We start from the raw sequence: 41,653 nt of genomic DNA on the forward strand, positions 1-41,653 counted from the left end.
GACGCGGGTCCAGCGGCCCAACATGCTCCAGATTCCGGGTACGCCTTTCGCGATTCCGAATCCCAATGGCGCTGAGGGCGTGCCGGAAGGCGAGGATGACGAGGGCGCGACCGCGCTGGGCGCCGGATCCGGCTTCTTCATCTCCGCCGACGGCTTCATCGCCACCAACAATCACGTGGTCGCCGACGCCACCGAGATTCGGGTCAAGCTGGCGGATGGCCGCGAGATGGAAGCCCGGCTCGTGGGACGGGATCAGGCCACCGACCTCGCTGTGATCAAGGTCGAGGGCGCCGACTTTCCGTTCGTCTCGTTCGAGGAACAGGCCCAGCCCCGGGTCGGTGACTGGGTCATCGCCGTCGGCAACCCCTTTGGTCTGGGCGGCACCGCCACGGCGGGGATCGTCTCGGCCCTCGCCCGGCAGAACGTCGATGACCAGACGGCCCAGTATGTCGATTTCCTGCAGATCGACGCCGCCATCAACCGGGGCAACTCGGGCGGACCGACGTTCGACATCTACGGCCGCGTCATCGGCGTGAACTCGGCCATCTATTCCCAAACGGGCGGATCGGTCGGGATCGGCTTCGCCATTCCGGCGTCGATCGCGAAGGGCGTGACGGAGCAACTGATGCGGAACGGCCGCGTCGAGCGCGGCTATGTCGGCCTCGGCCTCAGGACCTTGAGCCCCGACGGCTGGGAGGCCCTGGGCCAGCCCCGCGACTTCAAGGGAGCCCTGATCGAGAGCGTTACGGAAGGCGCGCCCGCCGACCGCGCCGGCGCGCGGGTCGACGACTATATCGTCTCCGTTGACGGCAAACCGGTCGAGGACAGCACCGAGGCTTCCCGGCTCGTCGGCCAGGCGAGACCCGGCGAAACGATCCGCCTCGAGGTGATCCGTGACGGTCGCCGGCAGACGCTGAGCATCCGGTCGGGAACGCGGCCTCCGGAAGACGAGCTTCTGGCCGATGACGGTTCGGGCTCCGGCGGCGCCGTTCAGCCCCCGCCGCCCGCCGCCCAGGTGGAGCCGGTGGAAGGCCTGAGCGTGGTGCCGCTGACGCCCGCCCTGCGATCGCGCTATGATCTGCCTGACAATGTGAACGGCGTCCTGATCACCAACGTCGCCCGCTCGACCCCGGCCGCGCGCCTTGGTCTGCAAGCCGGTCTTGTCATCACCCGCGTGAACACCCGGAACATGACGTCCGCCGCCGACCTTCGGGCGGTGGTCGCGGCCGCGAAGCAGGCCGGCCGACCCAGCGTGCTGCTGTTCATCCGCACCCCGCAAGGCGGCAACGTCGTCGCGCCGTTGAAATTTGACGACGGCGAATGATCACGACTCTGAACAAGCCTTAACTGCCCCCATCGCCGCCGATGCGCTAACATCGGCGGCGATTCCGCATCTGAGGGGCTGATTCCATGCGAATTCTGGTGGTCGAGGACGACGCCGAGGCTGCGACCGCGATGGTCCGGGGCCTGACCGAGGCGGGCCATGAGCCCACCCACGCCGTGGACGGCGCCTTCGGTCTGCTGGAGGCCCAGAAGGGCGGCTACGACGTCTATGTCGTCGATCGCATGATGCCCCGCCTCGACGGCATCGGCATGGTCGAGACCCTGCGCAAGGACGGCGACCAGACCCCGGTGCTGTTCCTCTCCGCCCTCGGCGAGGTCGACGACCGCGTCGCGGGCCTGAAGGCGGGCGCCGACGACTATCTGGTCAAGCCCTACGCCTTCTCCGAACTGATCGCCCGCGTCGAGGCCCTGTCGCGCCGCCGCGAGACCGGCTCGGTCGCCACCATGCTGAAGGTCGGCGATCTGGAGATGAACCTGATCTCGCGCTCGGTGCACCGCGCCGGCCAGGAGATCGACCTGCAGCCGCGCGAGTTCCAGTTGCTGGAATTCCTGATGCGCCACGCCGGCCAGTCGGTGACCCGCACCATGCTGCTGGAGAAGGTCTGGGAATATCATTTCGACCCGCAGACCAACGTCATCGACGTCCACATCAGCCGCCTGCGCGCCAAGATCGACAAGGGTTTCGATCACGCCATGCTGCAGACCGTGCGCGGGGCGGGCTACCGGCTGGAGCCCTGACGGCAGCCAGTGAAACTTCCCTCCCTCCTTCGCCGCACCCCCTTCCGGCTGACGCTGCTGTTCCTCGCCCTGTTCGCGGCGGCGGCCAGCGCGATCCTGGCCTATGTCTATTTCGCCTCCGCCGACGCCGCCCGGACCAAGGCCGAGCGGGACGTGCGCGGCGAGATGCAGGTGCTGACCGGCATCTATGACGCGCGGGGGCTGGACGCCCTGAACAGGGCGGTGATCGACCGCACCCTGACGGGCCGCTACGAATATCTGCTGATGGACAAGGCCGGCGACCGGATCACCGGAAGTCTCAGCCTGTCTCCCTTCGAGAATTTCGAGGGGAACCAGCAGTGGATCACCTTCCCCCTCACCTACACCCTGGCTGACGGGACGGTGGTCCGGCCCCAGGCCCGCGGCGTCCAGGTGCGTCTGGCGGGCGGCGAGATGCTGTTCGTGGGGGCGTCCCTGATCGACACCGAAGCCTATCTGGCCCGCCTGACCCAGGCCCTGTGGGCGGCCATGGGCATCGTCCTGCTGCTGGGCCTGGCCGGGGGCGTTCTGGTCAGCCGCAATCTCGAACGGTCCATGGGACGGCTCGGCAAGGTCGTCACCGCCGTGCAGGAAGGCGACCTCAAGGCGCGGGTTCCGGTCAGGAATTCCGGCGACGAACTGGACGAACTGGGCGCCGGGCTGAACGTCATGCTGGAGCGCATGGAAGCCTCGATGGCCTCGATCCGGCACGCCGGCGACGCCATCGCCCATGACCTGCGCTCGCCCCTGACGCGGATGCGGGCCAAGCTGGAGGTGGCCCTGATGGACGCCGAGGCGGGCAAGATCGACGGCGTCGACGCCGTGCAGCTGGCGCTGGACGAGGCCGACAGCCTGCTCAAGACCTTCAACACGGTTCTGGCCATCGCCCGGCTCCAGGCCGGCGGCGCGCCGGATTCAAAGGTGTTCGACGCCGCCGATCTGGCCGCCGACATGGCCGAACTGTACGAGCCGGCCAGCGAGGACAAGGGGCTGGAATTCTCGGCCGAGATCGAGCGCGGCCTGATGGTCGACGGCAACCAGCCCTTCCTGGCCCAGGCCCTGGCCAACATCATCGACAACGCCATCAAATACACGCCGACCGGCGGCGCGGTCATGCTGCGCGCGCGGCGGCGCTCGTCGGGCGAGATCGAATATTCGGTCACCGACACCGGCCCCGGCGTGCCGGAAGACGACCGCGAGCGGGTCATCGAACGCTTCGTGCGTCTGGACAACAGCCGCACCGAGGCCGGCTCGGGCCTCGGCCTGTCGCTGGTCGGCGCGGTCATGGAGGCGCACGGCGGCCGCATCATCCTGGACGAGGGCCCCGGCGCCTATGGCGGCTTCGGACCGGGCCTGCGGGTCGCGCTGGTCCTGCCGGCGGCGGAATGACCGCCTCCGCGGGCCCGCGCCCGGAACCCTGCGGGCCCGTCATCGACGCCGCCGCCGCCGAACGCGCCCGGGAGCGGCTGGATGAGGCGGCGAGGGAGGGCGGCTGGACGTCCAGCCTCGAGACCGCCTGGCCCGCCCTGGCGCCGGTTTTCGCCGCTTCGCCCTATCTGTTCGGCCTGGCGCGCCGCTGGCCGGACCGGCTGCGGGCCCTGCTGGAGGAAGCGCCCGACGCGCGTCTGTCGAAGCTGCTCGCCGACACCGGGGCCCTGGCGGGCGGCGCCGACGAGGTGCGCGCGTCCCTCCGTCGGCTGAAGGGCGAGCTTCACCTTCTGACCGCCCTGTGCGACCTCGGCGGGACCTGGGACCTCGACGCCGTGACCGCCGCGCTGAGCCGGTTCGCCGACGCCTCGACCCAGGCCGCCCTGCGCGCCATCGCCCACGACCAGCGTGAACGGGGCAAGCTGGTCTCCGCGCCGGACGATCCGCGCGGCCCGATCCCCGGCCTGTTCGGCCTCGCCATGGGCAAGCACGGCGCCTTCGAGCTCAACTATTCCTCCGACATCGACATCAGCCTGTTCTGGGAGCCCGAGGTCCTTGAAACCGCCCTGGCCGAGGGCGTCGAGCCGCAGAAATTCCTCGACCGCATCGCCCATTCCCTGTCGACGCTGATGCAGGAGCGCACCGGCGACGGCTATGTCTTCCGCGTCGATCTGCGGCTCCGCCCCGATCCGTCCTCGACCCCGCCCGTCGTCGCCGTGCCCTTCGCCCTGTCCTACTACGAGGGCGTCGGCCAGAACTGGGAGCGGGCGGCCTTCATCAAGGCGCGGGCCATGCTGGGCGACATCGGGGCCGGACAGGCGTTCCTCAGGGCGTTGACGCCCTTCATCTGGCGCCGCAGCCTCGACTTCCCCGCCATCCTCGACATCCAGTCGATCAAGCGCCAGATCCACGTCCACAAGACGGGGGAAGGGCTGGACGCCGCCGGCGCCAATCTGAAGCTGGGCCGCGGCGGCATCCGCGAGATCGAATTCTTCGTCCAGACCCAGCAGCTGATCCTCGGCGGCCGCGATCCCGCCCTGCGCAGCCCCCGCACGGTCGAGGCCCTGGCCCTGCTGCGCGACGCCGGCCACGTCAGCGCCGCGGCCTGCGCCGAACTGACCGCCGCCTACGGGACGCTGCGCGACCTGGAGCATCGGATACAGATGCTCGATGACGAGCAGACCCATACCCTGCCGGTCGATCCCTCGCGCCGCGCGGCGGTCGCGGCGCTGGCCGGAGAGGGCGATCTGGCCGCCTTCGACGCCGGGGTCGAGGCCCTGCTGGTCGGGGTCAATCGCCGCTACGGCGAGCTGTTCGAGGGTGAGGAGGCGTTGTCGTCGCCCTATGGCTCGCTGGTCTTCACCGGGGTGGAAAACGATCCCGAGACCCTGCTGACGCTCGAACGGATGGGTTTCGCCGAGCCGGCCGGCGTGGCCGATACCATTCGCAGCTGGCACCACGGCCGCATCCCCGCGACGCGTTCGGCGCGGGGGCGCGAACTGTTCACCCGCCTGGCGCCGCGCCTGCTCACGGCCCTGGCCGACACAGGCGCGGCCGACGCCGCCTTCCGCCGGTTCGCCGTCTTCTTCGCCGGGCTCAGCGCCGGGGTCCAGGTCCAGGCCCTGTTCCTGGCCCAGCCGATCCTGTTCGAGCAGGTGCTGGGCGTGATGGCGTTCGCCCCCCGTCTGGCGCGGACTCTCGGCCGCTATCCGGCCGCGCTGGACAGCATGCTGGACGCCCGCTTCGCCCGCGTGATCGACGAGGATTCCGGCGTCGTCGAACAGCTGGCGGTCGAGACCGCCGCGGCGCCCGATTTCGAATCGGCCCTGAACGTCGCGCGGCGCATGCACCGCGAACAGATGTTCCGAATCGGCGTCCAGACGCTGACGGGCCGCGCCGATCCGGAGGCCGGAGGGCGCGCCTATACGGCTGTGGCGGACGCGATCATCACCGCCCTCGCCCCCGCCGCCATGGCCGAGGCGGTGCGGCAGGGCGGCGCCCTGGCCGGCGGCGCCGTGGCCGTGATCGCGCTCGGCAAGGCGGGCTCGCGCGAGATGACGGCCAGTTCCGACCTCGACCTGATGACGGTGTACGACGCCCCCGCCGACGCCGTGTCGGACGGCAAGAGCTGGGCGGCTGGCGTCTTCTATTCCCGCTTCACCCAGCGGCTGATCGCGGCCCTTTCCGCCCATACCGCCGAGGGCGGCCTGTACGAGGTCGACATGCGGCTGCGGCCCGGGGCGGCCAAGGGGCCCGTGTCGCTCAGGCTGGATTCAATCCGGGACTACTACGCTGACGAGGGCGACACCTGGGAGTTCATGGCCCTGACCCGGGCCCGGGTGGTCTGGACGGACGATCCGGCCTTCGGCCAGCGGGTCGAGGCGACGATCGAGGCGATCCTGCGCCGCCCGCGCCCGGGGGTGGACGTGGCGGCCGACGCCCGGCGCATGCGCGACCTGATGGCCCGCGAGCGCCCCGGTCATGGGCCCTGGGACCTGAAGCTCGCGCCCGGCGGGCAGGTGGATGCGGAGTTCGTGGCCCAGGCGCGGCAACTGGTCGGGGCGCCATCGGGCGGTCCCCTGACGGTATCGACCCTCGAGGCCCTGTCGGACGAGCCGGCCCTGGCCTCGGCGTGGCGGCTGCAGCAGGCGCTGAACCAGATTCTCAGCGCCGCCTTCGACGACAGGCCCGACCCGGATCACGAACCCGAGGGCTTCCGCCGCCGTCTGGCCGAGGCGGCCGGGGCGGCGGACTTCGAGACGCTGAAGACGCATCTGGCCGAGGCCCGGACCGCGGCAAGGGCCGCCTTCGAGTCGGCGCTCCCGGCCATCCGCGACGGAGACTGACCCGGCGGCCGTTTCACTTTTCGACAGGGACGAAGCGGCCGCGTCGGGCGGCCATGGAGATCATCTGATGAGAAAGACCCTTCTGGCCGGCGCAATCGCCGCACTGACCATCGCCGCGGGCGGCGGAGCCCTCGCCCAGCAGGCGCCGGCCAAGCCGTCGCACGGCATGCGGGCCGACGCCGACGGTGACGGACGTATCAGCCAGGCCGAGTTCGTGGCCCGGCGTGTCGATCGCCTCGCGGCCGCCGACGCAGACCGCGACGGCTCCGTCGCGCCCGAGGAAATGCGCGCGGTCTTCGAGGCGCGCAGGGCCCAACGCGCCGACGCCCGCTTCCAGCGTCTGGACGCCGACCATGACGGCGCCATCAGCCGCGCCGAGTTCGACGCGCCGCGCGCGGCCGGGACCGGAAACCGCGCCGACGCCCGCCCGCACCGCATGGCCCGTCCCGCCCGCATGCATCGCGGCGGCTCCCGGATGGAACATCGCGGTCACCGGATGGAGGCGCGCGGTCCGATCTCGATCGCCGAGGTCCGCGGCAAGGCCGAGCAGGCGTTCACCCGTCTTGACGCCGACCGTGACGGCTTCCTGACCTCCGCCGAACGTCAGGCCGGCATGCAGGCGTTCCGCGAACAGCGCCGCGCCGCCCGTCAGGCGCAACGGCAGGCGTCGCCTCCGGCGCCCGCTTCGGAGTAAGGATGATGGGCGGGGCGACGGTCATGGGCCGAACGACCCTTTCGCGAACGACGGGAGAGGGCCGGATTGGCGTTGATCGCCGACCCCGACGAGGATCTGGTGCGCCGCGTGGGTCAGGGCGACCCCGCGGCCATTCAGGCCATGGTGGCGCGCAAGCTGCCGCGGATGCTGGCGCTCGCCCAACGTATGCTGGGGGATCCGGTCGAGGCCGAGGATGTGGCCCAGGAGGCCATGCTCAGGGCCTGGAAGCAGGCGCCCCGCTGGACGCCGGGGCAGGCCAAGTTCGACACCTGGCTGCACCGGGTGGGTCTGAACCTCTGCTACGACCGGCTGCGCCGGCGGCGCGAGGTTCCGACCGAGGCGCCGCCGGACCGGCCCGACGACGGGCCGTCTCCGGACCGGGGCCTGATGGCGGCGGATGTGGGAGCGCGCGTAAACGCGGCGTTGGCGCATTTGCCCGATCGTCAGCGCGAGGCGGTGGTTCTGTGCCACTATCAGGAACTGACCAATATCGAGGCCGCGGCCCTGATGGCGGTCAGCGTCGATGCGCTGGAAAGCCTGCTGTCGCGTGGACGGCGGGCGTTGAGACTGGCCCTGGCCGATATCCGGCCCGGTGCTGAAGGAGTGTGAGCGTGATGACGTCGGAACGGTTTCTCGCCCTGATCGCGGCCTACGGGGCCGATGCGCGGCGCTGGCCGGAGCGTGAACGGGCGGCGGCCCGGGCCTTGGCCGACGCCGATCCCGCCGCTGTTCATTCTGCGCTGGCGGAGGCCGACGCGGTCGACGCCCTGCTGCACCTGTCGCGCCCCGTCCAGCCCTCCCTGGCCCTGCGCGATCGCGTCATCGCCTCCGCCGCCGAGGCCGGGCTGAAGGCGCGGCGCGAGGGCCGTCGCTGGCTGGACCGCCTGGCCTTCGCGTTCGGCGCCGGCTGGGCCGTCGCGGCCTGCGCGGGCGTTGTCGCCGGCGTCATGCTGACCACCCACCTGACCGCCGACGCCCAGGCCGACGCTGTCCTGTACCAGGCCTCGCTGATGGCCGTGGATGACACCGAGGTGCTGGGATGACGTCGCAGACCCTGAAGATCGCCCTGGCCGCCTCCGTGGCCCTGAATCTTTTCGCTATCGCGGCGGGCGCGACCCTGTTCGTGACCCGCGCCGAGGTCGAGAAGCGGGTCGAGGCCCAGCACCGGCCGCCGCGCAGCGGCTCGCCCATGCTGCTGATCGGCCAGCTGGATCCCGCCGTGCGCGACCGGGTGCGCGACACCCTGCGCGCCTCGGCCCTGCAGGTCCGCCCCGACTTCGAGGAAGCCCGCCAGAAACGGCGCGAGGCCGTCCGCATCGCCTCGTCGGACACCTTCGACAGCGCCCGCATCACCACCCTGCTGGCCCAGTCGCGCGAGGCCGAACTGCGCGGCCGGGCGCGGCTCGAGGTCGATGCGGTCGCGGTCCTGGCCACGCTGGAGCCGGACGATCGCAAGGCGCTGTCCGAAATCCTGACCCGCCGCGGCCGCGTCGTGGTGCGCGGCGACAATGAGAAGAAGGGTCCGCCGCCGCCTCGCTGATCCGGCTCAGGCCGCGCGGGCCTGTTCGGTCTGCGCCCCGTCGGGCCGCTGGATCGGCAGGACGAAGCCCACCGTGGTGCCGCGTCCCGGCTCGCTGGCGATGGTCAGTTCGCCGCCGTGCAGCTCGATCAGCGACTTGGTCAGGGCCAGACCCAGACCGGTGCCCTGGGTCGTCTTGGAGTGCTGGCCCTCGACCTGCTCGAACGGCCGCGCCAGCCGGTCCAGATCCTTCTCGGCGATGCCGATGCCGGTGTCGGTGACAGCCACCCGCACCCGGTCGTCATCCTCGCGCGACAGGGCCACGACGATGTCGCCGCCCTCGGGCGTGAATTTCACCGCGTTGGAGATCAGGTTCAGCACCACCTGTTTCAGACCGCGGTAGTCGGCGTCGATCTCGGGCATCTCCGGCGCGTCGACCAGCAGGTTCAGCCCCGCCTCCTGGATCTTGCCGCGCATCAGGCGCGTCGCGTCCTCGACGACCTCCTTCAGCGACACCTTCTCATAGTGCAGCGTCAGCTTGCCGGCCTCGATCTTGGCCATGTCGAGAATGTCGTTGATCAGGCTCAGCAGGTGCTGGCCCGACTTCAGGATGTCGGCGGCGTATCCCTTGTACCGGGCGTCGCCCAGCGGGCCGAACATCTCGCCGGCCATGATTTCCGAGAAGCCGTTGATGGCGTTCAGCGGCGTCCGCAGCTCGTGGCTCATATTGGCCAGGAACTCCGACTTGGCCTGGTTGGCCGCTTCGGCCCGCGTCATGGCCACTTCGTACTTGCGCGCCAGCAGCGACAGCCGCTCCTCGCGGTCCTCCAGCTCGGTGATGGTGACGTGCAGCCGTTCGGTGGCCCGCTGGCGCTCGGCCTCCTTGCGCTTGATGGCGGTGATGTCCGCCGCCGTCACGACCGAGCCGCCGTCCGAGGTGAAGCGCTCGACCAGCTGCAGCCAGCGGCCGTCGTTCAGCTCGATCTCGCGCGCGCCGGCCCGTCCGCCCGCGGCGGGCTGGTCCGAGGTGATGGCCAGGGCCGCGATCCGGTTGAGGTCCTGCTTGTAGGCGCCCCGGCGCACGACGCCCTCCTCGAAGCCGAAGGCGTCCTGGAAGGCCTGGTTCGACAGGATCAGCCGGCCGTGTTTGTCGAACAGGACGAAGGCGTCGGACACGCTCTCGATGCCGTCGCGCAGCCGGCTTTCCGCGGCCTGGGCCTGGGCCTTGGCGCGGCGCGCCTCTGTGGTGTCCAGCGCCACGCCCAGCACGCTGGTGAAGCCCTCGTCGCCGCGGTCGCCGCGGGCCTGGCCGCGCGCGTCGATCCAGCGCGCCTTGCCCTGGGCGTCGGCGACCGGGAAGCTGACGTCGAAGGTGCCGAAGGTCTGGGCCTGACGCAGGGCGTGCAGCACCGCCTCGTGATAGCGCGGATGGATGCGGGCCATCATCTCGTCGGTCGTGACGGCGCCCTTCTCCAGCCCCATCAGCTGGCCCATGTATTCCGAGATGGTGACGGTTTCGCTGTCGGTGTCCCATTCCCAGACGCCGCACCGCGCCGCCTCGACGGCGCCGCGGAACCGCTGTTCCGAGGCCGCCCACACCTGGCTGATGCCTTGCTGGCGGCGTTGCAGAAGCAGGGCCAGCAGGACCACGAACGCCCCGATCCCGACCGGCGCGGTCAGCACCCAGACATCGTCCAGCAGGGCGCCGGCGCCGACGGTTATCGGCGTCGAGGCCACGGCGATCAGGCCCGTGTCGCCCACCGGCGCGCCGGTGCGGCGGATGGCGTGGCCGTTGTCGCGCAGGGTGACGCCCTGACCGTTGGCCGCCACGGGGACGGCCGCCAGGCCCAGGGCGGCGGCGGTCGTCCCGCCGCCGGCCAGGACCGTGTCCGGCGCGGACAGGACCGTGCGCCGGACTCCGTCCTGCGGCGCCAGCGACGGCAGGGGCGCGCGCCCGATCAGCCGGCCTCCGCCGGTCAGGGGGCGGGCGATCAATATGGCCTTTCCGTCCGCGGTCAGACCGGGGCGGCCGGGGGCGGCGGCGAACAGGCGGGGGTCTCCACCCGCGGTCGCGACCGGACGGCCGGTCCCGTCGATGACCGCGAAGGCCGCGTCGGGCGCCGCCGCGCGGGCGCGTTGCAGCATGGCGGCGGGGGTTTCGGTTCCCACGGCGGCGGCGCGCACGGCGGCCTGCACAGGGGCGATCCGGGTTTCGAGATCGAGGGCCAGCAGCCGGGCCTCGCGGTCCACGGCGCTCAGGCGAAGGGCGTCCGCCTCCTGTCCGGGGCGAGCCATCTCGCGCGCGAACAGCAGCACATAGGCGGCGACGGCCAGGGTGACGGTCAACAGGGCGATGCGCACCCACGCAGGCGGACCCTTGCGCCGGTCCGCCGAACGCCGTCCCTCGCTGGTTATGCGGCGCTCGTTGCCCCGCAAGGCGCTCTCCCCAAGAAATCGACGTCGATCAGGGAATCTAGGCTGCGTCGCGGATTCCTGTCGAGCCTTGCTTGGGAACGATCAACGGTTTCAGGCGGCCTGGGTTTCCCGCTGGCTCGCGCCGCCGCCGTTCTCGGTCGGCGAGACCAGAACGTCAGTGATGGACTTCAGCAGGGCGCGCGCTGCACGGGCCAGTTCCACCATCTCGGGCGGGGCGTCGTCCGGCGCCTCGTCCACCGAGGCCGCGAGGCGCTGGGTCAGAGCCAGAAGTTGCGGAGAGGCCGCGATCAGCCGGGCCTGGAATTCGATCTGGTCCGGGTCGCGGTCGTATTCCGCCCCGGGCACGCGCCAGCCGCCCCAGTCGGCCTTGTCGGTCACGACGACGGGATAGGTGCCGGGGAAGGGGTGGTGGGGGCAGTCGTCCGCCGTCTGCCACTTGTTGCGGGCCCGCATCAGCCGCCAGGACTCGCCCGTACTGGCGGCGGGATCCTCGGTCGGCAGCAGCAGTTCATGGCCGAGGAACTCCCGGCCGAGACCGACGTCATAGGTGACCCGGACGGGTTCCTCGAACCCCTTGGCCCAGACGGGCTGGACCTTCTCGATCTGGGCCCATGCGCCGACGCATTCGACCCAGACCTTCTGTCCCTTCTGGAATTGCGCGCGCGCCATTCACCACTCCGATCCTGAAGGTCCAGAGTGCGCCGTGGCGGGTGAACAGCCGGTTCCGCGATAGGGTGAAGCAGACGTAAACGCCCGCCTCACCCCGCCCGGATTCAGGTGCGCGAGATGTCTTCCAGCGCCTCGCCGGCGTACTTTTCCTTCACGCGGGTCGACAGGTCGCCCAGCGAGACGACGCCGACCAGACGGCTGTCCTTGTCCAGCACCGGCAGGCGGCGGATCTGCTTCGATCCCATGGCGTCCAGCACGGTCTTCAGGTCGTCGTCGGCGCGCGCCGTGTGCGGATCGCGGGTGATGTACTCCACCACCGGCGCGCTGGCCGGGGCGCCCTGGGCCAGGGCCCGGACCGTCAGGTCCCGGTCCGTGATCGTGCCGATCAGGGTGTCGCCGTCGGCCACCGGCATGAAGCCGAAATCGCCGCTCGCCATCCGCGAGGCCACGTCCTGGACGGAGTCGCCGGGGCGGGCGACCTGGACGTCCTTGCTCATTACGTCGCGAACTTTCATCGGGGTCTCTCCTTGAGATGAGGCTGCCGTCAGAACCCCCGCGCCCGCCGCCGGTTCCGGTTCAGCCAGATGACTGCCAGACAACGAACCCCTCAGGGTAGGGTCAGCCCCGGCGTGGTTTTCTGCCTCCACGGTCCGCGGAGGATCGGAACGATGAGGAATACGACTATGAAAACCGCCATGATCCGGAAGGCCCTGCTTTCCACGCTGGCGGCGTCGGCGGTCATGACGGCCACGCCGGTGCTGGCCCAGAACGTCACCTTCTCCATCGGCGTGGGTTCGCCGGGCTACAGCCAGGGCTACGGCTACGGTCAGGGATACGGCTATGGCCAGAACTACGGCTACGGTCAGGGCTATGGCTACAACCGCGGCTACGGCAATGACCTTCAGTACCGCGCCCAGCGCGCGGCGCAGTACGTCAACCAGGCGGCCTACAACGGTCGCATCAGCCGCAGCCAGACCCGGCGCCTGGGCTGGGAGATGCAGCAGTACCGGAACCTCGAGTGGCGCTACGCCCGCGACGGCCTGAGCCGTCAGGAGTATGCGGCGCTGAGCAACCGCCTGACCCGCATCGAGCGGATGCTGGGGCAGACCGGCCGTCGCTGGTAGGCGACGCGGAAGGAACAGAGGGCCGCCCCGGCGACGGGGCGGCCTTTCGTTTGTCCGGCTCTGCGGCTAAGCCGCTCGCTCGAACCGGAGAGAGACGATGACGGCGGCGAACGAGGCGAAGGCCATCCTGCAACGGCTGGGCGTGGATGACGCCGTCTGGGGCGGCGCCCTGGCGACCCGGTCCCCCATCGACGGCTCCAGCGCGGGCGCCCTGGTCGAGACGACCGGCCTCGACGGCGTCGCCGCCCGCTCGGTCGCCGCCTTCCACGCCTGGAAGCGCGTGCCGGCCCCGCGCCGCGGCGAACTGGTCCGGCTGCTGGGCGAGGAATTGCGCGCGTCGAAGGACGACCTCGCCCGTCTGGTCACCCTGGAAGCCGGCAAGATCGTCTCCGAGGGCCTCGGCGAGGTGCAGGAGATGATCGACATCTGCGATTTCGCCGTCGGCCTGTCGCGCCAGCTGTACGGCCTGACCCTGGCCTCCGAACGGCCCGGCCACCACATGCGCGAGACCTGGCAGCCGATGGGCCCCGTGCTGGTCATCTCGGCCTTCAACTTCCCGGTCGCCGTCTGGGCGTGGAACGCCTGCCTCGCCCTCGTCTGCGGCGATCCGGTGATCTGGAAGCCGTCGGAGAAGACCCCGCTGACGGCGCTGGCCACCCAGGCCGTCTTCGACCGCGCCATCGCCCGCTTCGGGGACGCCCCCGACGGCCTGTCCCAGCTGGTCATCGGCGGCCGCGACGCCGGCGAGACCCTGACCGCAGACCCCCGCATCGCCCTCGTCTCGGCCACCGGCTCCACCCGGATGGGCAAGGCTGTCGCGCAGACCGTCGCCGCCCGTCTCGGCCGGTCGCTGCTGGAGCTCGGCGGCAACAACGCCATGATCGTGACGCCCAGCGCCGACCTCGACATGGTCGTCCGCGCCATCGCCTTCTCGGCCGTCGGCACCTGCGGCCAGCGCTGCACCACCCTGCGCCGCCTGCTGGTGCATGAGAGCATCGCCGACGGCCTGATCGCGCGTCTCAAGGCCGCCTATGAAACCCTGCCCATCGGCGACCCGCGCGAGGACGGCGTCCTGATCGGCCCCCTGATCGACGACGCCTCGGCCCATGGCTTCGACACCGCCCTCAAACAGGCCGTCGAGCAGGGCGGCCAGATCATCGTCGGCGGCGATCGCGTCGACCGCGACGGCGTCTACGTCCGCCCCGCCATCGTCCGCATGCCGGCCCAGAGCGCGGTGGTCCAGCACGAGACCTTCGCCCCCATCCTCTACGTCCTGACCTGGTCCGACTTCGACGACGCCGTGGCGATGCAGAACGCCGTGCCGCAGGGCCTGTCGTCCTGCGTCTTCACCGACAGCGTGCGCGAGGCCGAGGCCTTCCTCTCGGCCTGGGGTTCGGACTGCGGCATCGCCAACGTCAACATCGGCCCCTCGGGCGCCGAGATCGGCGGGGCTTTCGGCGGCGAAAAAGACACAGGCGGCGGGCGCGAGTCAGGCTCCGACGCGTGGAAGGCGTATATGCGCCGCCAGACCCAGACGGTGAATTTCTCGACCAGCCTGCCGCTGGCCCAGGGTGTGAAGTTCGACGTCTAGGGCGGCCTCTCCCTCCCCCTCGGGGGGAGGGATGTCGGCGCGCAGCGACGACAGGGTGGGAACGGCTGCTCAAGGCGGGCGCCGGCGTTATGTGGCGTCCGGCCGTCCCCACCCGGTCGCTTCGCGACCACCCTCCCCCGAAGGGGAGGGAGAACGTCGCAGATCTTCAGTTTTCTTCACGTCCGACTGACCGAAATCACCGCGATTCCATAGTCGAAATCGTCACGAACTGATCGCCGACTCCAGCGCCCCGGCGAGGTCCCCCTTTCCGACGACTTCCACCCGTTCCAGCCCCAGCCACCCGGCCATCCGCTTCAGCTCCTCCGCGAGCCGCGCGGCCGTCTCCGCCGTCGCATCCGGCTCGCGCCATGCCGCCTGAACCAGCAGCGTCCCGGCCTTGCGGTCGGACTTCAGATCGACGCGCGCCGTGATCGCCTCATCCTCGAGGAAGGGCAGGACGTAGTAGCCGTGGGCCCGCTTGTGCGCGGGGGTGTAGATCTCCAGCCGCACCTTCACGTCGAACAGCCGTTCGGTCCGGTCCCGCGCCCAGATCAGATTGTCGAACGGCGACAGCAGGGCGGCGCCCGACACCTTGCGCGGCGACCGCGCTCCGGCCGCCAGATACGCCGGCTGCCGCCAGCCCTTCACTGAAACCGGCGTCAGCTCCCCCGCCTCGACCAGCTCCGCGATCCGCTCGCGCGCATCGGCCAGCGGCAGCCGGAAATAGTCCCGCAGGTCCGCCGCCGTCGCGACGCCCATGGCCCGCGCCGAGATGCGCACCAGTTCGCCCTGCGCATCGGCTTCGTACGGCGTCGGCAGGTCGATGATCCGGGCGGGCAGGGCGCGTTCGGTCAGGTCATAGACCCGCTCGAAGCCGTTGCGCGTCTTCGTCGTGATCAGCCCGGCCCAGAACAGCCACTCCAGCGCCCGCTTGCCGTCCGACCACGACCACCAGCCAGGCGCCCCGCGCGGCCCCTCGGCGAAATCCCCGCCCGTCACCGGCCCGCGCCGTTCGATCTCGGCCAGCACCCCGTCGATATAGTCCCGCTTCTCACGCCCGAACCGCGACAGGCCGGTCCACATGGCGCCGCCCCGCGCCCGCTCCATACGCCAGCGGAACAGCGGCTGGGTCTCCAGCGGCAGCAGCGACGCCTCATGCCCCCAGTATTCGAACAGGCTGCGCCGCGGCCCCCAGGCCTCGGCCTCCAGCGCCTCGCGCGGATAGTCTCCCAGCCGCGAGAAGGCCGGCAGATAGTGGGTGCGCGTCACCACATTGACGCTGTCGATCTGGATCACGCCCAGCCGTCGCGCGGCGTCGCGGACATGGCTCCGTGCGGGCGCGGCGGGCCGGATCCGGCCGAACCCCTGCGCGGCCAGGGCGATGCGGCGGGCGGTCTTGAGGCTGATGGATTCGGTCACGGAGCGAAGCTAGGCGGGATCGATGGCCGGCGCGACCCTCTGCCCTTCTCCCCTTGGGGGAGAAGGTGTCAGGCGTAGCCTGACGGATGAGGGGGCTGACCGCCGATGAGCCACTCGGCAGGGAGCAGCGGAACCATCCCCCTCATCCGAGCCGCTACGCGGCCCACCTTCTCCCCCAAAGGGGAGAAGGGAAACTAGGGCGCCGCCCGCGCCGGCAGGCCCTGCGCCGACCGCACCATCTGCACGAACTCGGCCCGTTCGCCGTACGCATCCTCGCCGCGCGCGCCCTGCGCCTGCTCCAGGATGTCGTTCCAGCCGTATCCTTCCGCCATCCACGGATCGGCGCGCAGCTTCTGGCCGAACGCGGCCACGGCCAGCGCCCAGCGCGTGCTCTCCGGCGGTTGGGCGCTGACCCGCGCCCCGCCCGCGTTGGACAGCACATGCTGCATCAGCCGCGAGTCCCGCTCGCCCGGCAGCTTGTATCGCACCTGGACGAAGCCGACCTCGCCGTCCGGATCGCCGCCGCCTACGCCGAGGCGGTTCTGGTCATAGCGCCGCTCCGGAATCTGGCTCGGCCCGCCCACCGGGGTGATCTCGTACAGGGCCGTGACCGAGGCGCCGGACCCGACCTCGCCGGCGTCGACGCGGTCGTTGTTGAAGTCCTCCTCATTGAGCAGCCGGGTCTCATAGCCGATCAGCCGGTACTCGCTGACGCGCGCCGGGTTGAACTCGACCTGGATCTTGACGTCGTCGGCGATGGGGAAGGCGCCCCGGTCGAAGGCCGGGCCGAACAGCCGCCGCGCCTCGTTCAGGTCGTCGACATACGCAGCCGTCCCGTTCCCGGCCTGGGCGATCGCCTGCATCCGCGCGTCCTGGTAGTTGCCGCGCCCGAAGCCGTAGACCGACAGATAGATGCCCGTGCCCCGCTTGGCGGCGACATAGTCCTCCAGCCGCTGGTCATTGGTGACGCCGACGTTGAAGTCGCCGTCGGTGAACATCAGGATGCGGTTGACCTTGTCGCGTCCGAAGGCGGCCTCGGCCTGCTGGTAGGCGTTGACCATGCCCTGCGCCCCGGCGGTCGAGCCGCCCGCGTTCAGCGTCTCGACGGCGCAGCGCAGCTTCAGCTTATGGTCGCCCGGCGTGGGGCCCACGGCCGTGCCCACGTCCGAGGCGTAGAAGGTCACCGCCACCCGGTCCTCAGGCCGCAGCCGGTCGATGATCAGGTTCATCGACTTCTTCGCCAGCGCCAGCTTGTCGGGCGTGTGCATCGAGCCCGAGACGTCGACCATGAAGGTCAGGTTCAGCGGCCGCCGCTCGCCCTCGGGCAGCTCATAGCCCTGCAGTCCCACATGCACGATCTGACGCCCGGGCGACCAGGGCGAGGCCGCGACCGCCGTGGTGATGGCGAACGGCTGGGTGGCCGAGGCCGGCCGGTCATAGCCGTAGTCGAAATAATTGATCATCTCCTCGACCCGCACCGCGTCCGCCGGCGGGGCGCGGCCGTCGTCGATGAAGCGCCGCACATTGGAATAGCTCGCCGTGTCGACGTCGATCGAGAAGGTCGAGACCGGCTCGTCGGCCACGCGCCTGACCGGATTGGGCGTGGCGTCGGGATAGCGTTCGGTATCGGGCCGCGGGGCCTGACCGACGATCACGGGAGAGGCGTAGGCGACCCTATCCTCGCGGCGCGACGGCGCGATCGCCACGGTCCCGGTCGGTGGCGGGACATAGGCGGGCGCGGGCGGGGGAGGCGGGGGAGCCGGAGGAGGCGGCGGCGGCGGCATCGGCATCGGAGGCGGTCCGCCCGAGACGCGGCTTCCCGTGACGACGACATTCTCCACCCGGGTCCGATCCGGCACGACGAAGCCGAACGGCGCGCAGGCCGCCGCCGAGACGACGCCGTCCGACGGCTTGTCGGAATCGACCGGTCGCGTCGCGGACTGGGCGACGGCGCCCGATGCGCCGGGCGACGCCAGCGTCAGGCTCATCACCCCGACCAGGGCCTGTTTCAGCGGAAGGACGGACATCGGCGCTTCTCCCTCGGGTTGTCAGGTTCGCATCAGGCCGACCCGTCTCGGGCGAAACTGTGGCGCGTTCGTCGGACCGCGTTCGACGGGTCGGGGGGTGGCGCAACCGCGCATCACTCCCCACTATGAACGGCCACGCTGACAGGGATTGCACATGGCCGAGGCGGCGACCGGACTTCAGCTCGGACATATGGCCGCCCTGCTCGCCGCCGGCGTGGTCGCGGTGCCCGTCTTCCGGCGGCTGAAGCTCGGCTCGGTGCTGGGCTATCTCGCCGCGGGTCTGGCCATCGGTCCGTTCGGCTTCGGCCTGTTCCGCGAGCCGGAGGTCATCCTGCACGTCGCCGAATTCGGCGTGGTGATCTTCCTCTTCATCATCGGCCTCGAGATGCGCCCGTCCCGGCTATGGGGTCTGCGCAGGGACATCTTCGGCCTCGGGGCGGCCCAGGTCGCGGTCTCAGGCCTGCTGCTGACGCTCACGGGCATGGCGGCCGGCCTGTCGGTTCCCGTCGCCTTCATCGCCGCCATGGGCTTCGTGCTCAGCTCCACCGCCGTCATCATGCAGATGCTCGACGAGCGGGGCGAACTCTCCCTGCCGCGCGGCCAGCGGGCCGTATCGGTCCTGCTGTTCGAGGATCTGGCCATCGTGCCCCTGCTGGCCGTCGTCGCGGTCATCGCCGGGGCCATGGGTCTGCGCGCGGAGGCGGAGCCGCCCCTCTGGCGAACCCTCAGCCTGGCGATCGGCGCCATCGCCGTCGTCTTCCTGGCCGGCAAATATCTGATGAACCCGGTGTTCCGCATCCTCGCCCGCTACGGCGGCCGCGAGGTCATGACCGCCGCCGCCCTGCTGGTCGTGGTCGGAGCGGCCTGGCTGATGGACATGGGCGGACTGTCGATGGCCATGGGGGCCTTCCTCGCCGGGGTGATGCTGTCGGAATCCACCTTCCGCCATCAGCTCGAGGCGGACGTCGAACCCTTCCGCGCCATCCTGCTGGGCCTGTTCTTCCTCAGCGTCGGCATGTCGCTCGATCTCGGCGTGGTGCTGGCCGACTGGCAGATCATCGTCGGCGGCGTGATCGCCTTCATGGCGGTCAAGGGCGTCGCCATCTACGCCGTCGCCCGGCTGTTCAGGGCCAGCGAGCGGGAAGCCGTCGAGCGCGCGGTCCTGTTCGCCCAAGGCGGCGAATTCGCCTTCGTGCTCTACGCCGCGGCCGCTGCGGTCGGGGTGTTCGACGCCGGGGTCTCGGCGAGGGCCACGGCCATCGTCATCCTGTCCATGGCGCTGACCCCCCTGACCAGTCTGCTGGTCGGCCGCTTCATGCCGGCCGAGACCCTGTCGCCCGACGACGCCGAGGGTGTCGACCACGCCGAGAACCTGCGTGAGCGGGTCCTGATCATCGGCTTCGGCCGTTTCGCCCAGGTCGTCTCCCAGCCCCTGCTGGCCCGCGACGTCGACGTCTCCATCATCGACACCGACATCGAGATGATCCAGGCCGCCGGCAAATTCGGCTTCAAGGTCTATTACGGCGACGGTTCGCGGCTGGACGTGCTGCGCGCGTCCGGGGCCCAGAAGGCCGAGACCATCCTCGTCTGCGTCGACAAGCCCGAGGTCGCCGACCAGATCGTCTCGGTGGTCAAGGAGGCCTTCCCCCTGACCAAACTGTTCGTCCGCGCCTACGACCGCGGCCATTCCCTGCGCCTCGTCCAGGCCGGGGTGGAGTACCAGCTGCGCGAGACCTTCGAGAGCGCCCTGGTGTTCGGCTATCAGGTGCTGATCGATCTCGGCTTCAGCGGCGAACAGGCGCGCGAAACCATCGAGGACGTGCGCCGCCGCGACGAGGAGCGGTTCACCCTCCAGCTGTCCGGAGGCCTCCAGGCCGGACGCGGCCTGATGCGCGGCAATCTGACGACGCCGCAGCCGGCGCCCTACGTCAAGCCGCGCCGCGAGGGCCAGGCGCTCAACGAGGAGGCCGCCGAGGCGCTGGAGGGCGACGAGGAACGGCAGAAAACCGGGGCGTGAGGGCTGTTCCTCCGCGCCGGTTTCAATTCATCGACGTCAAAGCCAGTTGATGCAGATCGGCGGCGAGTTCGCGCCAGCCGGTCGCCGCATCCAGCTGCGTGGAGCCCCACTCCCCGGTGTTGGGGTCGCGGGACATCTCGGCCACCCAGGCCAGGTGACGATAGGCCTCGACCCGCTGCATCAGCCACCAGTCCGGATCCGAGCTCCGGGGGGCCGGGGGAGGGAAGCCGAGCGCCGTTGCGTCGGACATGTTCGCCATCACGACCATGGCGTAGGCGGCGGCGGACCAGTACCGCGCCTGCTCCGGCTCGTCGGCGAGATGCAGCGCGTCAACGCGCGCCCTCACGAGATCCAGCCCCTCGTCGCCGAGGTGCTGCACCAGGTGCTGGGCAAGCAGGATAGCCTCACGGAAGTTTTTCATGCCGGTCCCGATCTATTGGGACGGGCGATCTAGAGGGTATCGGGCGGGCGCTCCTTAAAATGGTATAAGGAGCCCGGGCGATCCACGTGAAGCCCGCTCCAGGCGAGCGCGGACATCGGCGTCCTTCGCCGCGCCAGGTACCCGGGATCGAACTCGCAGAGCGTCGCCAGACGTGCTTCGTCCAGGATGGTGATGCTGCCCCTCGCGATCCGGATCAGGCCGGATCTCTCGAATCCCTTCAGCAGCCGGTTCACCTGGACGCACGAGAGGCCGACCGCGTCGGCGATGTCCGTCTGCCGGATCGGGATGGTGGTCGACGGGCCGTTTGCGAGACCGACGGCCCCGAGCCTCCAGACCAATTCGCAAAGCAGGCGTCCTGTGCGGGCAAGACCGGTTCCCCTCCCCAGACCCGCGACCCACTCGCGCGTGACCGCGGCGTCCTCGGCCAGGGTCCGGACGAGGCGAAGCATGAGGCCGGGGTTGGCCGCCTGGAGACTGACGATCTGCGCGGCGGAAATCCGGCCGACGCAACAGTCGCTCAGGGCCACGAGATTGTAGTCGACGGGAAGGACGAGGCCGAGGCCGGCGCTGCAGAGATCGCCGGGCAGCAGGATCGAGAGAATTCGCCGCTCGCCGGTCGGGGTTTCCTTCGTGCGGGCGGCGATGCCGTCGAGCACCAGCACGGCGAAGGTTTCGTCGGCCCCCTCGCGGACCATGGTTTCGCCCGCCTTGTGCCATTGCCCGTGCGAGAGCGCGCGCTCGATGGCCTGCCGCTCCCGGGGAGGCAGGGGCTCGTTGGCGCCGATCCGGCCCAACCAGAGATCTGTCGCCCTGGAACCGTCTGTCTTTGGCATGCCGGACGATACCAAACGGCGGTCATGCCGTCGGTCGGGTGTTCACCCGAGGCGCTGATCCACGCCTGCGCCGGGACAGGACGTCGCCGCCGGAAGCGGCGGAATGGGGCTTATCGGGCCTTCGCCCTAGTGATTGCACCGGAGTGTGTTTCGACCCGGGGCGCCGCAGCATGTCCGCAGTGACATGCGAGGCTGGACGATGCCGATCGAGATCGAGCGAAAATTTCTGGTCTGCAGCGACGAATGGCGCGACGCGATCATCGCCTTCAGCGCCTACCGCCAGGCCTTTCTCTCGCGCACCCCCGAGAGCTGCGTGCGGGTGCGGCGCTCGGAAAACCAGGCCACCATCACGATCAAGGGACCGCACCGGGGCGTCGCGCGCTATGAGTTCGAATACGCCATCCCCCCGGCCGACGCCGACGACATGCTGCAAAGGCTGTGCGTCACCCCGATCATCGAAAAGGTGCGTCACTGGGTCGAGCACGCCGGAATGACCTGGGAGGTCGACGTCTATCAGGGATCGGCGGCCGGCCTCGTGCTCGCCGAGGTCGAGCTGAACCGGATCGATCAGCCCTTCGCGCTTCCCCGGTGGGTTTCCGCCGAGGTCACCCTTGACCCGCGGTATGGCAGCGCCGGGATCGTGAAGGGCCTGTGGCGCAGCGGCGAGGTTCCGTCGGCCAAAGGTCTTGCGCCCCCGCTCGCATCGCAAATGGCGTGAGCGTCGGCCTCGGGTGTCTGTCGGACCGAAGTCGGGGAAAGCACGGGTAGCTCCCTCCCGGCCCGCGCCTATCGTTCGCCCCGGGGCGAGCGCATCGGTCGCCCGAACCGGCAAGGCGCCATGAGCAATACGGTCCGCAGGGCATCCGTCGCAGAACCTTCCCCGGAAGCCGCGCCCGAAAAGCTCGGCTCGAAGGCGTATCTGAAGGAACTGAGGAAGCTTCAGGCCGAGCTGTGCATCCTGCAGGACTGGGTCAAACAGACCGGCCAGCGCATCATCATCGTTCTCGAGGGGCGGGACGCCGCGGGCAAGGGCGGCCTCATCCGCGCCTTCACCGAACGGGTCAGCCCCCGCGTCTTCCAGGTCGTGGCCCTGCCGGCGCCTTCGGACCGCGAGAAGAGCCAGGCCTTCATCCAGCGTTACCTGCGCTGGTTCCCCGCCGCGGGAGAAGTCGTGATCTTCGACCGCAGCTGGTACAATCGCGCCGGCGTCGAACGGGTGATGGGCTTCTGCACCCCGGAAGAGTTGAAGAAATTCCTCAAGCTCGCCCCGCTGATCGAGAAGAATTTCATCGATGACGGCGCCATCCTGGTCAAATACTGGCTCGAGGTGGGGAACAAGGAACAGAAGCGCCGCTTCGAGGCGCGCATCGACGACCCGCTGCGGCAATGGAAGCTGTCGCCGATGGATCTCCCGGCTCGCCGCAAGTGGTACGACTATTCGCGCGCCCGCGACGACATGCTCGACGCCACCGACACCGCCGTCTCGCCCTGGAATATCGTCCGTTCAGACGACAAGAGGCGCGCAAGGCTCAACTGCATCGCCGATTTCCTGGCCCGCATCCCCTACGAGAAGGTGCCCCGCGAGGCGGTGAAGCTTCCAGAGCGGTCCAGAAAGAACGCCTATGACGACGACGCGCCGATGAAGCGTCGGCGCTGGATCGCTGAAAAATACTGACCGAACGGGACAGGGAGGGCGTGTCGTGACGCAAATTCCGAGCGCATCTGAACTCAACAGGATCACCGACGATCTTCAGGCGGCGAAGCGCCAGGCGGAACTGGCGAGACAGGCGCAGGACGACCGCGCCGCGGAAAGTCTCAAACACGCCTTCCAGTCGCGCGAACTGGCCCCCGATGTGGCCGACCGCATCAACCTTGTCATCCGCGCCGCCGCAGAGCGCGGGGAGCGCAACGTTCTGGTGCTGCGGTTTCCGTCCTCCTTCTGCACGGACGGCGGGCGCCGGATCAACAACGGCGAGGAGGACTGGCCGGACTCGCTGGACGGCTTCGCCAGGACCGCCTTCGACTATTTCGTCCGGGAGCTACGCCCGCTCGGCTTCACCATGCGCGCCCAGATCATCGACTTCCGCGACGGCATGCCGGGCGACGTCGGCCTGTATCTGCACTGGTAGACGGCGCGCGGCTCAGGCCGGCTGTTTCTGCGACCACGCCGCAAAGGCCGTGATCGCATCCTCGGGCTCGTCGAAGATCATGTCGCGCCCGATCCGGTCGGCCACGCCCGAGCGCACCAGCATGTCGAGCGGGTCGCGATGCAGGTCCGCGACGCCGAATTTCACGCCGCGTTCCTCCGCCAGGGCGTGGATGTCCTCGAACATGACCACGGCCGTGCTGTCGATCTGGGCGGTCGCGCCGGCGTCGAAGATCAGCCATCGCGTGTCCGGGGCGAGGCCGGCCAGAACCTCCTCCAGGCGGCCTTTGACGTGCTCCACATTGAAGAACAGCAGGCTGCCCTGCAGAAGATAGACGGCCATGCCGGGGATGGGGCGGGCGTCAGGGTAGCGGTGCAGCTTGTACAGGCCCTCTTGTCCGGGAATGCGGCCCAGCATGGCGTCGCGGGGACTGAGGCTCTTCATCAGCAGATACAGCAGGGTGGCGCCGACGGCGACGATCACGCCGTTCAGGACGCCGAGCACGATGACGCCGGCGATGCTGATGAAGGCGAAGGCGAACTCGATGCGGCTGATCCGCCACAACTCGCGCAGGGTCTGGAAATCGATGAGGCTGACCGCGGCCGAGGCCAGGACGGCGCCCAGGGCCGGCGTCGGAAGGATGGCCAGGGCGTCCGAAAGGAACAGCACCGACAGGGTCAGGGCGGCCGCCGAAACGAGGCCCGCGACCTGGGTCTTGCCCCCCATCGAGTCATTGATCGCGGTGCGCGAGTCCGACGCCGTGACGGGAAAGCCGCCGAACAGCCCGGATGCGATATTGGCGGCCCCGAAGCCGACCAGTTCGCGATTGGCGTTCACCGGATACTTGTTCTTCGCGCCGAAACTGCGTGCGGTCACGATGCCCGCGCCGAAACTGACGATCAGCACCGCCGCGGCGCTGAGGATCAGCTCGCCGATCGGCGCGCCCTGCGGGATCGGCAGCATCGGGGAAGGCAACTGGGAGGGGACCTCGCCGACGACGCGGATGCCCATGCCCTGGAAGTCGAACCCCCAGGACAGGGCGATGGCCAGAACGACGGCGACCAGAGGACCCGGAAGCGCCGGGGCGAAGGCGCCGATGACCCGCAGCAGCACGAACAGCCCGACGCCCAGGGCCAGCGACGGCCAGTGGATGTCGCCGATCTTCGAGGCGAATTCGATCAGCGGCCTGAACAGCCCGTCGCTCTCGATCCTGATCCCGGTGAACCGCCCGATCTGGCCCACCAGGATCGTCAGCGAGATGCCGGTCATGAACCCGGTCAGGATCGGCCGCGACAGGAAGTTGGCGATGAAGCCGAGACGCAGCAGGCTGGCCGCGAAACACAGCACGCCGACGATCAGGGCGATGGCCGCCGAGACCACGACCCGGTCCCCCGTCGACACCACGCCCAGGGATATGAAGGCGGCGCCCAGCATCATCACCGTGCCGGCGTCAGGCCCCGTGATCAGCTGTCGCGACGAACCGAACAGCGCATAGCCGAGGACGGCCAGGATGCTGGCGTACAGCCCCACTTCGGGCGGCAGCCCGGCCAGCGCCGGATAGGCGATCGCACTGGGCAGGCCGACGGCCGCGATCGCCAGCCCCGCGGCGATGTCGTAGCGGAGCCATTCGGGGCGATAGCCTTTCAGGCTGGAAATGAGGGGCAGGGTCGGCACGGTGCGGACGTCCTCCGGTCGCCAATTGCTAATGTTGCGGGTCCGGGCGGGGTATAGGGCGATACCCTAGGGGTCCGGGAGGCCCCGGCATTGGTGGCGGCCGTCCTTTCAGTGTAGAAGCCGCCCGCCATGAACCGCCGCCTCTCGATCGCGCCCATGATGGACTGGACCGACCGGCATTGCCGGGCGTTCCACCGCGCCCTGACGACCCGCGCCCTGCTCTACACCGAGATGGTCACGGCCCCGGCCATCCTGCACGGCGACCATCAGCGGCTGCTGGGCTTCGACGCGGTCGAACATCCGGTGGCGCTGCAACTGGGCGGCTCCGATCCCGACCAGCTGGCCGAGGCCGCCCGCATCGGCGAGGCCTTCGGCTATGACGAGATCAATCTGAACGTCGGCTGCCCCTCCGACCGGGTCCAGTCGGGCCGGTTCGGCGCCTGCCTGATGCGCGAGCCTCAGCTGGTCGCCGACTGCATGGCCGCCATCAAGGGCGCCGTCGCCGTGCCCGCCACGGTCAAATGCCGCATCGGCGTCGACGACCAGGATCCGCAGGTCTCGCTGTTCGAGACCGTCGACGCCTGCGCCGCCGCCGGGATCGACACCTTCATCGTCCACGCCCGCATGGCCTGGCTCAAGGGGCTGTCGCCCAAGGAAAACCGCGACGTGCCGCCGCTGGACTATGCGCTGGTCCGCCGTCTGAAGCGCGAGCGGCCGCATCTGTCGGTCTCGATCAACGGCGGCATCGCCAATCTCGACGAGGCCGAGGCGCATCTGGACGACAGCGACGGCGTGCAGCTGGACGGCGTCATGCTGGGCCGCGCCGCCTATCACGAGCCCGCCATCCTCGGCGAGGCCGACCGCCGGCTGTATGGCGCGTCCACGCCCGACGTGGACGCCTTCGCGGCCATCGACCGCTACCGCCCCTACATGGCCGCCCGTCTGGCCGAGGGCGTGCATCTGGCGGCCATGACGCGCCACATGCTCGGCGTCATGCACGGCCGCGCCGGGGCCCGCGCCTTCCGCCGCATCCTGACCGTCGAGGCCATCCGTCCCGGCGCGGGCCTGGAGGTGGTCGACCACGCCTTGGAGGCCGTGCGCGAGGCCGAGGCCCGGCGCGAAACGGCCTCCCGGGCCGCCTGATGCAATCGAGTCACACGGCGGGCTGATCTCGCGGCCAACGGCGTTAACGGCGGAACGCCACGGCGCCGCTTTGCATTGGTTGGGTCAGGAGACCATCCATGACCCAGACGCCGAACGCCAAGCCCGACCTTCGCCTCGTCGCCGCCGAGTCGGAAATCTACGATCTCATGCGGGCGCCCGAAACGACCTCGGACCGCGTCAAACGTCTGCAGATGGAAGCCCGCGCCCTGGCCGTCGAACAGGTCGAGGCGCTGGAGAAGGTGCTGATGCAGGCCTCCGCCATGGCCGAGGAAATCGCCCAGGGCGGCGACGCCTATCCCGTCGGGGCCCGCGAACTGGCCGGCCGTCTGGCCGCCGATCTGCCGGCCAAGTCCCAGACGCTGAAAGCCATCGTCAGCCGCACGCTCTAGGCCGGCCGGGGCTCGTTGCGGTCGCGGATACGCCGCGCCAGCCGGAACACCAGCACCGCGAAGACCACCATCACGATCGGGATCAGGATCGGCGCCAGGAAGGCGACCATCACGGTCACGAACGCGAGGAAGTCCTCGATCACCGATACGACGGGATTGCCGAAGCCCGCCGTGGTCGCGGTCGATCCGACCCGCACGCCCGTCTGCGCCGCGTTGAACGCCAGCGCCGCCGGCGCGCCGACGATGATGCCGGCGATGGCCGCCGCCGCCGGGTCCACGCCCCAGAAGACGCTGCCCGCCGCCACCGCCCCCGCCACGGGTCGGGTGACATAGCCGATCGCGTTCAGGGCATGGTCGATGGCCGGCACCTTGTCGCCCGCGAACTCCGCCGCCGTGGCCGTGCCAAGCGCCGCGATGGCGGGCCAGGACACCAGCCAGTCCATCTGGTCGATCAGCCGCACGCCGAACATCTCGAACCGCGCCGCCAGCGCCAGCATCAGCAGCGGCAGGAAGGTCCGGAGCCCTGTGGCCGACGCCAGACCCAGCCCGAGCAGGGCGGGCAGCACCCAGGTCTGCAGCGGCCCCGCGGCGGCGCTGACGGAAGACAGGTCGAGGTCGGGCATGTCGGGCGGCTCCGTTTTGTCGAACATGACAATGCGCGGGAACGCCTCGCCGCTCCATCGGCTTTTCTATTGAACCGCTGAAGGAGCTCCCGTGGCCGCCAGGACCAAATCCCGCGCGAAGAAGATCGCCGATCAGGAGCGCAAGATTCAGAAGGGGATCGACGCCAGGGCGGGCAAGGCGAAGAAGAAGCCGGAAAAGGCCGTTCAGGCCGGCGCGCGCAAATATCCCGAGCCGCCCTTCCCGAAGCAGCACCAGACGAAACCGGGCGACGAAGCCGCCCTCGACCCCGCCCCCATGTATGACGCGCCGTTCTGGAAGGGGTCGGGCAAGCTGGACGGCATGGCCGCCATCATCACCGGCGGCGACAGCGGCATCGGTCGCGCCGTCGCCGTCCTGTTCGCCCGCGAGGGCTGCGACGTCGCCATCTGCCACCTCGACGAGGAGAAGGACGCCAACGACACCCGCGCCGCCGTCGAGGCCGAGGGCCGCAGGGCCATCGTGCTCCAGGGGGACGTCGCCGATCCCGCCTTCTCCGCGTCCGCCGTCAAGGCGACGCTGAAAGCCTTCGGCCGCCTCGACGTCGTCGTCCCCAACGCCGCCTTCCAGGAACATGTGGAGGCGCTGGCGGACCTGACCCTCGAACATTTCGACCGCACGCTGAAGACCAATCTCTACGGCTATTTCAACCTCGTGAAGGCCGCGGTTCCGCACCTGAAACGCGGCGCGTCCATCGTCATGACGGGCTCGGTCACCGGCATCATGGGCAATGAGAACCTGCTCGACTATTCGATGACCAAGGGCGGCATCCACGCCTTCGCCCGCTCGCTGGGCACGCACCTCGCGCAGAAGGGAATCCGCGTGAACGTCGTCGCGCCCGGACCCGTCTGGACGCCGCTGAACCCCGCCGACCAGCAGGCGGACAAGGTCTCGAAATTCGGCTCGAAGACGGTGATGAAACGCCCGGCCCAGCCGGAGGAGATCGCGCCCGCCTTCGTCTTCCTCGCCTCGCCGCAGATGTCGAGCTACATCACCGGCGAGGTTCTGCCGATCATCGGGGGATACGGCGGCGGCTAGGCCGCCTCGGCTCAGGCGACGACGTCGTCGAACTCGCGGTGGCGCTTCAGCCAGGCGACGGCGTAGCTGCAGCGCGGGCTCAGCTTCAGCTCTTCGGCCCGCGCATGCTCGGCCAGCGCCTGCATGAACCGGCCCGCCGCGCCCGAACCGCGCAGCGCGGGGTCCGCCTCGACGTGCAGGATGATCCGCGTCGATCCCTGGGTCGCATAGTCGGCGAAGACGGTCCGCAGCTGGCCCTCGGAATCGGTGAAGCCCTGCTCGAACCTCTGTTCGTCTCGAACGTCGCGGAACTCCGTCATCTCGATACTCTCGTGTCTGCCAGCGGACAGAGGGCCAACACGGCGACCGCGGGGGCGTTCCCGGACGAACGGGGAAATCCGGCTTTTCACCCGGCGCGTGGCCGCAGCGCCTCGCCTGTCAGGGCGCCTTGTCGCCGACCAGATGGATCAGGCCGATGATGCTCTTGATCGTGAACCAGACGGTCAGGAAGAACAGCGCCAGGCCCAGAAGCAGCGCCAGCGGCACCAGCACGATCCCGGTCACCGGCGCGGCGAAGAAGCTGACGCCGCAGATGATGATCCCGATCCACAGCAGGATCGTCCACCAGAAGACCGACCAGAACAGGGCGATCTGGGCCTCGATATGGTCTCTCGCCACGCCCGTGGCGCCGCTGCGTCCGGCGTAGGCGACGATCAGGCCGACGATGACCAGCAGGTTCGCGCTGGGCAGGGACAGGATGTACAGGCCCCAGGCGATCAGCGCCGCGGGCCGGCCTTCGGACTCATGGCCGGGGCGCGGTTCGATCGCCTTGCCTTCGACGGGCTTCGCATCAGCCATCGGTTCGTCTCTCCGTCAGATCCACCAGCCGCGCGGATCGGCGATCGCGTGACCGGACTTGAGGGCCCAGACGCCTGAGGCGCCGCGAAGCACCAGCCACAGCGCCAGAAGGAACAGGATCGGCACGCCCAGGGCGAACGGCGCGGCCAGCAGGATGATGCCCGCCACGGCCGCCACGGCTGCGGTCCACAGGGTCCGCTGCTGATAGATGAAATGCGATCGCGACAGCGCGTCCTCGGGTCCCGAACGGCCCGTCACCGCCAGCAGGCCGATCACGGCGGACACCCCCATCGTCGGCACGGCGAACAGGATCAGGGCGTAGACGGCGTACAGCCCCATGCCTCCGCCCGGCAGATCGGCGCCCGGATCGCGGCGACGGCGTTGCATGGGCGTCTCCGGCGTGTGCTGGAAGATTGAGGGAGTCGCGACCGGCGCGGGTTGCGGGGCGACGACCTCATGCTCCGGTTCCGGCTGAACCTCCGCGGACGTCCACACCGTGCGCGTCGCGAACAGGTCGGGCGCCGGTTCGGGCGCGGGCTCCGGTTCGGCCGGAATCTCCGGCGGGGCCTCGGGCTGAATCTCCGGCTCGACCGACGGCGTGGGCTCGGGGACCTCGACCGGTTCCGCCCCGGGCTCGCGCGTGCGGCCCTGCAGCGACGCCGGCGAGGCGAAGCCGATCAGGTCGTCATGGTCGTCTGCATTCGAGGGATCGCCCGGTTCGGCCATCAACGGGTCCTTGTCATCTTGCCCAAGTAATGACGGCCCCTCGCGCCCCGCGCAACCGCCCCCGCGCGCCGCCATGGCGTTCAGCGCGAGAGCACGACCTCGCAGCCCGGCGCGGCCGCGCCTTCCAGCGCCCCCGGCTTCTCGATGCGCACGGCGCAGCGCCGCACATGCGGGTCGGCCAGACAGGCCGTCGCCAGCCGCTGGGCGAAGGTTTCGACCAGGCCGACATGCCCTTCGGCGACGATGGCGCGCGCCGCCGCGGCGACGGTCTCATAGTTGACCGTGTCGGCCAGCCGTTCGACCGGCGCGGGCGCCAGTTCCAGCGTCACGTCGATGACCAGCCGCTGCAGCCGTCCCAGCTCATGGTCGTGGATGCCGATCCCGGCCTCGAGCGTCAGCCCGCGCACGAAGACCGTCAGCCCCTCCAGACGGGGGGCGTCGGCGCCGGTAAAGGGCAGGGGGGTCACGCTCACGGCCTACTCCACGATGTCCGGGGTCCGCCAGGCCAGATGCTGGCCCCCGTCGACGGCGATCATCTGGCCCGTCACCAGGTCCGCGTCCACCAGCCAGCGAACGGCCGAGGCCACCGCCTCGGGACTGCCGGCGCGTTGCAGGGGCACGGCGCGCGCCTCGGCCTCGAAATCGGCCGCGCTCTGATGCACGGACGGCAGGGTCGGACCCGGCCCGACGCCGTTGACCCGGATGCGCGGCGCCAGCGCCTGCGCCAGCGTCCGCGTCGCCCACCACAGGCCGTTGCGGGACAGGGCGTAGGAGATGAAGCGCGGATCGGGCTTCAGCACCCGCTGGTCCAGCAGGTTGACGATCGCCGATCCGTCCGGCGCCTGGCCCGCGAAGGTCTCGGCCAGCACGATCGGCGCGCGCAGATTGGTCTCGATATGGGCGTCCCAGGTGTCGCGGCCCAGCGATCCGACGCGGTCGTCCTCGAACACCGAGGCGTTGTTGACCAGCACGGCCAGCGGTCCGCCGATGGCCTGCGCGGCGTCGGGGACCAGGGTCCGCACCTGCGCCTCGACAGCCAGATCGGCCTTTACGGTCACGGCCTTGCGGCCCAGGGCGCGCGCCTCGTCGGCCACGGCCTCGGCCGCGCCCGGCGATGAGCGATAGTGGATGACGACGTCGAAGCCGGCGCGCGCCAGCTCAAGGACGATCGCGCGCCCGATCCGCTTGCCGCCGCCGGTGACCAGCGCGGCGCCGGAACGGGCCGGACGGTCAGTCAACCCGGCCGAACTCGATGAAGTTGATGGCGGCCAGAACGGCGACGAAGCCGAGGATGATGTAGAGGGCCAGCATGAAACGCTCCTTGGTTGACGCCGCAATAAAGCCCCGCGCCCCGCTGTTCAAGGACGGCCGGTCGCGGATCGTCGCACGGGACGGAAATCTTCTCCGTCCGGGACCGGGGTGATACAGCCGACGGATGAACCCCGCCCTTCTTTCCATGATCGCCGTCGTCCTCGCGGGCGGCGCCACCGCTCTCCAGGCTCCGACGAACGCCAAACTGATGGGCGCCATGGGCTCGCCGGTGAACGCCGCCTTCGTCTCCTTCGCCGTCGGCACGGCGGCGCTGGGGATCGTCGCCATGATCCTGCAGACAAAGCCGGACGTGGAGGCGGCGCGGGGCCTGCCCTGGTACGCCTGGGTGGGCGGCCTGTACGGCGCGATCTTCGTGGTCTCGGCGGCCTGGGGCGTGCCGCGGCTCGGCGTCGCCATGACCATCACCCTGATGGTGGCCGGCCAGCTGCTGGTCGGCCTGATCCTCGACCATTTCGGCGCCTTCGGCATGCCGCAGCAGCCGATCAGCCCCGGCCGCGCCGCCGGCGTGGTCCTGGTGTTCGTCGGCGTCCTTATGGTCCGCCGCTTCTAGGCCTATATCGGTCCCGATGACCGAGGAGACCCTCCCGACCGATTCGCCGCCGACCGCCCTGGTCGCCGCCGACCTGATCCGCGACGAGGCGCGGCGGGCGCCGGACAAGCCGGGCGTCTACCGGATGTATGGCGAGGACGGGACCTGCCTCTATGTCGGCAAGGCGCGGTCCATCAAGAAGCGCATCCTCCAGTACGCCCAGGGCCGTTTCCACACCCAGCGCATCGGCCTGATGGTGTCCCTCACCCGGTCGATGGAGCTGGTCATCACCGCCTCCGAGACCGAGGCCCTGTTGCTGGAATCCAGCTACATCAAACAGCTGAAGCCGCGCTTCAACGTGGTGCTGCGCGACGACAAGTCCTTCGCCGAGCTGATGATCCGCAAGGACCACCGCGCCCCGCAGGTCCGCAAGCATCGCGGCGCGCACACAACCCCCGGCGACTATTTCGGCCCCTTCGCCTCGACCTGGGCCGTGAACCGGACCCTGAACACCCTGCAGAAGGCCTTCCTGCTGCGGTCCTGCTCGGACAGCGTCTACGAAACCCGCACCCGCCCCTGCATGCTGCACCAGATCAAGCGCTGCTCGGCGCCCTGCACCGGCCTTATCTCGCTCGAGGACTACGGCGTTCTGGTCGACGAGGCCTCGGCCTTTCTGAAGGGCAAGTCGCGGGCGGTCATCGGTCGGCTGTCCGACGAGATGAGCGCCGCCGCCGAGGCGATGGACTACGAACAGGCCGCCCGCGTCCGCGACCGCATCCGCGCCCTGTCCGCCATCTCGATGGAGAATTCCGTCAGCGCCGACAGCGTGGCCGAGGCCGACGTCTTCGCCCTGTTCTCCGAGGGCGGCCAGGCCTGCGTCCAGGTCTTCTTCTATCGCGGCGGCCAGAACTGGGGCGGCCGGGCCTATTTCCCGCGCGTCGACCGGACCGACACCGACCCCGAAATCCTCGCCGCCTTCCTTGGCCAGTTCTACGAGGACAAGCCGATCCCGCGTCTGGTCCTGTCCAACGTCCGCCCGCACGAGCTGGAGCTGCTGGAAGAGGCCTTCTCCATGAAGGCCGAACGCAAGGTCGAGATCGCCAACCCCCGGCGCGGGGAAAAGCTCGGCCTCGTCGACCACGCCCTGACCAACGCCCGCGAGGCGCTGGGCCGCAAGATGGCCGAGGGATCGGCCCAGGGCAAAATCCTCGACGAGGTCTGCGAGGCCTTCGGCCTGGACAGCCGGCCCGAGCGGATCGAGATCTACGACAACGCCCACATCCAGGGGACCAACGCCGTCGGCGGCATGGTCGTGGCCGGGCCCGAGGGCTTCCAGAAGTCCCAGTACCGCAAGTTCAACATCCGCGGCGAGGACCTGACCCCCGGCGACGACTACGGCATGATGCGCGAGGTCATGCGCCGCCGCTTCTCGCGTCTGGTGAAGGACGAGGACGCGGGCGAGGAGGTGGTCCGTCCCGACCTGCTGCTGATCGACGGCGGCGCGGGCCAGCTGGCCGAGGTGCTGGCCGTGCTGGCCGATCTGGGCCTGGACGACATCACCGCCGTCGGCGTGGCCAAGGGTCCCGACCGTGACGCGGGGCTGGAGCGGTTCTTCATGCCGGGCAAGCCGCCCTTCATGCTGCCGCTGAAGTCGCCGGCGCTCTACTACATCCAGCGCCTACGCGACGAGGCGCACCGCTTCGCCAACGGCGCCCACCGCACGCGCCGTTCGATGGACATCAAGAAGAACCCGCTCGACGAGATCGAGGGCGTCGGCCCCGGCCGCAAGAAGGCCCTGCTCCACGCCTTCGGCTCCGCCAAGGGCGTCGGCCGCGCCTCGGTCGCCGATCTGGTCAAGGTGGAGGGCATCAACCAGCCGATGGCCGAACGCATCCACGCCTTCTTCCGCAAGGCCTGACAGCCCCCGCGAGTCTGGCGATTCCACCCTGCCGTGCTATTCGGGACAGCAGTGGGGGGATGCATCAATGATTAGAAGTCTGTTCGCGGCGGTCGCCGCGTCGTTTGCCATGCTCGTGGACGTGGCGTCCGCCCAGGAAGTCGTGCGCGCGCCGGCGCCGGACTGGGTCGAGCCGGCCCTGACCGATGCGCCTGCTCCGGCCACTGGCGACGCCGCCTTGCGCACCCTGGTGATCGACCATCAGCTTCGTTTCGACGCCGAAGGAACCCACACCTACACCTTCCAGCGCTTTCAGGTGCTGACGCGGCAAGGGCTGGGCAGCGTCGGCACGGTGAATCTGGTGTGGAGTCCGCCGCGGGAGACGGTTCAGGTCCATGCCCTGCACATCGTCCGCGACGGCCAGACGATCGATGTTCTCGCTGGCCAGAGTTTCGAGACGATCCGCCGCGAGAACAATCTTGAAGACGCCATGATGGACGGACAGCTGACGGCGACCCTTCAGCCCCGCGACCTTCGCGTCGGCGACATTCTGGAGTTGGCCTTTACCGTTCACGACACCAACGGCGTACTGGCGCCCCACCTGGAGTCCTTCGACGGATCCGGTTCGGGTCAGACGGTCGATCACTATCGGCTGCGCGCCAGCTGGTCGGACGAGCATCCGATGCGGGTCGTCGCCTCCGCGCCCTGGTCGGACGTCCTTCCGCGCCGGAACGGACGTGACTGGCTGTACGAGATTGACGCCCGCAACCTGACGCCCGAGCGGGTTCCTGATGATCTGCCTGTGCGTTTCAGCCTTTCCCGCACCGTCCAGTTCACTGATTTCGGGTCCTGGGCCGACGCCTCCCGGATGATGGCGCCTCTCTATGAAGCCGGCGCGACGCTGGAGCCGGATTCGCCCCTGCTGGCCGAGATCGAACGCATTCGTGCGGCGAACGACACCGACGCGGCGCGCGCCATGGCCGCCCTGCGGCTGGTCGAGGATCAGGTCCGCTATCTCGCCCTGTCCATGGGCGAGGGCAACTACGTCCCGATGACCGCTGACGAGGTCTGGCGTAGCCGCTATGGCGACTGCAAGGGCAAGACCGTGCTGTTGCTGGCGCTGCTCAAGGGTCTGGGCATCGAGGCCGAAGCGACCCTTGTCAGCACCAATTGGGGCGACGGGCTGGACGCCCAGCTGCCGCTCATGGCCTGGTTTGACCATGTCATTGTCCGCGCGACCGTGGACGGCGCGAACTACTGGATGGACGGCACCGGGATCGGAGACCGCAGTCTGGCGGGTCTTGTTCCGCCGCCGTATTCCTGGGGCCTGCCGGTGCGGCGGGACGGCGCGGGCCTCGAGCCCATCGTTCAGCCGCCGCTGACCGTTCCCACCATCGACGTGGTGGTGAACATCGACGCGACCGCCGGCATCGACGCTGACGCGGGCCTGATACTCGATGTCGCCTATACCGGCGACTATGCGACGTCGATGCGCCGCCAGCTCGGAAACATTCCGCCTGATCAGCTTGAGACCATGCTCAAGGCGCAGTGGGGCGGGCCCCAAACGGGGACCACGATCGACACCGTGGAAACCCTCTACGACGAGCCCGCCAACGTCATTCACCTCATCATGCGCGGCACGACGCGGATGAGCTGGGTCAACGGCCCGGCGGGCCGGCTCATGGCCTTCCCGGAATCCGCCCTTGAGCTGCCGACGATGGCGGAGCGCAAAGGCATCCTGGCGCGCTTCAAGGATCATCCCTATGCGATCAGCCATCCGATGATGAGCCGCTCGGCCTACCGCGTGACCCTTCCTCACAACGGCCGCGGCTTCCAGCTGGAAGGCGGCGACCAGGTGCTGGAAGGCGGCGGCTATCGGGTGGAGCGACGCGGCGCACTGGAGAACGGCGTCGCCGAGTTCACGCTGATCACCACCAGCCTGGTACGCGAGGTCACCGCGGCGGAAATGGCCGCGACGCGAACCCGCGCGGAAAACTCATCCGCTCTGCCGTTGCGCCTGCGGGCGCCCGCCGACTATGCGGCGACCAGCGGCGACGCCGCCCGCCAGCAGCCGGGGGCGAGCGACACCGCCGAACTGATAGAGCGCGCCGAACGCCTGAGCAGCGGCGGCGACCGGGATGGCGCCCTCGCGCTGCTCGATGCGGCCATCGAACGGGAGCCCGACAATCCGGAAGTCGTGCGGGCGCGCGGCGACGTCCGGACCGCGATGCGCGACTTCGACGGCGCGCGGGCTGACTATGACCATGCGGTGGATCTGGACCCGGCTGACAAGGCGGCGGCCCTCGGTCAGGGCATGGCGGCATACGGCCAGGGCAAATACGGCGAAGCGATCGTCAGTTTCTCGGTGGCGCTGCGGCTCGACCCGTCCGACGGCACGGCCCTGTCGGCTCGCGCCGCAACCTATTACCAGCTGGGTCGCTGGGACCGCTCGCTCGCCGACTATCGCGCGTACAAGGTTTTGACGCCTGACAGCGCCTACGCCGCCTATGGCGAGTTGCTGGCCCTGATCCGGCTGAACCGCGTCGACGAGGCCCGCGCCTTGATGACCGCGCGGCTCGAGACCGATCCGACCGACGCCACGGCCCTCGACGGCCTCGTTCGTCTGGAGAGGCAGGCCGGCGCGCCGGGGCAGACTCTACCGGCCCTTGATCGCGCCATCGCGGCGGCCCCGGGCGCGGCCTATCTCTCCAGCCTGCGCGGCCAGGTTCGGGCATCCGTCGGAGACAGCGAGGGCGCGCGCAGCGACTTCGCCGCCATGCGGGACATCGACCCGAACGATCCGGACATGGCCAACTCCGTCTGCTGGGCCCAGGCGACCGCCGGCTTCGACCTGGAACGGGCGCTGGCTGACTGCGACCGGGCTCTCGCGGCCGGCGAGCCCGCCTACATCGACAGCCGCGCCATGGTCCTGCTGCATATGGGACGCTACGCCGAGGCCAGGGCCGACTACGAACGCGCCCTGGCCGGCATGCCCGACCTGGCGGCCTCGATCTATGGACTCGGCATGGCCCGTCTGGCGCTCGGAGACGACGGCGGCCGGGAGGATCTCGTCAGGGCCCGCGGAAAGGATATCGATGTGGCGGATGATTTCGCCGTCTTCGAAGCGCGTCATCCCGAGCTGGTGAGGTGAGACGCTCGCATCGGGTGGGGCCGTCCGCCGTCGCGGGTGGACATCCCCGGAGCATCACATACCCTCGGTCCGGCAATTGAAAACCTGAGGGGGCTTCGTGGCGTACAAGAAATCCGGACTGTTCGTGGCCCTGATGGCTTTGGGGGGCTGCGTAACCCCGGAGGTGGTGCGTTACACCCCCCTCAATGAGGGCGTGATATTCTACGGCGAACGCCTGGAAAACGCCGGCACCTACTATTTCCTCGAGAACACGACGGCCGAGCCGCGATGCGCGTCGTGGATGAATTATGAAGGCCAGACGCCGACCTGGTTCCGGTTGGCCCCGCACGAGAAACGAAATATCGGCCAGGGCGTCGTCGTTCTCCGCGCCGCAAGCACCGCGGATCTGCGGCGATGCTAGGCCGGCGCGGAGCGGCCGGCGCCTTCGGCGGCGCGATCGCCGCCGTTGTCGCCCTCATGACGGTCGCGGGGCCCGCCGCGGCGCAGAATCACAACGCCTATCCCGTCCTGGGCAACATCGATCTCGTGACGGGTTTCACACCGGATCCGCGTGTTTTCCAGGCGCCGGCCGGAGGGGCCATCGATCTCGAAAAGACCCAACTGCCGTCCGACTGCGTCGGCTTCGTATCGAACGAGCCGACCCTGCAGGTGCACTACCAGGCCGGAACCTATCCGCTCATCTTCGCCACCCGCCCCGAGGACGATCTCGACACCGTGCTTCTCGTCCGCACTCCAGACGGCCAATGGCTGTGCAATGACGACAGCGAGGCCGAGGGGGTCGAAGCCGACATCACGATCCTGAGGCCCGCGTCCGGATACTATGACGTCTGGGTCGGCACCTATCTGCCACGCGGCGCCATGGTCCCGCTGATGCTGACCGAAGAGGTTCTCGGATACTACGAATCCGGCTGGTGACCCGGCGGGCGGTTGTTCGCAGCCTCTCCCCCAAGGGCCGGAGATTGCCTATACCGGCGTCCATGACCGACGAATCCCGCGACGCCCTGCTCTCCGGTTACCGCCGCTTTCGCGAAGACCATTGGCCCGAGGCCCGGGCCGAGTATGAGGCGCTCGCCAAGGGGCAGCGACCCCATACCCTCGTCGTCGCCTGTTCGGACAGCCGCGCGGATCCGGCCCTGATTTTCGACGCGGCGCCGGGCCAGCTGTTTGTGGTCCGCAACGTCGCCAATCTGGTCCCGCCCTACGAGCCGGACGGCCACCTGCACGGCGTCTCGGCGGCGCTGGAGTTCGGGGTCAAGGTGCTGAACGTCTCGCGCATCATGGTCATGGGCCACGCCTTTTGCGGCGGGGTGAACGCCATGATCCACGGCGCCCCCGCCGACTGTCAGGACTTCGTGGCCCCTTGGGTGGCGCAGGGCCGGGAAGCCGTCCGTTACGTCTGCGAGACATGCCCTCCCGAGGACCTGATGCAGATGGCCGAGGAGGCGGTGGTCCGGCTGTCGCTGGACAATCTGCGCACCTTCCCCTGGATCGCCGAGCGCGAGGCGGCGGGAACGCTGGCGCTCAGCGGCGTCCATTTCGGCATCGCCGACGGCATCCTGCGCTCCCTGCGCGGGGCCCGGTTCGAGGTGCTGGACTAGGTCGGCGGGACCAGACGCCTCGCTTCATGCAGCGAAGCGTGGCAGATCGCGTTGAGGTATCGGAGCGCCCTTATGACACCCACACCCCACGCCAATCCCATTCCGAACATCCTGACCGGCCTGCGCCTGATCGCGGGGGTCATCATGTTCCTGATCCTGGCGGGCGCCGCGCCGCAGGGCATTCCCTTCCTGTCCGAGTATCTGAGCCCCGACGACCAGTTCCGCTTCGGCCGCACCGCCTTCGTCATCTTCGTGGTCGCCGCCTCGACCGACTGGGTCGACGGCTATCTGGCGCGGCGCTGGCACGCCACGACCCGCTGGGGCGCCATCCTCGATCCCATCGCCGACAAGATTCTGGTCACGGGAGCCGTCCTCGGCGTCCTGGCCTGGGGCGCCCTGCCGCAGATCGCCATCCCCTGCGGCCTGATCCTGTTCCGCGAGTTCGCCGTCTCGGCCCTGCGCGAAACCGTGGCCGGCAAGGTCAAGCTGCCGGTCACCCTGCTGGCCAAGTGGAAGACCGTGCTGCAGATGATCGCGCTCGGCGCCCTGCAGATCGCCCTGCTGTGGGACGGCTTCGGCCTGCCGCTGGAATGGCAGCCGCATTTCCAGACCTTCGCCTACATCCTGATCTGGATCGCCGCCCTCGTCACCCTGTGGACCGGCTGGCAGTATTTCTCGAAGGCCCAGCAGAAGATGAGCCAGATCTAGGATCAGATGTGAGGGATGAGGGATGAGGGATTATGTTTCCGAGCCGGAGCTTCATCCCTCGTCCCTCGTCCCTCATCCCTTCACCGAACCCCCAGTTCCCGCACCAGCCCGTCCATCCCGTACACATCCCGCAGCGCCGTCGTCACAGCGCCGGTGGTCACGATCACCGAGCGGTTGACGTTGCGGTCATAGCCATAGGCGTTGCGCTGGGTCAGGACGGTGGAGTCGAAATTGGCTCCAACGATCTCGCCCGCCGCCGTCACCACGGGCGAGCCCGACGAGCCGCCGATGGTGTCCGAGGACACCGCCATGTTCAGCACCGTGTCCCCGTCGATCCGGTCCTTCGCGGCCAGCAGCTTCGGCGCCACGTCGAACGGCGCCGCGCCCGTCGCCCGGTCCCACAGGCCGTCGAAGGTGGTGAACGGCCCGAACCGCTGGCCCGGAACATCCGTGCCCTCGATCTTGCCGTAGGTCAGGCGCAGCGTGCCCGTCGCATCGGGATAGACGGCGTCGCCATAGGCGGCGAAGCGGGCGGCGGCCAGCCGTTCCGAGGCGCGGTCCGTCGGCGCCTGGACCCGGTTCTCCCAGTCCGACCGGGCGGCTCGGGTCTCGTCCTGGATCGACAGCAGATACTGGATCATCGGGTCGTCCGAGGCCTCGACGGCGGCCAGGCCGCCCTCCCACAGCGCCCGGCGCACGGCCGGGTCGGCCAGTTTGGTGCCGCTGACCAGACGGGCCGAAAGCGCTTCCGGCGACTCATTGCCCAGCAGGCCGCGGACGGCCGGATTGTCGACGGTCAGCCACTCGCGGGTCTTGGACAGCCACCATTCCATGCGGACCTGGTCCAGCGACGGATAGACGGGCCGCTCGGCGAACAGGCCCGACTGAACCCCGGCCAGCCGGCTGTCGGCGAACTCGGGCAGGCGCTCGGCCGAGGGCTTCTCCCGCTCCTGCGCGCCGCGCACGATGGTCCGCGCCCAGTTGAACAGCTGCGACCCGCCGGCGACCGGGGTCGTGCCCGCGCCCGTCCCGCCTTCCAGCAGGGCCACGGTCGCATAGGTCTCGCGCATGATCGGCTGCACCGCCGCCAGCTCGGCCCAGGGATCGGCGCCGTTCGTGTCGGTCCGCGCCGCGTAGCGCTGGCGGAAGTCGGCCTCATTGGCCGCCCGCGTCGCCATGAAGCCCGGATCGACCAGGGCCCGCATCCGGCCCAGGCCGCGCTTGTAGGTGTTCTCGAGGCCGACAATCGGATCCATGGCGATGAAGGCGTTCTCCTCGCTCTCCTCCGAGAACCGGATCAGCCGTCCGCGCAGTTCCGAGGCGATCAGCTGGTCCATCGGCAGGACCACGTCGCGGATCGTGAACAGCTGGTCCTGCGTCAGCAGGCGCTGGGTCGCGCCGGGGCTGCCCGACACGAAGACGGGCGTGCCCTCGACCGGCTTGTCGGCCTTCCAGGTGAAATGGGTCGGCGTCGCCGCCGGGGCGCCGTTCTCGTACAGCCGGATGAAGGCGGCATCGATGGCGAAGCGGGGGAAGCTGAAATTGTCGAGGTCGCCGCCGAAGGTCGCGGCCCGGTCCTCGGGGGCCCACGCCAGCCGGACGTCCGAATATTTCTTGTAAGTGTAGAGCTTGAACTGCCCGCCCCGGTACAGGCTCACGACCTGACAGCGCCTGTCCGTCGCGGCGCCGCAGGCCTCCTGCTCGATCCGGCCCGCCTCGGCGTCGCGGGCGCGGGTGAAGGCCTGGCCCTCAAGCCCTGCGCCGGCCGCGTGCATCCGTTCGGTGACGTCGGAGATGTCCGTCAGGATCTCGGCCGTGCCGCCGGGGCATTTCAGCTCCTCCTCGCGGGTGCGGGGGGTGAAGCCGGTCTCTGCGTAGTTCACGGCCTGCGTTGACAGATTGGCCACGCAGGTGGCGACGCAGTGATTGTTGGTCATCACCAGCCCCTCGCCCGAGACGATGCCCGCCGAGCAGCCGCCGAACTTGACCGAGCTCAGCCGCACCCGGTCCAGGAAGGCCTGGTCGATGTTCGTGCCCAGCGTCGCATTGGCGCGGGCGATGGGGAAGTTGTCGAAGGTCCACATGCCTTCCTCCGCACGGGCGGCGCCGGCGGCGAGGGTCAGAAGGGCGGCGGCGAGGGCGGGGGTGAAGTGACGCATGATGATCTCCGAACGGCGCGGTCGCGCCACCTTACCCTTCTCCCCTCGGGGGAGAAGGTGTCATGCGCAGCATGACGGATGAGGGGGTTGTCGGACGAAGGGCCCCGGTCCGGCGACGCGCGCGCGGAAGGAGCCCCCTCATCCGACCGCCTCCGGCGGCCACCTTCTCCCCCGAAGGGGAGAAGGGACCTGATGGGTCTTACCGGACGCCCAGTTCTTCCAGCAGACGCGGCTGCGGATAGATGTTCCGCAGCGCCTCGGTGATGGCCGCCGTCGACACGGACACCGTGCGGTTCAGCTCGCCGTCATAACCGAATGATCCGCCCAGCGAGTGGATGTTGCCGTCGAAGGCCGCGCCGATCACCTCGCCGTCGGCGTTGATCACGGGCGAGCCCGAGTTGCCGCCGATGATGTCGTTGGTCGAGGTGAAGTCGAAGACCGTGTCCTTGTTGACCCGGCTTTCGTTGTCGATGAACGC

Annotated in this window: 41 protein-coding genes; 24 read left to right on the plus strand and 17 right to left on the minus strand. The window is 69.6% G+C overall.

The features are described from left to right. From V6M42_RS06980 to V6M42_RS07015, 8 genes are all read left to right on the plus strand, one after another. On the plus strand, positions 1-1,324 hold a 1,324-nt coding region (locus tag V6M42_RS06980), incomplete at its 5' end, for a trypsin-like peptidase domain-containing protein (protein WP_332677973.1). 86 nt (positions 1,325-1,410) lie between these two features. Further along, complete coding sequence (locus V6M42_RS06985) at positions 1,411-2,082, plus strand: response regulator transcription factor (protein WP_332658591.1); 672 nt, start codon at positions 1,411-1,413, stop codon at positions 2,080-2,082. A gap of 9 nt (positions 2,083-2,091) precedes the next feature. After that, positions 2,092-3,489 (plus strand): sensor histidine kinase, encoded by a 1,398-nt coding sequence (locus V6M42_RS06990; RefSeq protein WP_332658590.1) that lies wholly within the window; start codon positions 2,092-2,094, stop codon positions 3,487-3,489. Next, positions 3,486-6,374, plus strand: coding sequence for a bifunctional [glutamine synthetase] adenylyltransferase/[glutamine synthetase]-adenylyl-L-tyrosine phosphorylase (locus V6M42_RS06995; RefSeq protein ID WP_332677975.1), 2,889 nt, complete (start codon positions 3,486-3,488; stop codon positions 6,372-6,374). Before V6M42_RS06990 ends, V6M42_RS06995 begins: the two co-directional genes overlap by 4 nt. Positions 6,375-6,441: 67 nt before the next feature. Beyond that, the gene (locus tag V6M42_RS07000; RefSeq protein ID WP_332677976.1) at positions 6,442-7,068 is read left to right on the plus strand and encodes an EF-hand domain-containing protein; all 627 of its coding nucleotides are present in this window, start codon (positions 6,442-6,444) and stop codon (positions 7,066-7,068) included. Between the two features lie 66 nt (positions 7,069-7,134). Further along, positions 7,135-7,698 carry an RNA polymerase sigma factor gene (locus tag V6M42_RS07005; RefSeq protein ID WP_332677977.1) on the plus strand — a complete coding sequence of 188 codons (564 nt, stop codon included), beginning with the start codon at positions 7,135-7,137 and terminating at the stop codon, positions 7,696-7,698. Between the two features lie 5 nt (positions 7,699-7,703). Beyond that, positions 7,704-8,132 carry a hypothetical protein gene (locus tag V6M42_RS07010; RefSeq protein ID WP_332678005.1) on the plus strand — a complete coding sequence of 143 codons (429 nt, stop codon included), beginning with the start codon at positions 7,704-7,706 and terminating at the stop codon, positions 8,130-8,132. Continuing rightward, positions 8,129-8,629, plus strand: a complete 501-nt coding sequence (locus V6M42_RS07015) for a periplasmic heavy metal sensor (protein ID WP_332658586.1) — start codon at positions 8,129-8,131, stop codon at positions 8,627-8,629. Before V6M42_RS07010 ends, V6M42_RS07015 begins: the two co-directional genes overlap by 4 nt. A 6-nt stretch (positions 8,630-8,635) precedes the next feature. Here V6M42_RS07015 and V6M42_RS07020 read toward each other — a convergent pair whose 3' ends face one another. The 3 genes from V6M42_RS07020 to V6M42_RS07030 form a co-directional block, all read right to left on the minus strand. Beyond that, entirely contained in the window at positions 8,636-11,044 is a 2,409-nt protein-coding gene (locus V6M42_RS07020; RefSeq protein WP_332677978.1) for a PAS domain-containing sensor histidine kinase, read from the minus strand. Positions 11,045-11,134: 90 nt separating this feature from the next. Beyond that, a complete protein-coding gene (locus tag V6M42_RS07025) occupies positions 11,135-11,713 on the minus strand; it encodes a hypothetical protein (RefSeq protein ID WP_332658584.1) in 579 nt (192 codons plus the stop codon). A 104-nt stretch (positions 11,714-11,817) separates the two neighbouring features. Beyond that, positions 11,818-12,228 (minus strand): CBS domain-containing protein, encoded by a 411-nt coding sequence (locus V6M42_RS07030; protein WP_332658583.1) that lies wholly within the window; start codon positions 12,226-12,228, stop codon positions 11,818-11,820. A 168-nt stretch (positions 12,229-12,396) separates the two neighbouring features. On the opposite strand from V6M42_RS07030, the gene V6M42_RS07035 reads away from it, so the two are divergent. Together V6M42_RS07035 and amaB are read left to right on the plus strand one after the other, a co-directional pair. Further along, positions 12,397-12,837 (plus strand): hypothetical protein, encoded by a 441-nt coding sequence (locus V6M42_RS07035; protein WP_332677980.1) that lies wholly within the window; start codon positions 12,397-12,399, stop codon positions 12,835-12,837. Between the two features lie 97 nt (positions 12,838-12,934). Then, the gene (amaB, locus tag V6M42_RS07040) at positions 12,935-14,428 is read left to right on the plus strand and encodes an L-piperidine-6-carboxylate dehydrogenase (protein ID WP_332677981.1); all 1,494 of its coding nucleotides are present in this window, start codon (positions 12,935-12,937) and stop codon (positions 14,426-14,428) included. Positions 14,429-14,650: 222 nt separating this feature from the next. Here the strand turns inward: amaB and V6M42_RS07045 are convergent, their stop codons facing one another. Continuing rightward, positions 14,651-15,847: a winged helix-turn-helix domain-containing protein gene (locus tag V6M42_RS07045; protein WP_332677982.1), complete on the minus strand. Its 1,197-nt coding sequence runs from the start codon at positions 15,845-15,847 to the stop codon at positions 14,651-14,653. A gap of 194 nt (positions 15,848-16,041) precedes the next feature. Then, the gene (locus V6M42_RS07050) at positions 16,042-17,874 is read right to left on the minus strand and encodes a vWA domain-containing protein (protein WP_332677984.1); all 1,833 of its coding nucleotides are present in this window, start codon (positions 17,872-17,874) and stop codon (positions 16,042-16,044) included. Positions 17,875-18,028: 154 nt separating this feature from the next. On the opposite strand from V6M42_RS07050, the gene V6M42_RS07055 reads away from it, so the two are divergent. Beyond that, positions 18,029-19,891 carry a monovalent cation:proton antiporter-2 (CPA2) family protein gene (locus V6M42_RS07055; RefSeq protein ID WP_332658578.1) on the plus strand — a complete coding sequence of 621 codons (1,863 nt, stop codon included), beginning with the start codon at positions 18,029-18,031 and terminating at the stop codon, positions 19,889-19,891. A 22-nt stretch (positions 19,892-19,913) separates the two neighbouring features. Here V6M42_RS07055 and V6M42_RS07060 read toward each other — a convergent pair whose 3' ends face one another. Then, positions 19,914-20,312 carry a hypothetical protein gene (locus V6M42_RS07060; protein WP_332677986.1) on the minus strand — a complete coding sequence of 133 codons (399 nt, stop codon included), beginning with the start codon at positions 20,310-20,312 and terminating at the stop codon, positions 19,914-19,916. Positions 20,313-20,341: 29 nt separating this feature from the next. Next, the gene (locus tag V6M42_RS07065; RefSeq protein WP_332677988.1) at positions 20,342-21,127 is read right to left on the minus strand and encodes a Crp/Fnr family transcriptional regulator; all 786 of its coding nucleotides are present in this window, start codon (positions 21,125-21,127) and stop codon (positions 20,342-20,344) included. Positions 21,128-21,350: 223 nt separating this feature from the next. Between V6M42_RS07065 and V6M42_RS07070 the strand changes: the two genes are divergently transcribed. The 3 genes from V6M42_RS07070 (at position 21,351) to V6M42_RS07080 (ending at position 23,295) form a co-directional block, all read left to right on the plus strand. Then, complete coding sequence (locus V6M42_RS07070) at positions 21,351-21,884, plus strand: CYTH domain-containing protein (RefSeq protein ID WP_332658575.1); 534 nt, start codon at positions 21,351-21,353, stop codon at positions 21,882-21,884. 120 nt (positions 21,885-22,004) lie between these two features. After that, the gene (gene ppk2 / locus V6M42_RS07075) at positions 22,005-22,841 is read left to right on the plus strand and encodes a polyphosphate kinase 2 (protein ID WP_332677989.1); all 837 of its coding nucleotides are present in this window, start codon (positions 22,005-22,007) and stop codon (positions 22,839-22,841) included. Between the two features lie 25 nt (positions 22,842-22,866). Further along, positions 22,867-23,295: a hypothetical protein gene (locus tag V6M42_RS07080; protein ID WP_332658573.1), complete on the plus strand. Its 429-nt coding sequence runs from the start codon at positions 22,867-22,869 to the stop codon at positions 23,293-23,295. 12 nt (positions 23,296-23,307) lie between these two features. Here the strand turns inward: V6M42_RS07080 and V6M42_RS07085 are convergent, their stop codons facing one another. Further along, positions 23,308-24,987, minus strand: a complete 1,680-nt coding sequence (locus V6M42_RS07085; protein WP_332677990.1) for a SulP family inorganic anion transporter — start codon at positions 24,985-24,987, stop codon at positions 23,308-23,310. A gap of 129 nt (positions 24,988-25,116) precedes the next feature. Here V6M42_RS07085 and dusA point away from each other — a divergent pair, with 129 nt between their 5' ends. Beyond that, the gene (gene dusA, locus V6M42_RS07090; RefSeq protein WP_332677991.1) at positions 25,117-26,130 is read left to right on the plus strand and encodes a tRNA dihydrouridine(20/20a) synthase DusA; all 1,014 of its coding nucleotides are present in this window, start codon (positions 25,117-25,119) and stop codon (positions 26,128-26,130) included. Between the two features lie 98 nt (positions 26,131-26,228). Further along, complete coding sequence (locus V6M42_RS07095) at positions 26,229-26,540, plus strand: hypothetical protein (protein WP_056619635.1); 312 nt, start codon at positions 26,229-26,231, stop codon at positions 26,538-26,540. Here the strand turns inward: V6M42_RS07095 and V6M42_RS07100 are convergent. Continuing rightward, positions 26,537-27,190 (minus strand): DUF4126 domain-containing protein, encoded by a 654-nt coding sequence (locus tag V6M42_RS07100; protein ID WP_332658570.1) that lies wholly within the window; start codon positions 27,188-27,190, stop codon positions 26,537-26,539. The two genes, V6M42_RS07095 and V6M42_RS07100, sit on opposite strands and share 4 nt — an antisense overlap. A gap of 64 nt (positions 27,191-27,254) precedes the next feature. On the opposite strand from V6M42_RS07100, the gene V6M42_RS07105 reads away from it, so the two are divergent. Continuing rightward, positions 27,255-28,238: an SDR family oxidoreductase gene (locus V6M42_RS07105; RefSeq protein ID WP_332658569.1), complete on the plus strand. Its 984-nt coding sequence runs from the start codon at positions 27,255-27,257 to the stop codon at positions 28,236-28,238. Positions 28,239-28,249: 11 nt separating this feature from the next. Here the strand turns inward: V6M42_RS07105 and V6M42_RS07110 are convergent, their stop codons facing one another. The 6 genes from V6M42_RS07110 to V6M42_RS07135 all read right to left on the minus strand — a co-directional run bounded on the left by V6M42_RS07110 (position 28,250) and on the right by V6M42_RS07135 (position 31,163). Then, the gene (locus V6M42_RS07110) at positions 28,250-28,537 is read right to left on the minus strand and encodes a GNAT family N-acetyltransferase (protein ID WP_332658568.1); all 288 of its coding nucleotides are present in this window, start codon (positions 28,535-28,537) and stop codon (positions 28,250-28,252) included. Positions 28,538-28,655: 118 nt separating this feature from the next. Then, entirely contained in the window at positions 28,656-29,075 is a 420-nt protein-coding gene (locus tag V6M42_RS07115; RefSeq protein ID WP_332658567.1) for a hypothetical protein, read from the minus strand. Positions 29,076-29,090: 15 nt separating this feature from the next. Continuing rightward, positions 29,091-29,801: a hypothetical protein gene (locus V6M42_RS07120; RefSeq protein ID WP_332677992.1), complete on the minus strand. Its 711-nt coding sequence runs from the start codon at positions 29,799-29,801 to the stop codon at positions 29,091-29,093. A gap of 80 nt (positions 29,802-29,881) precedes the next feature. Beyond that, on the minus strand, positions 29,882-30,274 hold the full coding sequence (gene folB / locus V6M42_RS07125) for a dihydroneopterin aldolase (protein WP_332658565.1): 393 nt from the start codon (positions 30,272-30,274) through the stop codon (positions 29,882-29,884). Between the two features lie 3 nt (positions 30,275-30,277). Further along, positions 30,278-31,039, minus strand: coding sequence for an SDR family oxidoreductase (locus V6M42_RS07130; RefSeq protein ID WP_332677994.1), 762 nt, complete (start codon positions 31,037-31,039; stop codon positions 30,278-30,280). Then, positions 31,032-31,163 (minus strand): hypothetical protein, encoded by a 132-nt coding sequence (locus V6M42_RS07135; RefSeq protein ID WP_332658563.1) that lies wholly within the window; start codon positions 31,161-31,163, stop codon positions 31,032-31,034. Before V6M42_RS07135 ends, V6M42_RS07130 begins: the two co-directional genes overlap by 8 nt. Positions 31,164-31,257: 94 nt before the next feature. Here V6M42_RS07135 and V6M42_RS07140 point away from each other — a divergent pair, with 94 nt between their 5' ends. From V6M42_RS07140 to pgsA, 7 genes are all read left to right on the plus strand, one after another. After that, positions 31,258-31,683 (plus strand): DMT family transporter, encoded by a 426-nt coding sequence (locus V6M42_RS07140; RefSeq protein WP_332677995.1) that lies wholly within the window; start codon positions 31,258-31,260, stop codon positions 31,681-31,683. A gap of 16 nt (positions 31,684-31,699) precedes the next feature. Then, complete coding sequence (uvrC, locus tag V6M42_RS07145) at positions 31,700-33,580, plus strand: excinuclease ABC subunit UvrC (RefSeq protein ID WP_332677996.1); 1,881 nt, start codon at positions 31,700-31,702, stop codon at positions 33,578-33,580. 67 nt (positions 33,581-33,647) lie between these two features. Next, on the plus strand, positions 33,648-36,710 hold the full coding sequence (locus tag V6M42_RS07150; protein ID WP_332677997.1) for a DUF3857 domain-containing protein: 3,063 nt from the start codon (positions 33,648-33,650) through the stop codon (positions 36,708-36,710). A gap of 97 nt (positions 36,711-36,807) precedes the next feature. Continuing rightward, positions 36,808-37,110: a hypothetical protein gene (locus V6M42_RS07155; RefSeq protein WP_332658559.1), complete on the plus strand. Its 303-nt coding sequence runs from the start codon at positions 36,808-36,810 to the stop codon at positions 37,108-37,110. Next, positions 37,104-37,625 (plus strand): peptidase S1, encoded by a 522-nt coding sequence (locus V6M42_RS07160; RefSeq protein ID WP_332677999.1) that lies wholly within the window; start codon positions 37,104-37,106, stop codon positions 37,623-37,625. The genes V6M42_RS07155 and V6M42_RS07160 overlap by 7 nt, the downstream gene beginning before the upstream one ends. A gap of 62 nt (positions 37,626-37,687) precedes the next feature. After that, entirely contained in the window at positions 37,688-38,308 is a 621-nt protein-coding gene (locus V6M42_RS07165; protein WP_332678001.1) for a carbonic anhydrase, read from the plus strand. 72 nt (positions 38,309-38,380) lie between these two features. After that, complete coding sequence (gene pgsA, locus V6M42_RS07170; protein ID WP_332658556.1) at positions 38,381-39,016, plus strand: CDP-diacylglycerol--glycerol-3-phosphate 3-phosphatidyltransferase; 636 nt, start codon at positions 38,381-38,383, stop codon at positions 39,014-39,016. Positions 39,017-39,096: 80 nt separating this feature from the next. Here the strand turns inward: pgsA and V6M42_RS07175 are convergent, their stop codons facing one another. Both V6M42_RS07175 and V6M42_RS07180 read right to left on the minus strand, forming a co-directional pair. Continuing rightward, complete coding sequence (locus V6M42_RS07175) at positions 39,097-41,175, minus strand: S46 family peptidase (protein WP_332678002.1); 2,079 nt, start codon at positions 41,173-41,175, stop codon at positions 39,097-39,099. A gap of 199 nt (positions 41,176-41,374) precedes the next feature. Further along, positions 41,375-41,653: S46 family peptidase (locus V6M42_RS07180; RefSeq protein WP_332678004.1), on the minus strand; the 279-nt coding region annotated here is incomplete at its 5' end.

It is taken from the genome of Brevundimonas sp., assembly GCF_036677305.1.
Lineage (GTDB): Bacteria > Pseudomonadota > Alphaproteobacteria > Caulobacterales > Caulobacteraceae > Brevundimonas.

What these genes read in the sequence shown, in the direction of transcription:
- V6M42_RS07035 (WP_332677980.1), top strand. Translation starts at nt 12,397, where the DNA reads ATGAAAACCGCCATGATCCGGAAGGCCCTGCTTTCCACGCTGGCGGCG.
- V6M42_RS07120 (WP_332677992.1), bottom strand. Translation starts at nt 29,801, where the DNA reads ATGGCCGAACCGGGCGATCCCTCGAATGCAGACGACCATGACGACCTG.
- V6M42_RS07050 (WP_332677984.1), bottom strand. Translation starts at nt 17,874, where the DNA reads ATGTCCGTCCTTCCGCTGAAACAGGCCCTGGTCGGGGTGATGAGCCTG.
- V6M42_RS07165 (WP_332678001.1), top strand. Translation starts at nt 37,688, where the DNA reads ATGACCGACGAATCCCGCGACGCCCTGCTCTCCGGTTACCGCCGCTTT.
- uvrC (WP_332677996.1), top strand. Translation starts at nt 31,700, where the DNA reads ATGACCGAGGAGACCCTCCCGACCGATTCGCCGCCGACCGCCCTGGTC.
- V6M42_RS07175 (WP_332678002.1), bottom strand. Translation starts at nt 41,175, where the DNA reads ATGCGTCACTTCACCCCCGCCCTCGCCGCCGCCCTTCTGACCCTCGCC.
- V6M42_RS07060 (WP_332677986.1), bottom strand. Translation starts at nt 20,312, where the DNA reads ATGAAAAACTTCCGTGAGGCTATCCTGCTTGCCCAGCACCTGGTGCAG.
- V6M42_RS07115 (WP_332658567.1), bottom strand. Translation starts at nt 29,075, where the DNA reads ATGGCTGATGCGAAGCCCGTCGAAGGCAAGGCGATCGAACCGCGCCCC.
- V6M42_RS07110 (WP_332658568.1), bottom strand. Translation starts at nt 28,537, where the DNA reads ATGACGGAGTTCCGCGACGTTCGAGACGAACAGAGGTTCGAGCAGGGC.
- V6M42_RS07140 (WP_332677995.1), top strand. Translation starts at nt 31,258, where the DNA reads ATGATCGCCGTCGTCCTCGCGGGCGGCGCCACCGCTCTCCAGGCTCCG.
- V6M42_RS06985 (WP_332658591.1), top strand. Translation starts at nt 1,411, where the DNA reads ATGCGAATTCTGGTGGTCGAGGACGACGCCGAGGCTGCGACCGCGATG.
- V6M42_RS07100 (WP_332658570.1), bottom strand. Translation starts at nt 27,190, where the DNA reads ATGTTCGACAAAACGGAGCCGCCCGACATGCCCGACCTCGACCTGTCT.
- amaB (WP_332677981.1), top strand. Translation starts at nt 12,935, where the DNA reads ATGACGGCGGCGAACGAGGCGAAGGCCATCCTGCAACGGCTGGGCGTG.
- V6M42_RS07000 (WP_332677976.1), top strand. Translation starts at nt 6,442, where the DNA reads ATGAGAAAGACCCTTCTGGCCGGCGCAATCGCCGCACTGACCATCGCC.
- V6M42_RS07010 (WP_332678005.1), top strand. Translation starts at nt 7,704, where the DNA reads ATGACGTCGGAACGGTTTCTCGCCCTGATCGCGGCCTACGGGGCCGAT.
- dusA (WP_332677991.1), top strand. Translation starts at nt 25,117, where the DNA reads ATGAACCGCCGCCTCTCGATCGCGCCCATGATGGACTGGACCGACCGG.
- pgsA (WP_332658556.1), top strand. Translation starts at nt 38,381, where the DNA reads ATGACACCCACACCCCACGCCAATCCCATTCCGAACATCCTGACCGGC.
- V6M42_RS07015 (WP_332658586.1), top strand. Translation starts at nt 8,129, where the DNA reads ATGACGTCGCAGACCCTGAAGATCGCCCTGGCCGCCTCCGTGGCCCTG.
- V6M42_RS07150 (WP_332677997.1), top strand. Translation starts at nt 33,648, where the DNA reads ATGATTAGAAGTCTGTTCGCGGCGGTCGCCGCGTCGTTTGCCATGCTC.
- V6M42_RS07055 (WP_332658578.1), top strand. Translation starts at nt 18,029, where the DNA reads ATGGCCGAGGCGGCGACCGGACTTCAGCTCGGACATATGGCCGCCCTG.
- V6M42_RS07030 (WP_332658583.1), bottom strand. Translation starts at nt 12,228, where the DNA reads ATGAAAGTTCGCGACGTAATGAGCAAGGACGTCCAGGTCGCCCGCCCC.
- ppk2 (WP_332677989.1), top strand. Translation starts at nt 22,005, where the DNA reads ATGAGCAATACGGTCCGCAGGGCATCCGTCGCAGAACCTTCCCCGGAA.
- V6M42_RS07160 (WP_332677999.1), top strand. Translation starts at nt 37,104, where the DNA reads ATGCTAGGCCGGCGCGGAGCGGCCGGCGCCTTCGGCGGCGCGATCGCC.
- V6M42_RS07095 (WP_056619635.1), top strand. Translation starts at nt 26,229, where the DNA reads ATGACCCAGACGCCGAACGCCAAGCCCGACCTTCGCCTCGTCGCCGCC.
- V6M42_RS07070 (WP_332658575.1), top strand. Translation starts at nt 21,351, where the DNA reads ATGCGAGGCTGGACGATGCCGATCGAGATCGAGCGAAAATTTCTGGTC.
- V6M42_RS07025 (WP_332658584.1), bottom strand. Translation starts at nt 11,713, where the DNA reads ATGGCGCGCGCGCAATTCCAGAAGGGACAGAAGGTCTGGGTCGAATGC.
- V6M42_RS06995 (WP_332677975.1), top strand. Translation starts at nt 3,486, where the DNA reads ATGACCGCCTCCGCGGGCCCGCGCCCGGAACCCTGCGGGCCCGTCATC.